Annotated in this window: 28 protein-coding genes and 1 riboswitch (1 of these 29 cut by a window edge); of the genes, 24 read left to right on the top strand and 4 right to left on the bottom strand. The window is 71.5% G+C overall.

The genetic code is table 11. The features are described from left to right. From ACWGPF_RS05345 to ACWGPF_RS05425, 17 genes are all read left to right on the top strand, one after another. Positions 1-401, top strand: partial view of an ABC transporter substrate-binding protein gene (locus ACWGPF_RS05345; RefSeq protein WP_452331838.1) — the 3' end only. Its footprint begins 901 nt before the window's first position; only the last 401 of its 1,302 coding nucleotides appear in the window; its start codon lies beyond the left edge, outside the window; its stop codon occupies positions 399-401. Between the two features lie 7 nt (positions 402-408). Continuing rightward, positions 409-1,323 (top strand): carbohydrate ABC transporter permease, encoded by a 915-nt coding sequence (locus ACWGPF_RS05350; protein ID WP_452331839.1) that lies wholly within the window; start codon positions 409-411, stop codon positions 1,321-1,323. Continuing rightward, on the top strand, positions 1,323-2,237 hold the full coding sequence (locus ACWGPF_RS05355; RefSeq protein WP_452331840.1) for a carbohydrate ABC transporter permease: 915 nt from the start codon (positions 1,323-1,325) through the stop codon (positions 2,235-2,237). Before ACWGPF_RS05350 ends, ACWGPF_RS05355 begins: the two co-directional genes overlap by 1 nt. Before the next feature lie 2 nt (positions 2,238-2,239). After that, on the top strand, positions 2,240-2,902 hold the full coding sequence (locus tag ACWGPF_RS05360) for a DUF624 domain-containing protein (protein ID WP_452331841.1): 663 nt from the start codon (positions 2,240-2,242) through the stop codon (positions 2,900-2,902). A gap of 21 nt (positions 2,903-2,923) precedes the next feature. Then, positions 2,924-3,934, top strand: a complete 1,011-nt coding sequence (locus tag ACWGPF_RS05365) for a hydroxyacid dehydrogenase (RefSeq protein ID WP_452331842.1) — start codon at positions 2,924-2,926, stop codon at positions 3,932-3,934. Between the two features lie 132 nt (positions 3,935-4,066). Beyond that, positions 4,067-6,880, top strand: coding sequence for a discoidin domain-containing protein (locus tag ACWGPF_RS05370; protein WP_452331843.1), 2,814 nt, complete (start codon positions 4,067-4,069; stop codon positions 6,878-6,880). Positions 6,881-6,946: 66 nt separating this feature from the next. Further along, positions 6,947-8,680, top strand: a complete 1,734-nt coding sequence (locus ACWGPF_RS05375) for a glycoside hydrolase family 35 protein (RefSeq protein WP_452331844.1) — start codon at positions 6,947-6,949, stop codon at positions 8,678-8,680. Positions 8,681-8,820: 140 nt separating this feature from the next. Then, positions 8,821-9,762, top strand: a complete 942-nt coding sequence (locus ACWGPF_RS05380; protein ID WP_452331845.1) for an ABC transporter permease — start codon at positions 8,821-8,823, stop codon at positions 9,760-9,762. After that, the gene (locus ACWGPF_RS05385) at positions 9,749-10,735 is read left to right on the top strand and encodes a carbohydrate ABC transporter permease (protein WP_345441279.1); all 987 of its coding nucleotides are present in this window, start codon (positions 9,749-9,751) and stop codon (positions 10,733-10,735) included. The genes ACWGPF_RS05380 and ACWGPF_RS05385 overlap by 14 nt, the downstream gene beginning before the upstream one ends. A 52-nt stretch (positions 10,736-10,787) precedes the next feature. Next, positions 10,788-12,350: an extracellular solute-binding protein gene (locus ACWGPF_RS05390; protein WP_345441282.1), complete on the top strand. Its 1,563-nt coding sequence runs from the start codon at positions 10,788-10,790 to the stop codon at positions 12,348-12,350. A 63-nt stretch (positions 12,351-12,413) separates the two neighbouring features. After that, complete coding sequence (locus ACWGPF_RS05395) at positions 12,414-13,046, top strand: YesL family protein (protein WP_452331846.1); 633 nt, start codon at positions 12,414-12,416, stop codon at positions 13,044-13,046. 3 nt (positions 13,047-13,049) lie between these two features. Further along, on the top strand, positions 13,050-15,395 hold the full coding sequence (locus tag ACWGPF_RS05400; protein ID WP_452331847.1) for a glycoside hydrolase family 2 TIM barrel-domain containing protein: 2,346 nt from the start codon (positions 13,050-13,052) through the stop codon (positions 15,393-15,395). Positions 15,396-15,432: 37 nt separating this feature from the next. After that, positions 15,433-16,659, top strand: coding sequence for an ROK family protein (locus ACWGPF_RS05405; protein WP_452331848.1), 1,227 nt, complete (start codon positions 15,433-15,435; stop codon positions 16,657-16,659). A 78-nt stretch (positions 16,660-16,737) separates the two neighbouring features. Next, positions 16,738-18,465, top strand: coding sequence for an ABC transporter ATP-binding protein (locus ACWGPF_RS05410; protein ID WP_452331849.1), 1,728 nt, complete (start codon positions 16,738-16,740; stop codon positions 18,463-18,465). Continuing rightward, the gene (locus ACWGPF_RS05415; protein ID WP_452331850.1) at positions 18,462-20,498 is read left to right on the top strand and encodes an ABC transporter ATP-binding protein; all 2,037 of its coding nucleotides are present in this window, start codon (positions 18,462-18,464) and stop codon (positions 20,496-20,498) included. Before ACWGPF_RS05410 ends, ACWGPF_RS05415 begins: the two co-directional genes overlap by 4 nt. Beyond that, positions 20,495-21,094 carry a DNA-3-methyladenine glycosylase I gene (locus ACWGPF_RS05420; RefSeq protein ID WP_452331851.1) on the top strand — a complete coding sequence of 200 codons (600 nt, stop codon included), beginning with the start codon at positions 20,495-20,497 and terminating at the stop codon, positions 21,092-21,094. Before ACWGPF_RS05415 ends, ACWGPF_RS05420 begins: the two co-directional genes overlap by 4 nt. 9 nt (positions 21,095-21,103) lie before the next feature. Then, positions 21,104-22,036 carry an aminotransferase class IV gene (locus ACWGPF_RS05425; protein ID WP_452331852.1) on the top strand — a complete coding sequence of 311 codons (933 nt, stop codon included), beginning with the start codon at positions 21,104-21,106 and terminating at the stop codon, positions 22,034-22,036. On the opposite strand, the gene ACWGPF_RS05430 is transcribed toward ACWGPF_RS05425, so the two are convergent. Further along, positions 22,037-23,032: a nuclease-related domain-containing protein gene (locus ACWGPF_RS05430; protein WP_452331853.1), complete on the bottom strand. Its 996-nt coding sequence runs from the start codon at positions 23,030-23,032 to the stop codon at positions 22,037-22,039. A gap of 68 nt (positions 23,033-23,100) precedes the next feature. Then, positions 23,101-23,997 carry a LysR family transcriptional regulator gene (locus ACWGPF_RS05435; protein ID WP_452331854.1) on the bottom strand — a complete coding sequence of 299 codons (897 nt, stop codon included), beginning with the start codon at positions 23,995-23,997 and terminating at the stop codon, positions 23,101-23,103. 75 nt (positions 23,998-24,072) lie between these two features. Here ACWGPF_RS05435 and ACWGPF_RS05440 point away from each other — a divergent pair, with 75 nt between their 5' ends. Further along, positions 24,073-27,513, top strand: coding sequence for a bifunctional proline dehydrogenase/L-glutamate gamma-semialdehyde dehydrogenase (locus ACWGPF_RS05440; RefSeq protein WP_452331855.1), 3,441 nt, complete (start codon positions 24,073-24,075; stop codon positions 27,511-27,513). Between the two features lie 2 nt (positions 27,514-27,515). Here ACWGPF_RS05440 and ACWGPF_RS05445 read toward each other — a convergent pair whose 3' ends face one another. Then, a complete protein-coding gene (locus tag ACWGPF_RS05445) occupies positions 27,516-29,012 on the bottom strand; it encodes a D-alanyl-D-alanine carboxypeptidase family protein (RefSeq protein WP_452331856.1) in 1,497 nt (498 codons plus the stop codon). A gap of 68 nt (positions 29,013-29,080) precedes the next feature. Continuing rightward, positions 29,081-29,189, top strand: a riboswitch (TPP riboswitch). Here ACWGPF_RS05445 and ACWGPF_RS05450 point away from each other — a divergent pair. From ACWGPF_RS05450 to ACWGPF_RS05465, 4 genes are all read left to right on the top strand, one after another. Then, positions 29,183-29,824 carry an ECF transporter S component gene (locus tag ACWGPF_RS05450; RefSeq protein WP_452331857.1) on the top strand — a complete coding sequence of 214 codons (642 nt, stop codon included), beginning with the start codon at positions 29,183-29,185 and terminating at the stop codon, positions 29,822-29,824. (Overlaps the previous riboswitch by 7 nt.) Next, the gene (locus ACWGPF_RS05455) at positions 29,821-31,293 is read left to right on the top strand and encodes an ABC transporter ATP-binding protein (RefSeq protein ID WP_452331858.1); all 1,473 of its coding nucleotides are present in this window, start codon (positions 29,821-29,823) and stop codon (positions 31,291-31,293) included. Before ACWGPF_RS05450 ends, ACWGPF_RS05455 begins: the two co-directional genes overlap by 4 nt. Further along, positions 31,290-32,075 carry an energy-coupling factor transporter transmembrane component T family protein gene (locus tag ACWGPF_RS05460; RefSeq protein WP_452331859.1) on the top strand — a complete coding sequence of 262 codons (786 nt, stop codon included), beginning with the start codon at positions 31,290-31,292 and terminating at the stop codon, positions 32,073-32,075. Before ACWGPF_RS05455 ends, ACWGPF_RS05460 begins: the two co-directional genes overlap by 4 nt. Positions 32,076-32,227: 152 nt before the next feature. Next, positions 32,228-37,801, top strand: a complete 5,574-nt coding sequence (locus ACWGPF_RS05465; RefSeq protein WP_452331860.1) for an ExeM/NucH family extracellular endonuclease — start codon at positions 32,228-32,230, stop codon at positions 37,799-37,801. A gap of 65 nt (positions 37,802-37,866) precedes the next feature. Here ACWGPF_RS05465 and ACWGPF_RS05470 read toward each other — a convergent pair whose 3' ends face one another. Further along, positions 37,867-39,132, bottom strand: a complete 1,266-nt coding sequence (locus ACWGPF_RS05470) for an Nramp family divalent metal transporter (RefSeq protein WP_452331861.1) — start codon at positions 39,130-39,132, stop codon at positions 37,867-37,869. A gap of 172 nt (positions 39,133-39,304) precedes the next feature. On the opposite strand from ACWGPF_RS05470, the gene ACWGPF_RS05475 reads away from it, so the two are divergent. Both ACWGPF_RS05475 and ACWGPF_RS05480 read left to right on the top strand, forming a co-directional pair. Next, positions 39,305-39,649: a PadR family transcriptional regulator gene (locus ACWGPF_RS05475; RefSeq protein ID WP_452331862.1), complete on the top strand. Its 345-nt coding sequence runs from the start codon at positions 39,305-39,307 to the stop codon at positions 39,647-39,649. Further along, the gene (locus ACWGPF_RS05480; protein ID WP_452331863.1) at positions 39,646-40,557 is read left to right on the top strand and encodes a hypothetical protein; all 912 of its coding nucleotides are present in this window, start codon (positions 39,646-39,648) and stop codon (positions 40,555-40,557) included. The genes ACWGPF_RS05475 and ACWGPF_RS05480 overlap by 4 nt, the downstream gene beginning before the upstream one ends. Positions 40,558-40,823: the final 266 nt, after the last annotated feature.

Below are 40,823 nucleotides of genomic sequence, written 5' to 3' on the forward strand. Positions count from 1 at the left end.
GCGCCGACGCGACGCCCGTGACCTTCGGCGACCCGACCGGCTTCGGCATCAACGCGAACATCGACCAGGGCAAGGTCGACGCCGCGAAAGACTTCCTCGCCTTCGCCGCGAGCGAGGAGGCGGCGACCGCGCTCGCCGAGATCGGGATCACGCCCGCTCTCCTCACCGATCCCGTCGTCGAGGCGTACTTCTCGGTGGACGGCGCCCCGCAGGACGAGCTGTCGACGTTCGCCGTGCAGACGCACGAGACCCTGCCGGAGAGCCCCACGTCGAGCAAGACGGCGGCCGTGCAGAACATCCTGAACGACATGCACTCGGCCATCCTGTCCGGCTCGGCCGATGTCGACGCCGCGATCTCGGAGGCCGAGGAGCGCGTCGCGAACGAGGTCGGGGTCGAGTAGGAGCGTGATGACCACCGTCGCGCCGTCGCCGCGCATCCGCAGGCGGCCATCCCGCCTGCGGATGCGCAACACCCTGCTGGGGTGGAGCTTCATCCTGCCGAACTTCATCGGCTTCGCCACGCTCACCCTCGTTCCCGTGATCGTGCTGTTCTACATGTCGCTGACGAACTGGAACATCTTCGGATCGTCCCAGTTCGTCGGCCTGCAGAACTTCCAGCGGCTGCTCGCGGACGGCAGCTTCCGCGTCGCGTTCGGCAACACGCTGTACTACTCGGTCCTCCACATCCCGCTCACGATCGTCGTGTCGCTCGGGCTCGCGCTGCTGCTGAACAACAAGCTGCGCGGCGTGGCGTTCTTCCGCACCGCCGCCTTCTTCCCCTACATCACGTCGATCGTCGCGATCGCGCTGGTGTGGAACCTGCTGTTCAGCCCCGACTACGGCCCCATCAACGAGATGCTCCGCGCCGTGGGCATCTCGGAGCCGCCCGGATGGCTGACGTCCGCGGAGTGGGCGATGCCCGCCGTCGTCATCATCAGCACGTGGCGCGACATGGGGTACTACATGGTGCTCTTCCTCGCGGCGCTGCAGACCGTGCCGCGCGAGCTGCACGAGGCGGCCCGCATGGACGGGGCGAACGTCTGGCAGCGATTCCGCAACGTCACCCTGCCGTGCCTGCGCCCGACGATGTTCTTCGTCACGGTCATGCTGACCATCAACTCGTTCAAGATCTTCGACCTCATCCTCGTGCTGACCAACGGCGGCCCCGGGCAGTCGACGACCGTGATCTCCCAGTTCATCTACCGCAAGGGATTCGAGGAGAACCAGTTCGGCTACGCATCCGCGGCGTCGGTCGTGCTCTTCCTCCTCTGCATCGTCGTGACGATCGTGCAGTTCCTGTGGAACAAGCGGAAGGAGGCGTGATGAGCGAGACCATGACGCTCGTCGCCCCCGAGCGGCAGGGCCGCCGGACGTCGATCGACCCGCCCGCCCGCCCGCGCGGCGCCGGACGCGGCCGGGGGAGGGCCTCACGCATCGCCCTCTACGTCGTCCTCGTCGTCGCGGCGGCGGCGATGCTCACACCGTTCTTCTGGATGGTCATGAGCTCCCTCAAGGAGGCCAACGCGGTCTTCTCCGTGCCGATCCGGTGGATCCCTGAGATGTTCGTCTGGGAGAACTACGTCGACATCTGGACGCGCTCAGACATCCTCACCTGGATCCGCAACACGCTCGTGCTGTCGGTGACGGTGACGGCCCTGCAGGTGCTGACGGGATCATTCGCCGCGTACGGGTTCTCGCGCATCCGCTTCCCGGGCCGCGACGCGCTCTTCCTCCTGTATGTCGGCACGATCGCCGTGCCGTGGCAGTCCTACATGATCCCGCAGTTCATCCTGCTGTCGAACGCGCAGGTGGCGAACACGCTGTGGTCGATCATCCTGCTGCAGGCGTTCGGAGCGTTCGGCGTCTTCCTCATGAAGCAGTTCTACGAGACCGTGCCGGAGGACCTCTCCGAGGCCGCCAGGCTCGACGGCCTGAGCGAGTACGGCATCTGGCGGCGCATCATGCTGCCGCTGTCGGTGCCGGCCATCGCGAGTCTGTCGCTGCTGACGTTCGTGAACACGTGGAACGACTACCTCGGGCCGCTCATCTACCTGCGCGACCCGAGCCTGTGGACCATGCAGCTCGGCCTCAAGAACTTCGTGTCGAGCCTCTACGACGTCGACTACGGCGTGCTGTTCGCGGGGCTCACGATCTCCGTCGTGCCGATCGCGATCGTGTTCCTCCTCGGCCAGCGCTACTTCGTCGAGGGCATCGCGACGAGCGGCATGAAGGGCTGACGATGAAGCGCATCCCGCACAGCGTCTACTCGACGCTCTTCGGTGTCGCCCATCTCGCGCTCGGCGTCAACGCGTCGCTCGCCCTCGTGTGCCTGCCGCTGCTCGTGCTGCTCGTCACGACCGACCCGTCGCTCTCCTGGCCGCTGCTCGCGGTCGCGGCGGTGCCGTGCGGGATGGGCGCGGCCGCGGCGTTCGCGACCTTCCGTGCGCACGCCTCCGGCGAGACGGCGGTGTTCCGGACCTACTTCCGGGAGCTGCGCGCGACGTGGCGCCGCGCGCTCGCCCTCTCGGCGCTGGTCGTCGGTGTCGGAGTCGTCGCACTCGTCGACGTGGTCGTGCTCGTGCCGACGGGCGCGGGTGCCGTCGTCGCCCCGCTCCTCGTCGTCGTCGCGCTGCTCGCGCTCGCCGCGGGGATGGTCGGCCTCGTCGCCCTGACGGAGGCGCCCGACGCGCGGCTGCGCGATGTGCTGCGCGTCTGCGTCGTCCTCGCCGTGCGCCGATGGCCGCTCACGATCGCGTCGTTCGCCGTCCTCGCCGTGCAGGCGGCGGTCGTCGTCGCCGCGCCCGCGCTCGGCATCGGGCTGACGGCGGCCGCCAGCCTCTATGTCGTATGGGCGGGCGCGCGCTACACCCTGCAGCCCGCCCTGCGGCCCGTCGCGGCCTGACCCCTCTCCCGAAGGACCCCCATGACCTCGACCGACCGCCGGCCGCGCATCCTCTCCGCCGTCGGCTCCGGCGCGTTCGCACCCGCATCGGAGGCGCACCTCGCGCAGGAGCTGGCGCGGTACGGCGAGCTGCTCGCGACCGTCGACGGCTTCTCCTCGCCCCAGGCGCGCCGGGCGCTCGCCGATGCGGAGGTGCTCGTGACGGGATGGCGCACCCCGCGCGTCGACGCCGCCGTGCTCGACGCCGCGCCGGCGCTGCGCTGGGTGCTCCATGTCGCCGGCTCCGTCAAGGAGCAGCTCGATCCGGAGGTCTGGCGCCGGGGGATCCGCGTCAGCTCGGCCGTCGACGCGAACGCGGTGCCGGTCGCGGAGTTCACGCTCGCGGCCATCCTGATGGCGAACAAGCGCATCGTGCAGATCGCGCGCGACTACCGCGCGCGGCGTGCCCTCGTCGACCAGGCGACGCTCGGCGTCGTCGGCAACTACCGGCGGCGCGTCGGCATCGTGGGCGCATCGCGCATCGGCCGCCGCGTCGTGGAGCTGCTGCGGCCCTTCGACCTCGAGGTGGCGCTCTTCGACCCCACGCTCTCCGACGACGACGTCCGCGCACTCGGGGTGCTGCCGATGCCGCTCGACACGCTCTTCGCCTCCAGCGACGTCGTGTCGGTGCACGCCCCGTCGCTGCCCTCGACGCACGGGCTCGTCTCGGCGGCGCTCATCGACGCGATGCCCTCGGGCGCCACGCTCGTGAACACCTCGCGCGGAGAGATCGTCGACCAGGAGGCGCTGACGCGCCGAGTCGGGCGAGGAGACCTGTATGCGGTGCTCGACGTGACGGTGCCATGGGCGCTGCCGGCCGACCATCCGCTCTACGACCACCCGAACGTGCTCCTGACTCCCCACATCGCGGGGTCGGTGGGAACCGAGGTCGACCGCATGATCGACGCGCAGATCGACGAGCTGCGGCGCATCGCGTCGGGGGGCTCGCTCGCCCACCCCGTGCTCCTGGACACGCTCGGCACGGCGGCCTGAGCCCCCTGATCGCTTCCGAGCGTTTCGCCGAACCCGCGCTTGCCGTGGGAGCGTGCGCATCGCTTGGATGCTGTTTACGCAAACATCTCCGGGGCGACGACGCCCCGATCACGAGGGAGTGATGTGAAGAGCATGAAGAACGTCGCGGCCGGGGTCTGCCTCGTCGCCGCGCTGACCCTGTCGACGGTCGCGTCGGCGCAGGCGGCGGTGCCCGTCGGCGACCCGACGACCTACACGTCGTACCCGGCCGTGCAGGATCCGGGCGCGAGCGCAGCGGGCTACTTCCAGCCGTACTGGTTCGACGACCAGGGCGCGCACATCCAGGCGCACGGCGGCCAGGTGGTGACGGCCGAGGAGCTCGGCGTCGAGGGCGGCGACGTCGTCACGGGCTCCGAGGAGGGGCGCACGGTCTACTACTGGTACGGCGAGGACCGCACCAACGGCTACTACGGCAGCCCGGGCGTGCACGCGTACAAGTCGTACGACACGCTCAACTGGACGGACGAGGGAGTCGTGATGCGGGGGGTCCAGACCGCCGCCGACCTCGAGTCCGACTACTTCGACGCCCTGTACGACACGGTCGATGACGCCGGCCAGCCGCGCACGGAGCGCATCGACGAGCTGAACTACCACCTGAACACGAGCGATGCGGCGGACCACACCGCGATCTTCGAGCGGCCGAAGGCCCTCTACAACGACAGCACGGGGCAGTGGGTGCTGTGGTGGCACTCCGACGGGCAGACGACCCCCGGCGGCAGCATGTACGCGCGGTCGATGGCGGCCGTGGCGGTGTCGGACAGCCCCACGGGCCCCTTCCGGCTCACGGGCGCCTACCGGATGCCGAACCGCACCGACTACAAGGCGTGCATCTCGGCCGCCGTCCCCGGCCAGGCCCGCGACATGACGGTGTTCCAGGACGAGGACGGCACGGCCTACATCGCGTACTCGTCGGAGGAGAACCGCTCGCTCTACATCGCCGAGCTCGACGCGTCGTACACGAACGTCACGCACACGACCGACGTCGACATGGCCTCCGCCCACCAGTACTCCGAGGACGGCCGCTTCCCATACCTGTTCGCCGACGGCAGCGCCGAGGCGCCCGTGCGCGGCGAGGACTTCCAGATCGTGAAGGAGTGCGGCATGCTCGAGGCACCCGCGCTCTTCCAGCACGGCGGGAAGTACTACGCGGTCGCGTCGGGGGCGACCGGCTGGGCGCCGAACCCGCAGACGTACTACACCGCCGACACCATCCTGGGGTCGTGGATCCGCGGCGTCGAGACGGGCGACGCGAACGAGAACGTCGCCTACAACGCCATCCCCGAGGGCGGCGACGGCCTGCTGTCGGTCGGCGACACCCGGAGGACGACGTTCGGCTCGCAGTCGACGAACGTGCTCGACCTCGGCGGCGGCCGCTTCGTCTACATGGGCGACCGGTGGAACTCGGGCGCCGCGGACTCCACCTACGTGTGGCTGCCGATCACGATCGGCGAGGACGGCCGCGCCCAGATGCGCAACCCCGCCACGGAGGATCCGGCGCGCTGGGCCGACGGCTGGGACGCGTCGTACTGGGACGACAAGGGTCGAGGCACGGAGATCTGGAGCGTCGTGGACGACGGCCTGCCCGACACCGTCGAGCCGGGGGAGGACTTCTCCGCCGCCCTGCCCGCGACCGTGCCCGTCGAGGCCGGCGGTACGACGACCGAGGTCGCGGTGACCTGGAGCGCGACGTCGTTCGCGGAGCGCGGCTCGCAGTCGATCACGGGGACGCTCGCCGCCGACGCGGGATTCACGGCGGGTCGCACCTTCACGCGGACGATCGAGGTCGCCACGCCGGGCGTCGTGAACCTCGCCCCCGACGCGGCCGTCTCGGCATCGAGTCGCGCCGACCTCGCCGCGACCGTCGTCGACGGCAACGTGAAGGGCAAGGGGTGGGACGACTGGCTCTCGGGCGGCGTCTATCCGAAGGCGAGCTGGCTCTCCTTCTCCTGGCCCCTCGCGCAGGACGTCGACGAGATCGTCGTGCACACCTACAAGGACGGCGCGGGCGCCACCTGGCCGTCGACCGTGTCGGCCCAGTACCTCGACGCGACGGGTGCCTGGGTGACGGCCGACGCGAGCGTCGACCTCGTGCAGGACGCCTCGGCGTCGGCACCCGTGGCGACGCTCGATGTGTCGTCGCTGCCGGCCACGAGCGGCATCCGGGTCGACCTCGCGACCGCGACCAACACGTGGCAGTCGATCTCGGAGGTGCAGCTGTGGGGCGCAGAGGGCCCGACCGAGCTGTGCGCGGCCGAGGGCACGAGCGTGTCGGCGAGCTTCCACCAGGCGCAGTACGCGACCATGCCGGCCGAGAACGCCTGCGACGGCAGCGCATCGACGAGCTGGTCGACGTGGGCGGCCGCGAAGCAGGATCAGGCGACGTTCACGGTCGAGCCGGCCGAGGCGCACGTCGTCGACCGGGTCGGCTTCACGAACATCGAGGGCACCATCGCGAGCGTCGGCGTCGAGTACCGCGACGCGGAGGGCACGTGGCACGCCACGACGGCCCAGGCCGTCGCGGCGGCGGCCAACGGGCGCCCGACCGCGATCTCCTTCGAGCCGGTGCTCGCGTCTGCCGTGCGGATCACGTTCTCGACCCCGGGGTCGTACCTCAAGATCCCCGTGCTGGGGGTCGCAGGCGCGACGGCCGACGTCGTGCCTGCGGTGTCGACGCGGTGCGCCGGACACAAGGTGCAGGTCATGGCGACGGTGCGCAACTCGGGGGGCGACGCGACCACGGTGCGCGTGGAGACCCCCTACGGCGTGAAGACCCTGCCCGTCGCGGCAGGAGGCTCGGCCTCCGCCGCGTTCCCCGTCAAGGCGACGTCGGCGCCGGCGGGCGAGCTGACGGCGACGGCGAATGGCACGTCGGTCACGACGGGGTACGCGGCGCGGACCTGCGGCTGATGATGACAACGGTTACTCTGACCCTCAGAACAATGAGCTTCCGACGCTCGACGGAGAGGACATCGGATGGCCGACTTCCGCATCGGAGAGCAGGACTTCCTGCTCGACGGCGCCCCGCACCGCATCATCGCCGGAGCCCTGCACTACTTCCGCGTCCATCCCGACCTGTGGGCCGATCGCCTCCGCAAGGCGCGGCTCATGGGACTCAACACGATCGAGACGTACGTGGCGTGGAACGCGCACGAGCCGAGGCGCGGGGAGTGGGGCGCATCCGGGGGAACCGACCTCGGGAGGTTCCTCGACCTCGTCGCGGCAGAGGGCATGCACGCCATCGTGCGGCCGGGGCCGTACATCTGCGCGGAGTGGACCAACGGCGGGCTCCCCGCCTGGCTCACGAGCACGCCGGGCATCGGGGTGCGCCGCAGCGAGCCGCAGTACCTCACGGAGATCGAGCGCTACCTCCGCCACGTCTACGACATCGTCGTGCCCCGGCAGATCGACCGGGGCGGCAACGTCGTCCTCGTGCAGATCGAGAACGAGTACGGCGCGTACGGAGACGACGCCGAGTACCTCGCGGAGCTCGTGCGCATCACGCGCGACGCCGGCGTCGTCGTGCCCCTCACGACCGTCGACCAGCCGGAGCCGGCGATGCTCGCGGCGGGCTCCCTGCCCGGACTGCACCGAACGGGGTCGTTCGGCTCCCGCGTGGAGGAGCGCCTCGCGACCCTGCGTGCGCACCAGCCGACGGGCCCGCTCATGTGCTCGGAGTTCTGGGACGGCTGGTTCGACTGGTGGGGCGGCGTGCACCATACGACGAGCGCCGCAGACGCCGCCGCATCGCTCGACGCGCTGCTGTCCGCAGGGGCGTCCGTCAACATCTACATGGTGCACGGCGGCACGAACGCCGACCTCACGAGCGGCGCCAACGACAAGGGCCGCTACCTGCCCATCACGACGTCGTACGACTACGACGCGCCGCTCGACGAGGCGGGGGATCCGACGGAGAAGTTCCACGCGTTCCGCGAGGTCATCTCCCGATACGCCCCCGTGCCCGACGAGGTGCCGCCGCCCGCGTCGCCCGCGCCGGCATTCGATGTGCCGCTGGCCAGGGCGGGCGGATGGCTCCCGGGCCATGTCCCCGGCGGCGCCGACCCCGCCCCCGCGACCTTCGACGCCCTCGGCCACACGAGCGCGCTCGTGTCGTACTCCGCCGAGCTCGCGGCCCATGACGAGACGGCGCTCCTGGCGTTCGACGAGGTCCGCGACACCGCGTGGGTGCGCATCGACGGTGCGCCCGTCGGGCGGCTCTCGCGCACGCTGCACGAGCGCGCACTGGCGCTTCCGCCCGGCAGGCGGCTCGAGGTGCTCGTGGAGGAGCAGGGGCGGGTGAACTACGGCCCGCGCATCGGCGAGGAGAAGGGGCTCATCGGTCTGCCCGCGATCGGCGGGCACGTGATCGCCGGCTGGTCGGCGACGCCGGTCGACGTCGCGTCGGCCGGGGCCGCGGTCTCGCGCGGCGAGCAGCCGGGACCTGCGGGGAGCGCCCTGCGCGGCGAGTTCGACCTCGCGGCTCCGGCCGACCTGTTCCTGGACACGAGCGGATGGGGGAGAGGCTACGCCTTCGTGAACGGCGCGCTGCTCGGGCGGTACTGGTCGACGGGCCCGCAGCGCACCCTCTACGTTCCCCGCCCGCTCACGCGCGCGGGCGCGAACACGCTCGTCGTGCTCGAGCTCGAAGAGGCGCCGCTGCGCACCGCACGGTTCGCCGAGGGCCTGCTGCTCGGGCAGCTCGAGGAGTGATCGCGCTGCGTCCGCGGAATCGGGTCTTGCGCCCGATGCGGACGCGGCGCTAGTCTCGACGCAGTTTCATCGACGGTTAGTTTTAACCCCGATGACCGTGAGGGCACCGTCGCCCCGCGGCACTGCAGAGAGGCAGGGGCATGTCCATCACGGGCGAGAGACGACGACCCCGTCGTGCGCTGAAGGAGCTCTGGCACAGCCGGACGCTCATCCTCATGTGCATCCCGGCGATCGTGTTCTTCGCGATCTTCAGCTATGCGCCGCTGCCGGGCATCTGGATCGCGTTCACGAACTTCAACTATCGCGACGGCATCTTCGGGAGCCCGTTCGTGGGGTTCCAGAACTTCGAGTTCCTCATCAAGTCGGGCCAGCTGTGGCTCCTGACGCGGAACACGATCCTCTACAACGTCGCGTTCATCGTGCTCGGGAACATCCTGCAGATCGCCCTCGCGATCATGCTGAGCGAGATCAGCCGGAAGTACTTCAAGAAGATCACCCAGACCGTGATGTTCCTGCCGTACTTCATCTCGGTCGTGCTCATCGGCGTCATCGCGTTCAACCTCCTGAACTACGACACCGGCGCCCTCAACGCGCTCATCGAGGCGACCGGCGGCGACCCGATCAAGATCTACAGCACGGCAGGGGCCTGGCCGCTCATCATCATCCTCGTCCACCTGTGGCAGAGCACGGGGTACGGGTCGATCGTGTACTTCGCCGCGATCATGGGCATCGACAGGACGCTCTTCGAGGCGGCGGCGATCGACGGCGCGTCGGCGTGGCAGCGCATCCGCTACGTCATCCTGCCGAGCCTGAAGCCGACGTTCATCATCCTGCTGCTGTTCTCGCTCGGCGGCATCATGAACGGCAACTTCGGCCTGTTCTGGAACCTCGTCGGCAACAACGCCGCGCTGTTCTCGACGACCGACATCATCGAGACCTCCGTCTACCGGATGGTCATGTCGCAGAACAACTTCACGACGTCGACGGCCGTCGGCCTCTACCAGTCCCTGTTCGGATTCGCCCTCGTCATGACGGCGAACTGGGTCGTGCGAAGGATCAACAAGGACTATGCCATCTTCTGACCTGCTCCTGCCCGCCACCGTCACCGAGGTCATCACGACGAAGGGGCAGAAGGGCCGCCGACGCGGACCGGCGAGGCGTCCGCGCACCATCCGGCTCTCCCGCGGCGACATCGCGCTGAAAACGGTGTCGTACGTCACGATCACCCTGTTCTCGCTCTTCTGCGCGCTGCCGTTCGTCCTCATCGTCTCGGCGTCGTTCTCGAGCGAGTCCGAGATCATGCGCACGGGCTTCGGCCTGCTGCCGAAGGGGTTCACGCTCACCGCCTACGAGTTCATCTTCCGGTCGCCGCGGCAGATCCTCGGGTCGTACGCCGTGACGATCATCATGACGCTCGCCGGCACGGCGATCGGCCTGTTCATCATCTCCATGACCGGCTTCGCGCTGTACCGCAAGGACTTCCGCTACCGCAACGTCATCTCGTTCTTCATCTACTTCACGACGCTGTTCTCGGCCGGCCTCGCGCCGACCTTCCTCTGGGTCGGCCGCGATCTGGGGCTCCGCGGCAGCTACCTCGCGGTCTTCCTGCAGCTGCTCATGACGCCGTGGCTCATCATCCTCATGAAGAACTTCATGCGCACGGTGCCCTACGAGATCGTCGAATCGGGCAAGGTCGACGGCGCGGGCGACTTCCGCATCTTCGCCCAGCTGACGCTCCCCATGATGAAGCCGGCGCTCGCGACGATCGGCCTCTTCCTCGCCCTCGGCTACTGGAACGAGTGGTACCTGTCCTCGCTCTACCTCGGCAGCACCGTCGAGTTCAAACCGCTCCAGTACTACCTCTACAACGTCATCAACACGGCGAACGCCCTGCGCAACTCCGTCGCGGGCGACAACGTCAGCATCACCGACCTGCCGAGCAACACCCTCAAGATGGCGAGCGCCGTGCTGGCGACGGCGCCCATCCTCTTCGTCTACCCGTTCGTTCAGAAGTACTTCGTGAGCGGCATCACCGTCGGCGCCGTCAAGGGCTGACCGCCGCCGCACCCCCGAACCCCCACCCAGGAATGAGCCGAAGGAGTCTCACATGCGCAGGACCACGATCAGGGCGGGAGCAGGACTGCTCGCCGTCGGAACCGCCGTCGGGATGCTGGCGGGCTGCACCGCCTCCGGGTCGGGCGACGCCGGCGACGGCGGCGAGCCGACCGAGATCACGATGCTCGTGCTGGGCGACAAGCCCACCAACGGACGGCTCGAGGCGATGCTCGAGAAGCTCAACGAGCGCCTCGTCGAGCAGGCCAACGCGACCCTCGACCTCTACTACGTCGAGTGGGCCGACTGGCAGACCCAGTACAACGTGCAGCTGCTCTCCGGCGACACCAACGTCGACCTCATCACGACGGCGACCGACTGGCTGTTCGCATGGGAGAACGCCGAGAAGGGGGCGTTCCTGCCGCTGTCCGAGGAGATGCTGCAGGAGTACGCGCCCGAGACCTGGGCGCAGGTCGATGCGGACGGGCACTGGGATCTGACGAAGCTCGACGACGGGCAGATCTACTTCATCCCCGAGGACAACTTCACGCAGTGGACGAACCACGGGTTCTTCTACCGCGGCGACTGGGCGACGGAGGCCGGCTTCGCGAACGGCGAGATCACGTCGTTCGAGGACTTCACGACCTACTTCGCGTGGATCAAGGAGAACAAGCCGGAGGCCTACCCGTGGGACGTCGCGGGGGCGAGCAACGGCGAGGCGGCGCTGACGGGCTACCTGCAGGGACACACCGACTTCGTCACGCTGCAGGGACTCAGCGCCGGCAACTACATGCCGTTCCAGACGTCGGCGTCCGATCCCGAGACCGTCACCTCCTGGTACATGGAGGGCGACGAGCTGCTCGAGGCCGCCGAACTCGCCCAGGAGTGGAACGAGCTGGGCGTCTGGCGCGAGGACGCCACGAACTACGACGGCGACACCCGAGAGGAGTTCTACGCCGGTCTGTCGGGCACCGACCAGCACCATACGCAGACGTTCATCGGCCAGATCGTCGACAACATGGAGGCGAAGCAGCCCGGCTCCGACCCCAGGTTCTTCTACTGGGGCCAGGAGAACGGCAACATCTACCGCGACATCCTCACCCACGGCGCCATGGCCGTGAGCGCGACGTCGTCGAACCCCGAGAAGGCGCTCGAGGTCTACGACCTCATCCGCAACGACGAGGAGGACTACCGCCTCCTCAACTACGGCATCGAGGGCACCGACTACATCGTCACGGACGAGGGCGAGCTCGACTACCCGGAGGGCTACGACTCGTCCACCGACTCGCTCGGCTCGAACTTCTGGGCCGGCCGGATGGACGAGTACGAGCTCCCGAAGGTGACCGACGCGGAGAACAAGCAGGAGATCTACGACGCCCTCGACGCCGTCGCCGAGGACTACCCGTACTCCACCCTGCGCGTGAACAAGGACGCCATCGACCCGACCCTCGCCGCCATGGGCGCCGTGCTGTCGGAGTACATCCCGCAGCTGCAGTACGGCAAGTTCGACGACCCGGAGGCCGCCATCGACGAGATGCGGCAGAAGCTGCTCGACGCCGGCTACGAAGACGCGCTCGCGTCGATCCAGGCCGACCTCGACGCCTGGTCCCAGCAGTAGCCGCACGGCTCCCGGCGGTCCGCGCGCGGACCGCCGGGAGCCCCATCCAGAGAAGGAGGAGCGGTGAACAGCATCTTCGCCGCCGACTCCGCGCTCATGCGCGGACTCACCCGCATCGCCGACGTCATGATCCTCAACCTGCTGTTCGTCGCGACCTCGCTCCCCGTCGTCACCCTGGGCGCCTCGCTCACGGCGCTCCACTTCACGGCCATGCGCCTCGCGGCGGGCGAGAGCGAGTCGACATCCGGCGACTACCTGCGCTCGTTCCGGCAGAACCTGCGGCAGGGCACCGTCGTGCTCCTCCTGCACGCGCTCGTCGTCGCGGCGCTCGCCGCGTGGTACGCCGTCATCCCGGCGTTCGGCGCGCCCGCGCTCGTCGAGCTCGCCCTGTTCGCGCTCTGGTACGTCGTCGCCTTCGCGTTCGCGTCGTGGGCGCTCTACGTCTTCCCCTACCTGGCGCGCTTCGAGGGGTCGACGCGCGACGTGCTGCGCCTCTCGCGACTCATCTCGATGCGCCATCCGCTCGCCACCCTCACGATGCTCGTCGTCATCGCGCTCGCCGTCGCGGTCACGGTGTTCGCCCCGCAGGCCACGGGCTACGGCATGCTGTGGCTCCTCGTCGGATTCGGCGGCGTCGCCGTCGTGAACGGCGGGGTGCTCGCGCGCGTCTTCGGCCGCTACGCGAGCGAGGGCTGACCGGTGCGCGCGATCGACCTCGCCACCTGGGCCTTCCATCCCGGCGACGAACCCGACGCGTGGAAGGCGGGGTTCGACGACGCCGCCTGGCGCCGTGTCGAGGTGCCGCACGACTGGAGCATCGAGCAGCCGTTCGCCGAGGAGCACTCGAGCGGCACCGGCTACCTCCCCGGCGGGGTCGGCTGGTACCGCGCCCGCGTGCCGTTCCCGGAGGCCTCGCACCTGCGCCTCGTGTTCCACGGGGTCTACAAGAACGCGCGCGTGTGGGTGAACGGCTACCACCTCGGCGGGCGCGCGTCGGGTCACGCCGAGTTCTCGTTCGACCTGAGCGAGATCGCGGCCTACGCCGCCGTGCCCGACCTCGTCGTGGCCGTGCGCGTCGACCACTCCGACATCTCCGACTCGCGCTGGTACAACGGCTCCGGCCTCACCCGCGGGGCGGAGCTGCAGCTGCACGGCGCCGTGCGCCTGCGCCATCGCGGCACCGCGTTCGCGACGCTCGCCGCCGACGACCGGACGGCGCGCGTGCGGATCGCGCACACGGTCGAGGGCGACGTCGAGGCCGACGTCGCCGTCCGCTCGACGCTGAGGTCGCTCCGCGACGGCCGCGTCGTCGACCTCGGAGAGGCGACGACGGCCATCCGCCCGGGAACGCCGACCGAGGTCGTGTTCGAGGCGGACGTGCCGGATCCCGCGCTGTGGTCGGAGAGCGCCCCGAGCCTGCACGCGCTCGAGACGACGCTGACGCCGGCGGACGGCGAGACGGCGCGGTACGAGGAGATCGTCGGCATCCGCACCCTCCGCTTCCACGCCGATGCCGGGTTCTCGCTCTGCGGCGTGCCGACGACCCTCCGCGGCGTGTGCCTGCACGAGGACGCCGGCCCGTTCGGGACCGCCGTGCCCGCCGCGGTCTGGCTGCGGCGCCTCCTCACCCTGCGGCGCCTCGGGGCGAACGCCGTGCGGATGGCCCACAACCCGCACGCGCAGGAGCTGTACGCCCTGTGCGACGTGCTGGGGATGCTCGTCGTCGACGAGGCGTTCGACGAGTGGGAGAACCCGAAGAACAAGTGGTGGCAGGGACACAACGTCTACCCGCCGCGGCACGAGGGCGCGGCGGAGCACTTCCCGCAGACGCACGAGGACGACCTGCGCGCCATGATCGCGGCGCATCGCGGCCATCCGTCCGTCATCGCGTGGAGCATCGGCAACGAGATCGACTACCCGAACGACCCCTATGCGAGCCCGCTGTTCGACGAGATGACGGGCAACAACGACGCGGCGAAGCCCGTCGCCGAGCGGGTCTACGACGCCACCCGCCCCGACATCCGACGGCTCTCGACCATCGCCCGCCGGCTCGCCGGCATCGCGCGCGACGAGGACCCCACGCGCCCCGTCACCCTGGCGGCGGCGTTCCCCGAGCTCTCCAGCCGCACGGGGCTCCTCGACGCGATCGACGTGGCGGGCTACAACTACAAGGAGCATCTCTACCGCGACGATCACGAGCGCTTCCCGCGGCTCCCCCTGCTCGGCAGCGAGAACGGCCACGGATACCGCCAGTGGCGGGCCGTCGTCGACGACGCGTTCGTCGCCGGGCAGTTCCTCTGGACGGGGATCGACTACCTGGGCGAGGCGCACGGGTGGCCCGTGCACGGATCGGGGGCGGGGCTCCTCACCCTCGCGGGCTTCGAGAAGCCCACGGCGGCGCTGCGGCGCAGCTGGTGGGCCGACGAGCCGGTGGCGGCGCTCGCCGCGCGGCCGCACGCGCCGGGAGAGCAGACGACGTTCTGGACGCATCCCGTGTCGCGCGCGTGGGAGGGCGAGGGGCCGCACGAGGTGCTGTGCTTCTCGAACGGGGAGCCGCGGCTCACGCGCGGCGGCGCGGATGTGCCGCTGCGACGCGACGACGAGGAGGGGTACTGGACGGCGGTCGTCGAGCCCGGCGAGCCGATCGTCCTCGAGACGCTCGCGGACGGCGATGTCGTCGCCCGCGATGAGCTGCGGGCGCGCGGCGACGCCGTGCGCCTCGACGCCGCCGTGTGGCGCGCGCCCGACGACGTCGCGGCGGCGTGCCGCGCGGCGGGCGTCGGCCTCGACGGCGTCCACCAGATCGAGGTGACGCTGCGCGACGGGTCCGGCGGTCCCGCGCGCGGCGAGCGGATGGTCGCGGCGCGCGTCGACGGCGGCCGGCTCGTCGGGCTCGAGAACGGCGACCTCGCCGACCCGACGCCGTACAGCGCGGTCTCCCGCCGGACGCTCGATGGCCGCCTCGCCGTGTTCGTGCGCGCGGACGGGCCGGGGCGGGTGGTGCTCTCGGCCCCCGGCCTCGACGACGTCGAGGTGGCGTGGTGACATACTGGTCGGGTCCGCAGCGGGGTCGGGAGTGAGCATGGTGGTGGCCAGACGCACCTCGCGCGACATCCGCAGCGAGTCCCGGCTCGACGTCCTCCATGCCGTGCTGTCGGCCGGCGAGACGACGCGCGGCGCGGTCGCCGCCTCGACGGGGCTGAGCGCCGCGACCGTCGCGACCGTCGTCGGCGAGCTCATCGCCGAGGGCATCCTCGTCGAGACGAAGACGACGGCGGGGCGGATCGGCCGCCCCACGGCGACGATCGCCATGAGCGCCGAGCGCGGCCGAGTCGTCGGCGTGGACGTGGCGGAGACCTATGTGCGCGCCGTGCTGTTCGACACCGCTCTCGCCCAGCTCGCCGCCGTCGAGCTCGCGCGCGACGAGCACGACCTCGATCCCGACTCGGTCGTCGACGCCATCGGGCGGGCCATCGACCGGCTGCTCGCCCAGGAGCGCGTCTCGCGCGGTGCCGTGCTCGGCGTCGGCGTCGCGCTCCCCGGTCTCGTGCAGGGCGATGCGGGCGTCTCTGTCGTCGTGCCGAACTGGTCATGGCACACGGTCGAGCTCGACCGGCTGCGCGAGCGCGTCGGGCTGCCGCTCGTCGTCGACAACCCGCTCAAGGTCATCGCGACGGCGGAGCTGTGGCTCGGCCGCGGCCGCTCGCACACGAGCCTCGTGACCGTGAACCTCGGGACGGGCGTCGGAGCGGGGATCGTGCTCGAGGGCAGCATCCTGCGCGGGGCGACGAACTCGGCGGGGGAGTGGGGGCACTCGCTGCTCGTGCTCGACGGGCGCCGCTGCCGGTGCGGCCGCGACGGCTGCGTGGAGGCGTACGTGGGCGTCCCCGGCATCCAGCAGACGCTGCGCGAGATCGACCCCGAGCACGCGCTCCTCGCGCTCGACCTGCAGCGCGACTTCATCATCGGGATGGCCGAGAGGGCCGACGAGGGCGACGCGGCCGTCTCCGAGGCGATCGACCGCACGGCGTACTACCTCGGCTCGGCGCTCGCCGACCTCGTGGCCGTCGTGAACCCCGAGATCGTCACCCTGACGGGGTGGACCGTGTGGCGGCTCGGCGAGCACCTGCTGCCCGCGACGCGCGAGCGGCTGCTCTCGCAGTCTCCCGGCGGGTCGGCCCAGGGGCTCGAGATCGTCGTGTCGGACGTGGGGACCAGCTCGGTCGCGACGGGTGTCGCGACGATCGCGCTCGAGCGCTTCCTCGCCGACGCCGGCCTCCTCACGACGCGCATCCCCATCGCGCTCTGACGCCGCATCCCGCTCCCGTCGGCGGATCTCCCTCCGCGGGGGGATGAGATTGTCCGCGGTCGGTGGCATCCTTTCCTGGTGCTTCTCAAGCTGCTCATCCGCTACCTCGGGCGATACCGATGGCTGCTGGTCGGCGTCCTCGTCTTCCAGCTCGGCTCCGCGCTCGCGGCGCTGTACCTCCCCACGCTCAACGCCGACATCATCGACGAGGGCGTCGCCGCCGGCGACACCGGCTACATCGTGCGCACGGGCCTGTTCATGCTCGCCGTGTCGCTCGGCCAGATCCTCGCCTCCATCGTTGCGACGTTCTGCGCGGCGCGCGCCGCCATGAGCGCGGGGCGCGACATCCGCCGCGACGTCTTCGCGAAGGTGAGCGGCTTCTCCGAGCGCGAGGTGTCGCAGTTCGGAGCCGGGTCGCTCATCACGCGCAACACGAACGACGTGCAGCAGATCCAGATGGTGTCGATGATGAGCGCCACGATGCTCGTGCAGGCGCCCATGCTCGCGATCGGCGGCATCATCATGGCCCTCCGCCAGGACGTCGGCCTGAGCTGGATCCTCGCCGTCTCCATCCCGACCCTGCTCATCGTCGCCGCGCTCATCATCGGGCGGATGGTCCCGCTCTTCCGCGCGTATCAGAAGAAGCTCGACGGCGTGAACCGCGTCATGCGCGAGCAGCTCACGGGCGTGCGCGTCGTGCGGGCCTTCGTCCGCGAGGCGATCGAGGAGGAGCGCTTCCGCGCCGCCAACGCCGACATCATGGTCGTCGGGCGCAAGGTCGGGTCGCTCTTCGTCCTGTTGTTCCCGCTCGTCATGCTCGTGCTCAACGTCACGATCGTCGCCGTGGTCTGGTTCGGCGGCATCCAGGTGAACGACGGCGAGACCCAGATCGGCACGCTCTTCGCCTTCATGCAGTACGTCGGCCAGATCCTCGGCGGCGTCATGATGGCGAGCTTCATGACGATCATGATCCCGCGCGCCGCCGTCTCCGCCGACCGCGTCGGCGAGGTCCTCGACAGCGAGACGGCCCTCCACCGCCCCGACAAGCCGGTGACGGAGTTCCCGCGTCGCGGGGCCGTGCGGTTCCACAACGTCGCCTTCACCTACCCGGGTGCGCAGTCGCCCGTGCTCGAGGGCATCAGCTTCCACGCCGAGCCCGGCGAGACGGTCGCGGTCATCGGCTCGACGGGCGCCGGCAAGACGACGCTCGTCTCGCTCATCCCGCGCCTGTTCGACGCGACGGCGGGCGAGGTCCAGGTGCAGGGCGTCGACGTGCGCTCGGCCGACCTCGACCGGCTGTGGAGCGGCATCGGCCTCGTCCCGCAACGTCCGTTCCTCTTCAACGGCACCGTCGCGAGCAACCTCCGGTTCGGCCGCGAGGACGCCACCGACGAGGAGCTCTGGAAGGCGCTCGAGATCGCGCAGGCGAAGGACTTCGTCGCCGAGATGTCCGGCGGTCTCGACGCGCGCATCGCGCAGGGCGGCACGAACGTCTCGGGCGGCCAGCGCCAGCGTCTCTCGATCGCGCGCGCCATCGTGCACGAGCCCGACATCCTCGTGTTCGACGACTCGTTCTCGGCGCTCGACCTCACGACCGACGCGCGCCTCCGGCAGGCGCTCTGGCGCGAGCTCCCCCACGTCACGAAGATCGTCGTCGCGCAGCGCGTCTCGACGATCACCGACGCCGACCGCATCGTCGTGCTCGACGACGGCCGGATGGTCGGCGCGGGCACGCACGACGAGCTGCTCGCCTCCAGCACCACCTACCGCGAGATCGTGCAGTCGCAGCTGGGAGTCGAGGCATGAGCGAGAAGCAGACGCAGGCCGAGCTCGACGAGCAGCGCGAGCTCGAGCTGGCAGAGCAGGCGCGGCAGTCCTCCGGCGACTGGGACTCGGTCGCGCCCGGCAAGGCGGCCGACTTCGGGAAGAGCTTCGGCCGGTTCATCGGGCTGCTTCGCCCGCACGCCTGGGTGTTCGGCCTCGTGTCGCTGCTGGGGGCGATCGGGGTCGTCCTCGCCGTCATCGCCCCCAAGGTGCTCGGCGAGGCGACGAACATCGTCTTCGAGGGGGTGCTGTCGCTGACCCTCGCGGGGCAGTTCCCGTCCGGCACGTCGCAGGACGAGGTCGTCGCGGCGCTGCAGGCCGCCGGGCAGTCCGACCTCGCGAACGTCGTGGGCGCGATGTCGCGGTTCGAGATCGGGGCGGGGGTCGACTTCGACGCCCTCCGCGTCGTCATCGCCTGGGCGCTCGCGATCTACGTCGCCTCCTCGGTCCTGCAGTGGATCCAGGGCTACGTCATCAACGTCATCATGGTCCGCACCATGTTCCGCCTGCGGGAGCAGGTGGAGCAGAAGATCAACCGGCTGCCGCTGGCGTACTTCGACAAGGTGCAGCGCGGCGAGCTCATCTCGCGCGTGACGAACGACATCGACAACATGACGCAGACGCTGCAGCAGTCGCTGTCGGGGGCGCTCACCTCGCTCCTCACGGTGGTCGGCGTGCTCATCATGATGTTCTCGATCTCGTGGCAGCTCGCGCTCGTCGCCCTCGTGGCGCTGCCGCTCATCGCGTTCGTCATGCTCGGCATCGGCCCGCAGTCGCAGAAGGCGTTCCAGACGCAGTGGCGCAAGGTCGGCCGTCTCAACGCCCGCGTCGAGGAGTCGTTCTCCGGCCACGCGCTCGTGAAGGTCTTCGGTCGCGAGAAGGCCATGAGCGAGGCGTTCCAGGACGAGAACGAGGAGCTCTACCAGGCCGCCTTCAAGGCGCAGTTCCTCTCCGGGATCATGATGCCGAGCATGCAGTTCATCGGCTCGCTCACCTACGTCGGCATCGCCGTGCTGGGCGGCGTCATGGTCGCGAGCGGACAGCTGCGCATCGGCGACGTGCAGGCGTTCGTGCAGTACTCGCAGCAGTTCACCCAGCCGCTGACGGAGCTCGGCGGCATGCTGCCCGTCGTCCAGTCGGGAACGGCGTCGGCCGAGCGCGTCTTCGACCTGCTCGACCAGGATGAGCAGGAGCCCGACGACGACGACGCCCCCGCCGTGCCGGATGGCCGCGGCGTCATCGAGTTCCGGAACGTCGCGTTCTCGTACACGCCGGACAAGCCGCTCATCCGTGACCTGTCGTTCCGCGTCGAACCGGGGCAGACGGTCGCCATCGTGGGGCCGACGGGCGCCGGGAAGACGACCCTCGTCAACCTCGTGATGCGGTTCTACGAGCTCGACGGCGGCGCCATCCTGCTCGACGGGCAGGACATCGCCGACCTCACCCGCGCCGACGTCCGATCGCGCACCGGCATGGTGCTGCAGGATCCGTGGCTGTTCGCCGGCACGATCCGCGACAACATCCGGTACGGCCGGGAATCGGCGACCGACGACGAGATCGTCGCGGCGGCCAAGGCCACCTACGTCGACCGCTTCGTGCACTCCCTCCCCGACGGCTACGACACCGTGCTCGACGAGGACGCCGCGAACGTCTCGGCGGGGGAGCGCCAGCTCATCACGATCGCGCGCGCGTTCGTCCGGCGGCCGAGCGTGCTCATCCTCGACGAGGCCACGAGCTCGGTCGACACCCGCACCGAGCTGCTGCTGCAGCACGCCATGGCCGCTCTCCGCGAGGGGCGCACGTCGTTCGTCATCGCGCACCGCCTGTCGACCATCCGCGACGCCGACCTCATCCTCGTGATGGAGCACGGCGACATCGTCGAACAGGGCACGCACGACGAGCTCATCCGCCGAGAGGGCGCCTACTGGCGGCTCTACCGCTCGCAGTTCGAGCACGCCGTGGTCGACCTCGACGACGAGCAGCCGTCCGGCGAGCCCGTCGAGGAGGGCGCGTGAGCGATCTCGTCGTCGGCGCGGACGGGCTCGCCCGTCCGCGCTGGGCGGCGGGCGACGAGCTGCTGCGGGCCTACTACGACACGGAGTGGGGGATGCCCGTCCGCGACGAGAGGGGCCTGTTCGAGCGGCTGAGCCTGGAGGCCTTCCAGTCGGGGCTGTCGTGGGCGATCATCCTGCGGAAGCGGCCGGGGTTCCGCGCCGCCTTCGCGGGGTTCGATCCCGACGTGGTCGCCGCGTTCGACGAGGCCGACGTCGAACGGCTGCTGGGCGACGCCGCGATCGTCCGCAACCGGGCGAAGATCCTCGCCACGATCGGCAACGCGCGCGCCACGGTCGCCCTCCGCGAGGAGGGCGGGCTCGCCGACCTCGTCTGGGCGCACCGGCCGCCGCAGACGCCGGAGCCCCGCGCATTCGCCGACATCCCCACGACCTCCGAGCAGTCGGTCGCGCTGTCGAAGGCCCTCAAGAAGCGCGGCTTCCGCTTCGTCGGGCCGACGACGATGTTCGCGCTCATGGAGGCCGTCGGCATCGTCGACACGCACCTCGTCGGCAGCCACCGCCGCGGCGCGAGCGGCGTCTGGCCGGCGCCGCGCTAGCCTCGCTGCATGACCGACTTCGGGGTGTTCTTCGGCCGCGCCGACCAGCTGCTCGACCCCGGGTTCCGGGGCGAGCCCGACATCCGCCCCGTCGAGCCCGCCTCGGCCGCCGTCCCCGTCTTCGACCTGGGGCTGCTGCGCGGCGACGGCGTCTTCGAGGCGACGACGATCGTCGACGACGTGCCGCTCGCGTGGCACCTGCACGTGCGGCGGCTCGCGCAGTCCGCCGCCGCCCTCGACCTGCCAGCGCCGAACCTGCCGGCCGTGGAGGCGTTCGTGCACGCGGCCATCCGACTCATGGGGCCGACCGCCCACGCCCACCTGAAGCTCGTCATCACGCGCGGCGCCGACGCCTCCCTGTCGGCCGTTTCGGTGCCGACCGCGCCGACGGTCTTCGCGATCGTCGACCCCGCGTTCGGCCGCAAGGCGCCCGAGATCGCGATCGCGACGCTCGAGCGCGAGCTGCTGCGCGACTCCGCGCAGCGCGCCCCGTGGCTGCTCCTCGGCGCGAAGACGCTCTCGTACGCGACGAACATGGCCGCGCGGCGCGAGTTCGAGCGCAGGGGCGCGCAGAACGCGGTTTTCGTCACCCGCGACGGCTACGTGCTCGAGGGCCCGCAGGCGTCCGTGGCGCTCCGCGAGGGCGACCGCGTCGTCACGCCGCATCCCCGCATCGGCATCCTGCACGGCACGACGCAGATCGAGCTGTTCGCCTGGGCTGCCCTCTCCGGGCTCGAGATCGGCTACGAGGACGTCGCCGTCGAGAGATTGCTGTCGGCAGACCGGGTGTGGATGATGGGCGCCTCGTTCGTGCAGTCCGTGACGGCCGTCGACGGCCGTCCGATCGCCCACGACCTCGCGGACGCCGACGTCGTGAACGCCTTCATGCAGACCGAGCGCGCGGCGATCGACGCCTGGACGCGCACGCACGTCCCGGGCTGATCAGCCCCCGAAACGGGCGGCGTCCGCGCCGAGCGCGAGGAGCGCCTCGCGGACGGCGTCGTTCTCGGCGCGCACCTCCGCGCCGCCCCGTCGCTCGGTCAGCGCGCGCAGCGCGTCGTCGAGCTCGCCCTCGCTCGCCGCGACGCGCGTGCGGGCGCCGCCGTGCGCGCCGTCGATCACCCGCACGTGCGGGTCGGCGTCGGGGTGCGAGTAGAAAACGACCGTGTCGAACCACAGCGAACGGCCGGTCTCCTGCGCGACGAACGCCGACAGGCGCCTGGCCTGTTCGCGGGCCTGCTGGCTGGGAGACGCGGCCCCGAGCTTCGTGCGTACCGTGACGAGCTGCGGCGTGGCGGGGTCGCGCACGAGCTGCACGGCGAAGCTGCGCGTCTGCCCGCGCTCGTCGACGAGCGCCTCCTCGTCGACGAGGTGCCCCAGCGCGGGATGCACCGTGGAGGGGAGCACGCCGTCGAAGACCACGCCCTGCCAGCGCTTGTGCTCGATGACGACGCGCCCCGCGTTGGTCAGCAGCACGTGGTCGACCTGCGCGACGAACCGCCGCGTGTCCTGCGCGTCGGCGGGCTCGAAGACGATGTTCGTGAGCAGCTCGCCCTCCAGGCCGAGCCGTGCGCACGCCTGCAGGATGAGGCGGCGCGAGATCGCCTCGTAGCGCAGGCCCTTCGCGATCTCCTCGCGGCTCGCGCGTGCGGAGGCGCGGGCATCCGCCATGGCGCCCTGCATGCGGGCGATCTCGCGGTCGCGCTCCTCGGAGATCTCGGCGACCTGCACACGGTGGGCGTCGGCGAGCGACGACACCTCCTCCTCGTGGCTGCGGTCGCGCTCGGCCACGCGGGTCGCGCTCGCGACCTCGAGCTCCGCGATCCGACGGCGCGCGCCGGAGCGCCCCCTGGCCATCCCGACGATCAGCACGACGACGAGCACGAGCAGGACGGCGCATGCCGCCGCCGCGATCCAGAGCCACTGCTGCGTATCCACCCGTCCACCCCACCACATCGCACGGCCATCCGCCGCACGCCGACGCGGTGTGCCGCGCGAGGGAGTGCTCAGGGCCCGCGCAGGGCGTCGAAGGCCTCCGCGAGCACGCGCCGTGCCGCGCGCACCCCCGGCAGCCCCACCGCCGAAGCGCGCGCCGAGGTGAAGATCTCGCGATGCGGCGCGCCGGGCAGGTCGACGAGGCGGGGCGCCGCCTCGTCGGCGGCGACGGCGAGCCCCGGGACCAGCCCGACCGCATGCCCGGCGGCGATGAGCCGCAGGTGCGCGGAGAGGTCGGTGGCCTCGTGGCGGATGTCCGGCTCGAACCCGGCCGCGCGGCATTGCTGCACGGCCCAGTCGCGAGCAGTCGTGCCGACGGGCTCCATGACCCACGGGGCGTCGCGCACGTCGGCGAGCGACGAGGCGGGGGAGCCGGGGGCGACGGCGAGGCGGATGGGGTCGCGGCCGAGCAGCTCCCGGTCCAGAGCGGGCGGGCGGGGGCGGGTGCGACCGGGGTACTGCTCCGCCATCACGAGGTCGAGGCCGCCCGCCTCGACTTCGGCCAGGCCCTGCTCCGGCGGGATGACGGCGACCTCGACGCGCAGCGTCGGCAGCTCGGCGGCGAGTGCCGACAGCATCGTGGGGACGATCGTGCGCGTCGCCGACTGCAGCGCCGCGACGCGCAGCGGCGTGAGCTCCGCGCCGAGCTGCGCGAGGGACCCCGCCACGCGCTCCTGCGCCGCGAGCTGCGCGGCCGCATGCCGCGCGACCGTCTCGCCCGCGGCGGTCAGCCGGACGCCCCTGCCGTCGGGCTCGAGGAGGGGCACGCCGACCTCGTGTTCGAGCTGCTGCAGCCGGTGCGAGACGGTCGACGGGCTGTACGACAGCGCGGATGCGACGGCGGCGATCGTGCCGCGCAGCCGCAGCTCGTGCAGGAGCTGCAGGCTTCGGCCGCTCCAGGGGATCATTCGTCGATGATATCGCCGAGTCGGCAGCGGGAATCATCGCTTTTCTCGCGCGGACCGACGGTCCACACTGAACGCATGCCCACCCCCTCCCCGTCCCCCGCGCGCGACGACGTCGCCCCCATCGACTCCGCCCTCGTCGACGACGCCGTCGCGCAGGTGCGCACCTGGCTCGCCGCCGCCCGCTCCCAGAAGGTCGACGCGAGCGCGCGGAGCCTCGCCGGTGTGCTGCGCGACCCCGACGGCCTCGCATTCACGGTCGGATTCGTCGACGGCGTCGTCCGGCCGGAGGACACCCGGGTCGCTGCGCGCGCCCTCACCGGCCTCATGCCGATCGTCCCGAGGTTCCTGCCCGCTCCGCTGCGCGCGCTCATCCGCCTCGGCGGGCTCGCCGCGCCCGTGCTCCCCGGCGTCGTCGTGCCGGCGAGCCGCGCCGTGCTGCGGCGGATGGTCCGCCACCTCGTCGTCGACGCGCGAGACGAGAAGCTCGGCGCGACGCTCGCGGCCATCCGCCGCCAGGGCGTGCGCCTCAACGTCAACCTGCTCGGCGAGGCCGTGCTGGGCACCGCGGAGGCGGCGAAGCGTCTGGCCGGAACGCGCCGCCTCATCGAGCGGGACGACGTCGACTACGTCTCCATCAAGGTGTCGTCGACCGTCGCCCCGCACAGCCCGTGGGCGTTCGACGAGGCCGTCGAGCACGCCGTCGCCGCGCTCGCGCCGCTGTACGCGATCGCCCAGGAGAGGGGCACCTTCCTCAACCTCGACATGGAGGAGTACAGGGACCTCGATCTCACGCTCGCGGTGTTCATCCGGATCCTGGAGCGGCCGGAGTTCCGCGGCCTCGAGGCGGGCATCGTGCTGCAGGCCTACCTGCCAGACGCCCTCGGCGCCATGATGCGCCTGCAGGAGTGGGCGGCACGGCGGGTCGCCGACGGCGGCGCCCCCGTCAAGGTGCGCGTCGTGAAGGGCGCGAACCTCCCCATGGAGCAGGTGGACGCAGAGACCCACGGATGGCCCCTCGCGACGTGGTCGTCGAAGCAGGAGTCCGACGCGTCGTACAAGGCCGTGCTCGACTACGCCCTGCACCCCGACCGCATCGGCAACGTGCGGCTCGGAGTCGCCGGCCACAACCTCTTCGACGTGGCGCTCGCGTGGCTGCTCGCACAGCGGCGCGGCGTGGCGGGCGGGCCGGGCGTCGAGTTCGAGATGCTGCTCGGGATGGCCACGGCGCAGGCCGAGGTCGTCCGCCGCGACGTGGGCGGACTGCTGCTCTACACGCCCGTCGTCCATCCGGCCGAGTTCGACGTCGCGATCGCGTACCTCGTCCGCCGGCTCGAGGAGGGAGCGAGCCCCGAGAACTTCATGTCGGCGGTCTTCGACCTCGACGGGAGCGCCGAGCTGTTCGCACGTGAGGAGGCGCGCTTCCGCGCCTCGGCGGCGGCGATGCCGGCGGAGGTGCCGGCCCCGCACCGCGTGCAGGACCGCCGCGCGCCGCAGCCCGCCGCACCCGGCTCGGGCTTCCGCAACGCCCCCGACAGCGACCCGAGCATCTCCGGCAACCGGGAATGGGCCGCCGCCATCCGGGACCGCATGGAGCGCTCGACGCTCGGACTCGACGCGCTCGCGCGGCACGCCGTCGGCTCCGTCGCGGAGGTCGACGCGCTCGTCGCCGAGGCGAGCTCCGCCGGCGAGGGATGGCGAGCGCTCGGCGCCGAGGCGCGCGCGGCCATCCTGCACCGTGCGGGCGACGTGCTCGAGGCGCACAGGGCCGACCTGCTCGAGGTGATGGGAGCCGAGTGCGGCAAGGTGATCGAGCAGGGCGACCCCGAGGTGTCGGAGGCGATCGACTTCGCGCACTACTACGCCGAGAGCGCCCTCTCGCTCCGCGACGTCGACGGCGCCGTGTTCGAACCCGTGCGCCTCACGGTCGTGACCCCGCCGTGGAACTTCCCCGTCGCCATCCCCGCCGGCTCGTCGCTCGCCGCGCTCGCGGCCGGCTCTCCCGTCGTCCTGAAGCCCGCCCCGCAGGCGCAGCGATGCGGCGCGGTGCTCGCCGAGGCGCTCTGGGAGGCCGGTGTGCCGCGCGACGTGCTGCGGCTCGCGATCGCCGAGGAGGGCGACGTCGGCCGCCGGCTCGTCGCGCACCCCGACGTCGAGCGGGTCGTCCTCACGGGCGCCTACGAGACGGCGGAGCTCTTCCGCTCCTTCCGCGCCGACCTGCCGCTGCTCGCCGAGACGAGCGGCAAGAACGCGATCATCGTCACGCCGTCGGCCGACCTCGACCTCGCGGCGAAGGACGTCGCGTCCTCGGCCTTCGGGCACGCGGGGCAGAAGTGCTCCGCCGCCTCGCTCGTCGTGCTCGTGGGATCCGCGGCGCGCAGCGAGCGCTTCCGCCGCCAACTGGTCGACGCCGTCGACGGCTACCAGGTGGGCATGCCGTGGGATGCGGCCTCGCGCATCGGGCCGCTCATCGCTCCGGCCGAGGGCAGGCTGGAGCGCGCGCTCACGCGCCTGGAACCCGGCCAGCGCTGGGTGCGCGAGCCGCGCATGCTCGACCGCGACGGCGCGCTGTGGAGCCCCGGCATCCGCGACGACGTGCAGCCGGGCAGCGAGTTCCACCTCACGGAGTACTTCGGCCCCGTGCTCGGCATCATGGCGGCCGCGACGCTCGACGAGGCGATCGACATCGTCCGCGCCGTCGACTACGGGCTCACGTCAGGGCTCCACGCGCTCGACGAGGACGAGATCGCGCGGTGGCTCGAGCGCATCGACGTGGGCAACGCCTACGTGAACCGCGGGACGACGGGCGCCATCGTGCAGCGGCAGCCGTTCGGCGGATGGAAGAGGTCGGCGGTCGGCGCCGGCACGAAGGCGGGCGGTCCGAGCTACCTCTACGGGTTCGGCACCTGGACGGACGCCCCCGCGTCCGGAGAGGCGGCCTCCGACACGGCGTCCGCCCGCGCTGTCGCGGCCGTCGACGGCGACGCGTGGCTCGCCGCGGCGCTCGCGACCGACATCCGTGCGATGGGCGAGGAGTTCGGCATCGCGCGCGACGTGCAGGGCCTCCGCCTGGAGCAGAACGTGCTGCGATACGCGCCGTGCCCCGTGACGGTGCGGTTCGACGGCCGGCCGGAGGCGGAGCTCGTGCGCGTCGTCGCCGCGGGCCTGCGCGCGGGCGCTCCCGTCGTCGTCAGCGCGGCGGCGACCCCGTCGGGGGCCGTCGGCCGATGGCTGCGCGACGCGGGTGTCCCCGTGCACGTCGACGACGCCGACGCATGGACCTCCCGGTGCGCGGCGCTCGCCGCGGCGGGAGGGCGCATCCGGCTGGTGGGCGGCTCGGCCGGCGAGGTCGTCGCGGCCACCGGCGGGTCGCCCGCCGTCGCCGTGTACGACGGCCCCGTGACGTCGGCCGGCCGCGTCGAGCTGCTGCCGTTCGTGCGGGAGCAGGCGGTGTCGATCACGGCCCACCGGTTCGGGAACCAGCGCCGCTACACCGTCCCGGGTCTCGCCGGCGCCTGACCTCAGTCGAGGCCGAGCAGCGCGAGGGGGTGGGCGAGGCGCCAGAGGAACGACGGCGCGGGGACGGCCTCCGACAGCTGCAGCGGGACGCTCGCGGAGTCCATGCCGCCCGTCACGAGCAGCGTCCCGACCTCGTCGCCGGCGTCGTCTCCGATCGCGACCTCGTAGTCGGCGTCGGTCGCGGGGGCCACGCCCTGCCAGGAGATGACGTCGGCGTCGGCGGAGGTCACGACCGTGCTCTGCGCGCCCCACTCCGTCGTGATGCGGGCGACGGCGGCGCCCGCATCGACGGCGGTCACCTGCTGCATGCCCTCCTCGAGCTGGTCGAGCAGGGTGCGGCTGACGATCTCGCGGCTGTCCTCGTCCGGCTGGCCGAGCACGGCCGAGTAGAGCGTGACGGTGGTCTGCCCGATCGTGACGTCCTTCGCGGCGAGCAGATTGAAGTACTCCGTGCCCGTCGACCACAGCGAGCCGGTCTTGAGCCCGATGACGCCCTCGTCGCCGATGAGCGGGTTCGAGTTCTCGACGAGCCCCGCCCCCGGCAGCGTCACGGAGTCCTGCGCCATGATCTCGGCGAGCACGGGGTCCTGCTCCGCTCTCTCGGCGAGGGCGATGAGCGCGCGGGCCGACGCGACGTTGCCCGGGTCGATGCCGCTCGGGTCGGTCACGGTGATGCCGTCGAGGCCGTTGTCGGCCAGCCAGGCGGTCGCGTCGGCGAGCCACGCCTCCTGCGTTCCCCAGATCTCCTGGACGAGGCGGTCGACGTAGTTGTTCGCGGAGCCGAGCATGACGCCCTGCAGCATCTGGTAGAGCGTGAGCGTGCCGTCGACGGGGACGTCGACGGCCGACTCGTCGGCGTACAGATACGCCCAGTACTCGTCGCTGTCGGCCTGCGTGAACGCGAAGGTCGCGCCGTCGTCGCCGACCGCGAGCCCCTGGTTCTCGATGATCATGAGCGCCGTGACGACCTTCGTGATGCTCGCCATCGGGAGCGACTCGTCGTCCGACGAGATGGCGCCGCCCGGCCCGCCCTGCGCCGCGAGCGCCGACGTGCCGTCCTCGGGCCACACGACGGGGAACTCTTCGCCGATCGGCGTCTCGACCGCCAGGGCCGACACGCTCGGCTCGACGCTCGACAGCGGCCACAGCGCGCACGCGGCGACGTAGCCGACGGCGAGCACGCCGACAGCGGCGACGGGGCCGATCCATCCGCGGCGCCGCGGCGGAAGGGGCAGGATGGCCGCCCCACGCGGCCGTGTCGCGGCGGGCGGACCCGCGGGCGGGGCGTCAGCGACGGCATCCGCATCGACCCACGAGAGCGCGGCGGTCGACGGGAGGAGCGGCGTCGGTCCTGTGGGTGCGGGTGCGGGGGCGACCTCGTCGGTCGCGGCGACCGGCGCATCCGCTGCGGGCGTCTCGTCGGCGATCGCGCGATGCTCCCGGCGCGACCGACGCGAGGTCGCGCCGGCCTCGGGTGCCGGGATGTCGTCGATTGCCACCCGCCTACGGTACCCCGTCGCACCTCGGAGCCCGCGGCGCGGGGCCCCGCGGAGGAGTAGAATCAGCCGCACATCACACGGGAGTCCGCCGAGCCGGGCTGAGAGGACGCGAGCCGCGCGTCGACCGTCGAACCTGATCCGGGTCATGCCGGCGCAGGAAGGAGAACAGAATGTCCACGTCCGTGTCCGTGTCCGGAACCAGGACCCCCCGCCGCTACACGTGGCGCGTGGTCGACATCGTCGTCGCGAGCGTCATCGGCGTCGCGGCGGGCGTCGTCTTCTGGCTGTGGGGCCAGGCCTGGCCCGCCCTCGACAGCCTCCTCTCGTTCACGCCCGGCCTGTCGGGGCTGCTCGCGGGCGGATGGCTGTTCGCCGGCGTGCTGGGCGGCCTCGTCGTCCGCAAGCCGGGGGCGGCCCTCTACACGGAGATCGTCGCGGCCGTCGTGTCGATGCTCATCGGCACGCAGTGGGGCTTCACGACCTTCATCTGGGGCGTCGTGCAGGGCCTCGGCGCCGAACTGGGCTTCGCCCTGCTCGCCTACGCCAACTGGCGCCTCCTCGGTGCGCTGCTGTCCGGCGCGCTCGCGGGCGTCGCGGTCGCGGTGCTCGACACGAGCTTCTCGAGCGTCGCGGCGCTCGCCGTGGAGGTGCGTCTCGTCTACGCGGCGTCCGCCGTCGTCTCGGGCATCGTGCTCGCGGGACTGGTGTCGCTCGTCATCACGCGCGCGCTCGCCGCGACGGGCGCCCTCGACCGCTTCGCGTCCGGCCGCGAGCTGCGTGCGCGTCGAGCGGGAGGCGCCAGCGCCGCGTGACCGCGCGGATCGAGGCCCGCGGCTGGGGATGGCGGCACGCCGGCCGCAGCGGATGGGCGGTGTCGGACGTCGACCTCGTCGTCGAGCCGGGGGAGCGCGTGCTGCTGCTCGGCGCCAGCGGCTCCGGCAAGTCGACGCTGCTGCGCGGCCTCGCGGGGGTGCTGGGCGACGAGGAGGACGGCGACGCCGCGGGCGAGATGCTTGTCGACGGCCGACCCGCGGCGCAGGCGCGCGGCGCCGCGGGGCTCGTCCTCCAGGATCCGGATGCTCAGGTCGTGCTCGCGCGTGTGGGCGACGACGTCGCGTTCGCCTGCGAGAACCTCGGCGTGCCTCGCGACGAGATCTGGCGCCGCGTTCCGCAGGCGCTCGACGCCGTCGGCCTCCGCCTCCCGCTCGACCATCCGACCACCGCTCTCTCGGGCGGACAGAAGCAGCGCCTCGCCCTCGCCGGCCTCCTCGCCATGCGGCCGGGCCTGCTGCTCCTCGACGAGCCGACCGCGAACCTCGATCCCGAGGGCGCGGTCGACGTGCGGGAGGCCGTCGTGGCGGCCGCGGAGGCGACCGGCTCGACGCTCGTCGTCGTGGAGCACCGCGTCGCGCTGTGGGCCGAGCATGTCGACCGCGTCGTCGTGCTCGGCGCGGGCGGCGGCGTGATCGCCGATGGCGCGCCCGGCGCCGTCTTCGACGCCCACGGCTCCGCTCTCACGGCGGCCGGCGTCTGGGTGCCGGGCGTCGTCCCGGAGATCCCTCGGACGCCTCCGCGACGCTCGGGCGTCGAGCTGCTGCGGGCCGAGCGGCTCGCCGTCGGGCGCCGGCCGCTCGGAGCGCGGCAGGCGCGGACCGTGGCCGACGGCATCGACCTCGCCGTGGCCTCGGGGACGGCGACGGCCGTGCTCGGCCGCAACGGCGCGGGCAAGTCGACGCTGGCCGCGACGCTCGCCGGCCTGCTCGCGCCCGCCGGCGGCGCCCTCACCGCCTCCGCCGAGCTCGCGGCTGGTGCGAGGGGAGAGCCGGTGCGGTGGACGTCGCGCCAGCTGCTCACCCGCATCGGCATGCTGTTCCAGTCCCCCGAGCACCAGCTGCTCGCCTCGTCCGTGCGTGACGAGCTCGAGGTCGGCCCGCGGGCGCTGCGGTCCGACCCCGCGACGACCGCGCGGACGGTCGACGACCTCCTCGCCCGCCTGCGACTCACCGCGCTCGCCGACGAGAACCCCTTCACCCTCTCGGGCGGCGAGAAGCGGCGGCTCACCGTCGCCGCGTCGCTCGTGACGCGTCCGCGCCTGCTCGTGCTCGACGAGCCCACGTACGGGCAGGACGCGCGCACGTGGCGCGAGCTCGCCATCCTGCTCGACGACGTGCGCGCCGACGGGACGGCGCTCGTGGTGGCGACGCACGACCGCCCCCTCGTCGACGCCCTCGCCGACGACGTCGTCGTGCTCGGCCCCGCCGTCGCGGGGGCCGCCGCATGAGCCTCGTCACGATCGACGCGCGGCGGTCTCCGCTCGGGAGCGTGAACGCCGTCGCGAAGCTCGCCGCCGCCCTCGTGATCGGCGTGGTGCTGCTGCTGTCGATCGACCCCGTCTCGGCGGGCGTCTCCCTGCTCCTCACGCTGCTCGTGCTGCCGTTCGCGCGGCTCTCGGCCCGCGATCTGTGGGTGCGGCTGTGGCCCATCGGCGCGTCGGCGCTCATCGCGTGCCTCGCGACGACCCTGTACGGCCGCCAGAGCGGGACGACGTACCTCGAATGGGGACTGCTCCGCGTGAGCGACGGCTCCCTCTCGCTCGCCCTCGCCATCCTGCTGCGCGTGCTCGCGATCGCGGTGCCGTCGGTCGTCCTCTTCGCCACGACCGACCCGACCGACCTCGCCGACGCGCTCGCCCAGATCCTGCGCCTCCCTGCACGATTCGTGCTGGGTGCGCTCGCGGGGCTCCGGCTCGTCGGCCTGCTCGTCGACGACTGGCGGGAGCTCGGGATGGCGCGACGCGCGCGAGGCGTCGCCGACTCGGGGCGGCTCCGGCGTCTCGCGGGGCAGACCTTCGCCCTCTTCGTGCTGGCCATCCGCCGCGGCACGAAACTCGCGACCGCCATGGAGGCCCGCGGGTTCGGCGCGCCCGTGCGCCGCACCTGGGCCCGCCCCTCGCGGCTCCGTCCGCGCGACGGGGTCGTCGTCGTGCTCGCCGCGGCGATCGCCGGCGCCGCGACGACGGCGGCCGTCGCGGCGGGCACCTGGACCTTCGTGCTCGCGCTCTGAGCGCCGGTCCTGACCGCCAGTTCACTGACCCGTTCACCTGCCGGACACGGACCGGAAACGGCCCGTGCAAACGACATCCGTAGCGTCTCCCCGCATCCGCGCGCGTCACCCTGCGTGCGCGATCGTCACCCCACCAGGAGACCGATACCGTCATGTCATCACGCAAGCGCACCACGGGCGTGGTCGCCGTCCTCGTCGGAACGGCGGTGACGGGAGCGCTCTTGGCGCCCGTCGCCGCTGCCGCCGCCGAGCCCGCCGACGTGCTCATCAACGAGGCCTATCTCAAGGGCGGCAGCGCGAACGCGCCCTACACGCACAAGTTCATCGAGCTCTACAACGCCGGCGGAACGGCGCAGAGCCTCGACGGATGGTCGCTGCAGTACCGCAGCGCGTCCGGCACGGGAGCCCCCAACGGCACCCTCGCCCTGTCGGGGTCGATCGCCGCGGGCGACCACTTCCTCGTCGCCCTCGGCAGCAACGGCTCCAACGGCGCCGCGCTGCCCGAGCCCGACCTCTCCAGCACGAGCATCAACCCCTCCGGCACGACGGGGACGATCTTCCTCGCCGACACGTCGAGCCCCGTGACGCTCGCGACCGGCTCGATCGTCGGCGTCGAGCACGTCGTCGACCTGCTCGGCTACGGGACGTCGAACACCTTCGAGGGCACGGCAGCGGCCGTCGACGGAGCCAACTCCGTGCCGAACTCCCTCGTGCGGACGGACTTCGTCGACACCGACGTCAACTCCGCCGACTTCGCCAACGCGACCACGGTCACGCCCGAGTCGTCGACGGCCTCCCCCGAGCCGGAGCCGACGGGCACGGCGACGCCCACGCCGACCCCCACGCCCACGGCGGCCCCGGAGGCCGTCGAGATCTCGGCCATCCAGGGCACGGGCGAGGCGAGCCCGCTCGCGGGCCAGACGGTGACGACGCGCGGCGTCGTGACGGCGGCGTACCCCACGGGCGGGTTCAACGGCTTCTACATCCAGACGCCCGGCACGGGCGGCGCCATCGACCTCGCCGCGCACACGGCGTCGGACGCCGTCTTCGTGTACGGCAGCCAGGCCACGGCGAAGGTCGCCATCGGCGACTACGTCGAGGTCACCGGCCCCGTGTCCGAGTACAACGGCCTCACCGAGATCAGCCCGACCGCGGCGAACGTCACGGTGATCGAGCCGGCAGCGACGACGACGCAGACGGTCGCGCCCGCCGAGCTCGCCTGGCCGGAGGACGAGGCCGGTCGCGAGTCGATCGAGGGCATGCTGTTCGCCCCGCAGGGCGACTTCACCGTCAGCGACACGTACGACACGAACTATTACGCCTCCATCGGCCTCGCCGCGGGCACCACGCCTCTCATGACGCCCACCGAGGTGGCGAACCCCGACGACGTCGACGCCTACGCGGCCGTCGTCGCCGACAACGCCGCGCGGGCGCTCACGCTCGACGACGGCGCGTCGATCAACTTCAACTCCTCCGCGAACAAGGGCATCCCCCTGCCCTACCTCTCGCTCGAGGAGCCGGTCCGCGTCGGCGCGCCCGTGACGTTCACGCAGCCCGTCGTCGTCGACTACCGCAACAGCCTCTGGAACCTGCAGCCGACGCAGCAGCTCACGGTCGACAACGCCGCCGCCGTCCAGCCGGCGACGTTCGAGAACACCCGCACGGACGGCCCGGCCGACGTGGGCGGCGACATCCAGATCGCGAGCTTCAACGTCCTCAACTACTTCACGACGACGGGCGAGGACGCGGAGGCGCTGGGCGCGAGCTGCACCTACTACGCCGACCGCGTCGGCGACCCCGTCACGGTGAACACGTGCTCCGCGGTGTCCGTGCGCGGCGCCGCCGAGGAGGAGGACCTCCTCCGCCAGCAGGCGAAGATCGTCGCGGCGGTCAACGGCCTCGGCGCCGAGGTCGTCTCGCTCGAGGAGATCGAGAACTCCACGATCGCCGGCGAGGAGCGGGACGCCGCCGTGGCGGCCCTCGTGGAGGCGCTCAACGCCGACCTCGGCGCGGACGAGTGGGCGTACGCCCCGTCGCCCGCGACCGTGCCCGCCGGCGAGGACGTCATCCGCACCGCCTTCATCTACAAGAAGGACGCCGTCGAGCTCGTCGGCGACTCGGTGATCGACGACGACGCGGCGTTCTCGAACGCGCGCTACCCGCTCGCGCAGGCCTTCCAGCCCGTCGGCGGCGACGAGGACGACACGTTCCTCGCGATCGTGAACCACTTCAAGTCGAAGGGATCGGGATCGGGCGTCGACGCCGACCAGGGCGACGGCCAGGGCGCGTCGAACGCGTCGCGCGTCGCGCAGGCCGAGGCGCTCGTCGACTTCGCCGACGGGCTGCAGGCCGAGGTCGGCACCGACGACGTATTCCTCATCGGCGACTTCAACGCCTACACGCAGGAGGACCCCATGCAGGTCCTCTACGAGGCGGGCTACGTCGACCAGGGCGAGAAGACCGGCAAGGAGACCTACTCCTTCGACGGCCAGATCGGCTCGCTCGACCACATCCTCGCCTCCGCCTCCGCCGAGGAGCTCGTCTCGGGCGCCGACATCTGGAACATCAACTCCGGGGAGTCGATCGCGCTCGAGTACAGCCGGTACAACTACAACGCCACGTCGTTCTACGACGAGTCGCCGTACCGCTCCAGCGACCACGACCCCATCGTCGTGGGCGTCGACTTCGCGGACGCGGAGACCTCGACGATCAACCTGCTGAACATCAACGACTTCCACGGCCGGATCGACGGCAACACGGTCGCGTTCGCGGGCACGATCGAGCAGCTGCGGGCCGAGTACGGCGATGACAGCACGCTCTTCCTGTCGGCGGGCGACAACATCGGCGCCTCGCTCTTCGCCTCGTCGGTGGCCGACGACCAGCCGACGCTCGACGTCCTCGACGCGCTCGAGCTGGCGGTGTCGGCGGTCGGCAACCACGAGTTCGACAAGGGGCTCTCCGACCTCACGGGCCGCGTGAGCGACGAGGCGGACTTCCCCTACCTCGGAGCGAACGTGTACGCCGTCGGCACGGACGAGCCGGCGCTGCAGGAGTACGCGACGTTCGAGGTCGACGGCCTGACGGTCGGCGTCATCGGCGTCGTCACGGAGGAGACGGCGACGCTCGTCTCGCCCGGCGGCATCGCCGACGTCGAGTTCGGCGACCCCGTCGCCGCCGTGAACCGCGTCGCCGCGCAGCTGACCGACGGCGACGCCGCGAACGGCGAGGCCGACATCATCGTGGCGGAGTACCACGAGGGCTCGGTCGACGGCGTCGTGGAGGGCGCCACGCTCGAGGAGGAGGTCGCCGCGGGCGGTGCGTTCGCCTCGATCGTCGAGGACACCTCGGCCGAGGTCGACGTGATCTTCACGGGCCACACCCACAAGGAGTACGCGTGGGACGCGCCCGTTCCGGGGTCGACGACGGGCGAGACCCGTCCCGTCATCCAGACCGGCAACTACGGCGAGAACATCGGGCAGGTCGTCCTCGAGGTCGACGGCGCGACGGGCGACGTGGTGTCGTACGAGGCGGCGAACGTCGACCGCACGACGACGGCGGCCGACACGCTCATCGCGACCTACCCGCGCGTCGCGGAGGTCGACGGCATCGTCGACGCGGCGCTCGCCGTCGCCGCCGAGATCGGCGAGCAGCCGGTCGGCGAGGTGACCGCCGACATCACGACGGCGTTCGGCGGCGGCTCCTACGTCGACGGCGTCTGGACCGGCGGCGCGCGCGACAACCGCGCGGCGCAGTCGGCCCTCGGCAACCTCGTCGCCGACTCGCTCGTGTCGAGCCTGTCGTCGGATGATCGCGGTGGCGCCGAGATCGGCGTCGTGAACCCGGGCGGCCTCCGCAACGAGCTGTACGCGGGGACGGACGGCGTCATCACCTACGCCGAGGCGAACGCCGTGCTGCCGTTCGTGAACAACCTCTGGACGACGACGCTCACGGGCGCCGAGTTCGAGGAGGTCCTCGAGCAGCAGTGGCAGCCCGACGGGTCGAGCCGCCCCTACCTGCAGCTGGGGCTGTCGTCGAACGTGACCTACACGTCCGACGCGTCGCAGCCGCGCGGCGAGCGCATCACGGGCGTCTGGATCGACGGCGAGCCGATCGATCCCGCCGCCGAGTACCGCATCGGGTCGTTCAGCTTCCTCCTCCAGGGCGGCGACAACTTCACCGCGTTCTCGGAGGGCGACGACACCCGCGACTCGGGTCTCGTCGACCGCGACGCCTGGATCGACTACATCGAGGCGAACTCCCCGCTGAGCCCCGACTTCGCCAGCACGACGGCGCAGGTCACGGGCATCCCCGCCGGGCAGGTCTCGGCGGGCGACACGGTCGAGCTGCAGGTCTCGGGCTTCGACCTCACGTCGCTCGGCAGCCCCGCGAACACGGTGCTCGAGCCCGCCATCGAGGGCAGCGCGGCCGAGTTCGCCGACGTCGCCGTGACCGACGGCGCGGCGACCGTCTCGGTCGTCGTCCCCGAGGACGCGCCGGAGGACGCGACGCTCGTGCTCACCGCGCCCGACAGCGGCACGGAGATCCGCGTGGCCCTCGAGGTCGCTCCGACCGGCGGGGCCGACGTCGAAGCCGCGGCGGATGCCTCGGCTTCGGCTGACGCGGATGGCTCGGGTGCGGAGGCGGACGCTTCAGCTGCGGCGGACGCGGATGCCGGCGCGGCTGCGGCTGCGGAGGCGGATGCTTCGGCTGCCGCGGACGGTTCCGGTGCGGAGGCGGATGCTTCGGCTGACGCGGATGGTTCCGGTGCGGAGGCGGATGCTGCGGTGGCGGCGGACGCGGATGCCGGCGCGGACGCTTCCGCGGCCGATGCGGATGGCTCGGGTGCGGAGGCGGATGCTTCGGCTGCCGCGGATGGCTCGGGTGCGGAGGCGGATGCTTCGGCTGCCGCGGATGGCTCGGGTTCCGAGGCGGACGCCTCGGACGACGCTGACGCCTCGGCTGACGCGGATGGCTCCGGTGCGGAGGCGGACGCCTCGGCTGACGCAGACGGTTCCGAGGCTGACGCGGACGGCTCGGGTGCGGGCGACGACGGTGCCGCGAACGGCAACGCGGCGAACGCTGCGGCGAACGGGAACGCGGCGAACGCTGCGGCGAACGGGAACGCGGCGAACGCTGCGGCGAACGGGAACGCGGCGAACGCGGCTGCAAACGGGAACGCGGCGAACGCGGGTGCGAACGGGAACTCCGCGAACGCGGGTGCGAACGGGAACTCCGCGAACGCGGCTGCGAACGGGAACTCCGCCAACGCAGGGGCGAACGGGAACGGTGACGGCAAGCCGTCTTCGGCGCCGACGCCTGCGTCGGACGACGAGATCGACGCGGCCACGGGCATCCTGTCGGTCGTCTCGGGCGACATCGTCCCCGGCGGAGACATCGTCCTGAACGTCGGCGAGCAGTACGCCGGCGAGTGGGCCGCTGTGTGGATGCACTCCACGCCGCAGCTGCTCGGCGGGGGCTGGCTCGCGGTCGACGCCTCGGGCGAGGTCGCGGTGACGCTGCCCTCCGACGCGTCGGGCACGCACCGTCTCGTCGCGCAGGATGCGTCGGGCGCCGTCATCGGCGTGCTCGAGATCACGTTCGCGGCGGACGACAGCGGGCTTGCCCCGACGGGCGGGGAGATCGCCGGTGTCGCGATCACCTCGACGCTGCTGCTCCTGCTCGCCGGAGCGATCTCGCTCACGGTGGTGCGCCGACGCCGCGCGTGATGCGCGGCTGACACACGAGGGCCGGTCCGGAGTCGCACTCCGGGCCGGCCCTCGGCCATCCCCTGTCAGCCGAGAGTGCCGGCGAACGCGGCGATCGCGTTCCACCCCTGGTAGGCGCCGAGCACGATGAACAGCACGGTCGTGATGCCGAGCGCGACGTTGAGGTACCACTTGTTGCGGTACTCCCGCGGCACGCGGTCGGTGTTGAGGATGGGCAGGAGCGTGATGGCGAGGAACGGCATGAAGAGCGCGCCGAGGAAGCCGTAGAGCAGCACGAGGAAGATCGGCTGGTCGAGGAACAGCATGAGCATGGGCGGGAAGGTCAGCCACAGCACGTAGACCTTGAACCACTTGCCGTTGGCCTGGGCGTCCGGATGGTCCGAGCCCTTGCCGGTGACGTTGCCCATGAAGTCGGCGAACATGAGCGAGACGCCGTTCCACACGCCGAGCACCGACGAGAACCCGGCGGCCCAGAACCCGACGAGGAACCACACGCCGATGAAGTCGCCGTAGCGCTCGCGCAGCACGGTGTCGAGCTCGAGGAGCCCCTGGTCGCCCGCGGACAGGGCGACGCCGGCCGCCTGCACGACCTCCACCCCCACGATGAGCATCGACACCACGAAGATTCCGGTGACGACATAGGCCACCGTGTTGTCGATGCGCATGACGCGGAGGAACTGCGGCTTGTCCCATCCCTTCTCGCGCAGCCAGTACCCGTATGCCGCGAGGGTGATCGTTCCGCCGACACCGCCCGCGAGGGCGAGCGTGTAGAAGACGGCGTTCGGCGCATCGGGGATGAGCGGCACGATGCCCGAGAGCACCTGCAACACGTTCGGCGCGGCGATGACCGCGAGGATGACGATGGTGACGAACATGAGGCCGACGAGCGCCGCCGAGATCTTCTCGAAGACCTTGTAGCGCCCGAACCAGACGAGGACGAAGGCGATCAGCCCCGTCGCGACGGCCCACATCCAGGTCTGTCCGCCGAAGAGGGCGACGAGAGGGAGAGCCGTCGAGCTCATGGCCGAGGCGGCGTAGACGAAGCCCCAGATGACGATGTACGGCGCGAAGTACCAGACGGGCCAGCGCCCGAGGGAGCGCCAGCCCTCGAAGATCGTCCTGCCCGTCGCGACGGTGTAGCGCCCTGCGCCCTCGACGAGCACGATCTTGAGGATCACGCCGAGGAGGACCGCCCAGAGGAGCGTGTATCCGTAGTTCGAGCCGGCGACGAGGGTCGCGACCATATCGGCCGATCCGACACCCGTCGCGGCCACGATGAGACCGGGGCCGATCACCTTCCATCTCGGGGTCTGCGGTGCCTGCGTCGTCATGCGTACCTCCTCGTATCGCTGGTGCTTCGAGCTTCTCGGCCCGCGGCGGCTGATGTTGAACGGTACCGGGAGGTGAGCGAGATCGGCCGGACGCGTCCCGGCGCGGTGCCCGGGTGGTCGGGTCGATATTCTACTGTCGCGCATATATCACTCAATAGAGTATTCTTGTCGCATGGCAGAGGAGATGCGAGAGCCGACGTTCCTCATCCTCGCGGCGCTCGCCGGGGGTCGTGCTCACGGCTACGCGCTCATGCGCGAGGCCGAGACCCTTTCGGCGGGTCGGGTGCGACTCAAGGTCGGAACGCTCTATGCGGCGCTCGACAGGCTGGCGGGAGAGGGGCTCGTGGATGGTGACGGCGAGGAGGTCTTGGACGGGCGCCTGCGTCGCTACTACCGGTTGACGGACGGCGGTGCGGCTCGGCTCGAGGAGGAAGCGACGAGGCGCGCATCGATGGCGGATGAAGCGCATCGGCGTTTGCGCTCCCGGGGTGTCGCTTCGAAGCCGGTCGTCGCATGAGGGCACTCGACGCCGTCCTGCGCGTGTTCCCGAAACGTTGGTATGTCGCGCATGGGGACGAGGTTCGCGGCACGTTCGCGGAAATGCTGGAGGACGAGCGGCGAGATAGACCTACGCGAGCGGAACTGGCCGACCTCGCCATGCGCGGGGTGCGTATGCGCGTCGATGACATCCTGCCGCGAGTTGTGAGGAGGCCGGCGGCATCCATCGCCATGGGCGTGCTCGGTGGGTTCGCGGCGTTCTTCCTCGCACTGCACGTCGTGCCCGTCGGGATGACGCCCGTCGAAAACGGCGGTGCTCCGTACCTCGTCGGATCGTGGGCGGTCTGCGGTCTCTCGTTGCTCGGCGCATTGGCGGCGCCGATCTCGCGAGCCGTGTCGGTCGGAGCTCTGTTGGCTGCTCTCGCCACGATGGCCGCCGTCGCTGCGTCGAGGCTCGATATCGTCGCCGTCTCGACGGGCCCTTCGACGATGTATGTCGCCCTCTTCGCGCTGCTCGCGGCGGTCGCACTTCTCGGTGAGGTCACGATCGGCGCCACGATGGCAGCCGGTGTGGGGACGTTTGTCGGGCTGCTGACAGTGCATTGGTCTGCCGGGATTCTCCACCCGCGCATGGGGCAGCAGGCGTTCTGGAATCTGGTGGCGGGTCCGCATGCATCGTTCGCCGCGTTGATCCTCGCGGGGATCGCGGTCGCCTACGCCGCGGTCCGCGCCCTTCGGGCTGCGGCTGTGCTGGGCCTCCTCGCCGTGCCCGCGATCGGCGTCGCCGTGCTGTGGCTGCACCGCGAGGACCCATCGATGGGGGCCATCGCCGCATGTGGATGGGGCATCGCGATCCTCCTCGCGACGGTCGCCGCGAAACTGACCCGCCAGCGGGAGTCCCGCCGCATCGCTGTGGTCAACGGCTAGGGCGTTCGACGGGCAAACGGAACGTGGAGAGGTCGGCGGATCGAACTTTCGAATATACTTGCTAATGTCTGGTGCGTGTGTGATGATGGGTACATGGACAAAGGTTCGTCTGTCGGCGGGTTGTCGGGGTGGTTCCCGACGGCCGATGAGACGGTGCGGATGACGGCTCTCGTGGAGGCGATGGATGTCGCGTCTCGGGCGATGGCGGCCGTGGAGGCGGGGCAGGTGCTGCTCGTCGCGCAGCTCGTGCAGATCGCGAACGCCCA

This window comes from Microbacterium sp. NPDC055683, from assembly GCF_053617895.1.

Excerpts from the sequence above, each read along its gene's own strand:
- ACWGPF_RS05440 (WP_452331855.1), top strand. The coding sequence starts at position 24,073 with ATGCCCACCCCCTCCCCGTCCCCCGCGCGCGACGACGTCGCCCCCATC.
- ACWGPF_RS05380 (WP_452331845.1), top strand. The coding sequence starts at position 8,821 with ATGTCCATCACGGGCGAGAGACGACGACCCCGTCGTGCGCTGAAGGAG.
- ACWGPF_RS05470 (WP_452331861.1), bottom strand. The coding sequence starts at position 39,132 with ATGACGACGCAGGCACCGCAGACCCCGAGATGGAAGGTGATCGGCCCC.
- ACWGPF_RS05350 (WP_452331839.1), top strand. The coding sequence starts at position 409 with ATGACCACCGTCGCGCCGTCGCCGCGCATCCGCAGGCGGCCATCCCGC.
- ACWGPF_RS05415 (WP_452331850.1), top strand. The coding sequence starts at position 18,462 with ATGAGCGAGAAGCAGACGCAGGCCGAGCTCGACGAGCAGCGCGAGCTC.
- ACWGPF_RS05365 (WP_452331842.1), top strand. The coding sequence starts at position 2,924 with ATGACCTCGACCGACCGCCGGCCGCGCATCCTCTCCGCCGTCGGCTCC.
- ACWGPF_RS05435 (WP_452331854.1), bottom strand. The coding sequence starts at position 23,997 with ATGATCCCCTGGAGCGGCCGAAGCCTGCAGCTCCTGCACGAGCTGCGG.
- ACWGPF_RS05460 (WP_452331859.1), top strand. The coding sequence starts at position 31,290 with ATGAGCCTCGTCACGATCGACGCGCGGCGGTCTCCGCTCGGGAGCGTG.
- ACWGPF_RS05370 (WP_452331843.1), top strand. The coding sequence starts at position 4,067 with ATGAAGAACGTCGCGGCCGGGGTCTGCCTCGTCGCCGCGCTGACCCTG.
- ACWGPF_RS05360 (WP_452331841.1), top strand. The coding sequence starts at position 2,240 with ATGAAGCGCATCCCGCACAGCGTCTACTCGACGCTCTTCGGTGTCGCC.
- ACWGPF_RS05405 (WP_452331848.1), top strand. The coding sequence starts at position 15,433 with ATGGTGGTGGCCAGACGCACCTCGCGCGACATCCGCAGCGAGTCCCGG.
- ACWGPF_RS05465 (WP_452331860.1), top strand. The coding sequence starts at position 32,228 with ATGTCATCACGCAAGCGCACCACGGGCGTGGTCGCCGTCCTCGTCGGA.
- ACWGPF_RS05375 (WP_452331844.1), top strand. The coding sequence starts at position 6,947 with ATGGCCGACTTCCGCATCGGAGAGCAGGACTTCCTGCTCGACGGCGCC.
- ACWGPF_RS05450 (WP_452331857.1), top strand. The coding sequence starts at position 29,183 with ATGTCCACGTCCGTGTCCGTGTCCGGAACCAGGACCCCCCGCCGCTAC.
- ACWGPF_RS05475 (WP_452331862.1), top strand. The coding sequence starts at position 39,305 with ATGGCAGAGGAGATGCGAGAGCCGACGTTCCTCATCCTCGCGGCGCTC.
- ACWGPF_RS05390 (WP_345441282.1), top strand. The coding sequence starts at position 10,788 with ATGCGCAGGACCACGATCAGGGCGGGAGCAGGACTGCTCGCCGTCGGA.
- ACWGPF_RS05355 (WP_452331840.1), top strand. The coding sequence starts at position 1,323 with ATGAGCGAGACCATGACGCTCGTCGCCCCCGAGCGGCAGGGCCGCCGG.
- ACWGPF_RS05425 (WP_452331852.1), top strand. The coding sequence starts at position 21,104 with ATGACCGACTTCGGGGTGTTCTTCGGCCGCGCCGACCAGCTGCTCGAC.
- ACWGPF_RS05480 (WP_452331863.1), top strand. The coding sequence starts at position 39,646 with ATGAGGGCACTCGACGCCGTCCTGCGCGTGTTCCCGAAACGTTGGTAT.
- ACWGPF_RS05385 (WP_345441279.1), top strand. The coding sequence starts at position 9,749 with ATGCCATCTTCTGACCTGCTCCTGCCCGCCACCGTCACCGAGGTCATC.